Annotated in this window: 45 protein-coding genes, 3 tRNA genes and 3 pseudogenes; 36 read left to right on the top strand and 15 right to left on the bottom strand. The window is 61.8% G+C overall.

The genetic code is table 11. From position 1 onward, the window contains the following. From D3872_RS11270 to D3872_RS11300, 7 genes are all read left to right on the top strand, one after another. Window positions 1–278, top strand: a 278-nt coding sequence (locus D3872_RS11270; RefSeq protein WP_147373861.1) for a GGDEF domain-containing protein, incomplete at its 5' end; no start/stop codon positions are given. Window positions 279–431: 153 nt separating this feature from the next. After that, window positions 432–507 (top strand) — tRNA-Val (locus D3872_RS11275). A gap of 47 nt (window positions 508–554) precedes the next feature. Continuing rightward, window positions 555–631, top strand: a tRNA-Asp gene (locus D3872_RS11280). 546 nt (window positions 632–1,177) lie between these two features. Beyond that, on the top strand, window positions 1,178–1,429 hold the full coding sequence (locus tag D3872_RS26445; RefSeq protein WP_119810859.1) for a hypothetical protein: 252 nt from the start codon (window positions 1,178–1,180) through the stop codon (window positions 1,427–1,429). A gap of 2 nt (window positions 1,430–1,431) precedes the next feature. Next, entirely contained in the window at window positions 1,432–2,982 is a 1,551-nt protein-coding gene (locus D3872_RS11290) for a S8 family peptidase (protein WP_229459275.1), read from the top strand. A 156-nt stretch (window positions 2,983–3,138) separates the two neighbouring features. Next, window positions 3,139–4,218, top strand: coding sequence for a DNA polymerase IV (gene dinB, locus D3872_RS11295; RefSeq protein ID WP_119810861.1), 1,080 nt, complete (start codon window positions 3,139–3,141; stop codon window positions 4,216–4,218). Between the two features lie 92 nt (window positions 4,219–4,310). After that, the gene (locus D3872_RS11300; protein ID WP_119810862.1) at window positions 4,311–5,207 is read left to right on the top strand and encodes a recombination-associated protein RdgC; all 897 of its coding nucleotides are present in this window, start codon (window positions 4,311–4,313) and stop codon (window positions 5,205–5,207) included. 54 nt (window positions 5,208–5,261) lie between these two features. Here the strand turns inward: D3872_RS11300 and D3872_RS11305 are convergent, their stop codons facing one another. Continuing rightward, the gene (locus D3872_RS11305; RefSeq protein ID WP_119810863.1) at window positions 5,262–5,747 is read right to left on the bottom strand and encodes an asparaginase domain-containing protein; all 486 of its coding nucleotides are present in this window, start codon (window positions 5,745–5,747) and stop codon (window positions 5,262–5,264) included. A 153-nt stretch (window positions 5,748–5,900) separates the two neighbouring features. Here D3872_RS11305 and D3872_RS11310 point away from each other — a divergent pair, with 153 nt between their 5' ends. Then, complete coding sequence (locus D3872_RS11310; protein ID WP_119810864.1) at window positions 5,901–6,659, top strand: L-asparaginase; 759 nt, start codon at window positions 5,901–5,903, stop codon at window positions 6,657–6,659. Here the strand turns inward: D3872_RS11310 and D3872_RS11315 are convergent. Beyond that, entirely contained in the window at window positions 6,656–7,645 is a 990-nt protein-coding gene (locus D3872_RS11315) for a D-2-hydroxyacid dehydrogenase family protein (protein ID WP_119810865.1), read from the bottom strand. The genes D3872_RS11310 and D3872_RS11315 overlap by 4 nt on opposite strands. A 357-nt stretch (window positions 7,646–8,002) precedes the next feature. On the opposite strand from D3872_RS11315, the gene D3872_RS11320 reads away from it, so the two are divergent. After that, window positions 8,003–9,868, top strand: coding sequence for a phosphoenolpyruvate carboxykinase (GTP) (locus tag D3872_RS11320; protein WP_119810866.1), 1,866 nt, complete (start codon window positions 8,003–8,005; stop codon window positions 9,866–9,868). 160 nt (window positions 9,869–10,028) lie between these two features. On the opposite strand, the gene uvrA is transcribed toward D3872_RS11320, so the two are convergent. Further along, entirely contained in the window at window positions 10,029–12,893 is a 2,865-nt protein-coding gene (gene uvrA / locus D3872_RS11325; RefSeq protein WP_119810867.1) for an excinuclease ABC subunit UvrA, read from the bottom strand. 282 nt (window positions 12,894–13,175) lie between these two features. Here uvrA and ssb point away from each other — a divergent pair, with 282 nt between their 5' ends. Next, window positions 13,176–13,676 carry a single-stranded DNA-binding protein gene (gene ssb, locus D3872_RS11330; RefSeq protein WP_119810868.1) on the top strand — a complete coding sequence of 167 codons (501 nt, stop codon included), beginning with the start codon at window positions 13,176–13,178 and terminating at the stop codon, window positions 13,674–13,676. Window positions 13,677–13,750: 74 nt separating this feature from the next. Here ssb and D3872_RS11335 read toward each other — a convergent pair whose 3' ends face one another. The 3 genes from D3872_RS11335 to D3872_RS11345 all read right to left on the bottom strand — a co-directional run bounded on the left by D3872_RS11335 (window position 13,751) and on the right by D3872_RS11345 (window position 16,237). Continuing rightward, window positions 13,751–14,608, bottom strand: a complete 858-nt coding sequence (locus D3872_RS11335; RefSeq protein WP_119810869.1) for a nucleotidyl transferase AbiEii/AbiGii toxin family protein — start codon at window positions 14,606–14,608, stop codon at window positions 13,751–13,753. Continuing rightward, entirely contained in the window at window positions 14,595–15,653 is a 1,059-nt protein-coding gene (locus D3872_RS11340; RefSeq protein WP_119810870.1) for a type IV toxin-antitoxin system AbiEi family antitoxin, read from the bottom strand. Before D3872_RS11340 ends, D3872_RS11335 begins: the two co-directional genes overlap by 14 nt. Window positions 15,654–15,871: 218 nt before the next feature. Then, window positions 15,872–16,237, bottom strand: coding sequence for a COG4315 family predicted lipoprotein (locus D3872_RS11345; protein ID WP_119810871.1), 366 nt, complete (start codon window positions 16,235–16,237; stop codon window positions 15,872–15,874). Window positions 16,238–16,572: 335 nt separating this feature from the next. Between D3872_RS11345 and D3872_RS27470 the strand changes: the two are divergent. The 3 genes and pseudogenes from D3872_RS27470 to nudC all read left to right on the top strand — a co-directional run. After that, window positions 16,573–16,869: pseudogene (locus D3872_RS27470) on the top strand (family 10 glycosylhydrolase); the annotation flags it as partial. Window positions 16,870–16,900: 31 nt separating this feature from the next. Then, window positions 16,901–17,455, top strand: coding sequence for a PKD domain-containing protein (locus tag D3872_RS26450; RefSeq protein WP_229459277.1), 555 nt, complete (start codon window positions 16,901–16,903; stop codon window positions 17,453–17,455). Between the two features lie 189 nt (window positions 17,456–17,644). Continuing rightward, entirely contained in the window at window positions 17,645–18,463 is an 819-nt protein-coding gene (gene nudC, locus D3872_RS11355; RefSeq protein WP_119810873.1) for an NAD(+) diphosphatase, read from the top strand. Here the strand turns inward: nudC and D3872_RS11360 are convergent. Then, complete coding sequence (locus tag D3872_RS11360) at window positions 18,425–19,294, bottom strand: hypothetical protein (protein WP_119810874.1); 870 nt, start codon at window positions 19,292–19,294, stop codon at window positions 18,425–18,427. The two genes, nudC and D3872_RS11360, sit on opposite strands and share 39 nt — an antisense overlap. A 199-nt stretch (window positions 19,295–19,493) precedes the next feature. On the opposite strand from D3872_RS11360, the gene folE reads away from it, so the two are divergent. From folE to D3872_RS11375, 3 genes are all read left to right on the top strand, one after another. Beyond that, complete coding sequence (gene folE, locus D3872_RS11365; RefSeq protein WP_119810875.1) at window positions 19,494–20,060, top strand: GTP cyclohydrolase I FolE; 567 nt, start codon at window positions 19,494–19,496, stop codon at window positions 20,058–20,060. Further along, window positions 20,060–21,433 (top strand): thioredoxin fold domain-containing protein, encoded by a 1,374-nt coding sequence (locus D3872_RS11370; protein WP_119810876.1) that lies wholly within the window; start codon window positions 20,060–20,062, stop codon window positions 21,431–21,433. The genes folE and D3872_RS11370 overlap by 1 nt, the downstream gene beginning before the upstream one ends. A gap of 84 nt (window positions 21,434–21,517) precedes the next feature. Further along, entirely contained in the window at window positions 21,518–21,847 is a 330-nt protein-coding gene (locus D3872_RS11375) for a transposase (protein ID WP_119810877.1), read from the top strand. Window positions 21,848–21,861: 14 nt separating this feature from the next. Here D3872_RS11375 and D3872_RS11380 read toward each other — a convergent pair whose 3' ends face one another. Together D3872_RS11380 and D3872_RS11385 are read right to left on the bottom strand one after the other, a co-directional pair. Beyond that, a complete protein-coding gene (locus D3872_RS11380) occupies window positions 21,862–22,260 on the bottom strand; it encodes a hypothetical protein (protein ID WP_119810878.1) in 399 nt (132 codons plus the stop codon). Window positions 22,261–22,322: 62 nt separating this feature from the next. After that, entirely contained in the window at window positions 22,323–23,402 is a 1,080-nt protein-coding gene (locus D3872_RS11385) for a lipid A deacylase LpxR family protein (RefSeq protein ID WP_119810879.1), read from the bottom strand. Between the two features lie 185 nt (window positions 23,403–23,587). On the opposite strand from D3872_RS11385, the gene D3872_RS11390 reads away from it, so the two are divergent. From D3872_RS11390 to D3872_RS11425, 8 genes are read left to right on the top strand one after another with little or no spacing between them, the layout of a single operon-like run. Continuing rightward, complete coding sequence (locus D3872_RS11390) at window positions 23,588–24,088, top strand: (2Fe-2S)-binding protein (RefSeq protein ID WP_119810880.1); 501 nt, start codon at window positions 23,588–23,590, stop codon at window positions 24,086–24,088. Continuing rightward, complete coding sequence (locus tag D3872_RS11395) at window positions 24,085–26,277, top strand: xanthine dehydrogenase family protein molybdopterin-binding subunit (RefSeq protein ID WP_119810881.1); 2,193 nt, start codon at window positions 24,085–24,087, stop codon at window positions 26,275–26,277. Before D3872_RS11390 ends, D3872_RS11395 begins: the two co-directional genes overlap by 4 nt. A gap of 13 nt (window positions 26,278–26,290) precedes the next feature. Further along, window positions 26,291–26,725: a sulfur oxidation c-type cytochrome SoxX gene (gene soxX, locus D3872_RS11400; RefSeq protein WP_182915781.1), complete on the top strand. Its 435-nt coding sequence runs from the start codon at window positions 26,291–26,293 to the stop codon at window positions 26,723–26,725. Further along, complete coding sequence (locus D3872_RS11405) at window positions 26,722–27,186, top strand: SoxY-related AACIE arm protein (RefSeq protein WP_119810883.1); 465 nt, start codon at window positions 26,722–26,724, stop codon at window positions 27,184–27,186. The genes soxX and D3872_RS11405 overlap by 4 nt, the downstream gene beginning before the upstream one ends. After that, window positions 27,187–27,510, top strand: a complete 324-nt coding sequence (soxZ, locus tag D3872_RS11410) for a thiosulfate oxidation carrier complex protein SoxZ (protein WP_119810884.1) — start codon at window positions 27,187–27,189, stop codon at window positions 27,508–27,510. A gap of 3 nt (window positions 27,511–27,513) precedes the next feature. Next, a complete protein-coding gene (gene soxA / locus D3872_RS11415; RefSeq protein ID WP_119810885.1) occupies window positions 27,514–28,278 on the top strand; it encodes a sulfur oxidation c-type cytochrome SoxA in 765 nt (254 codons plus the stop codon). Window positions 28,279–28,292: 14 nt separating this feature from the next. Continuing rightward, window positions 28,293–28,580, top strand: coding sequence for a c-type cytochrome (locus D3872_RS11420; protein ID WP_119810886.1), 288 nt, complete (start codon window positions 28,293–28,295; stop codon window positions 28,578–28,580). Between the two features lie 11 nt (window positions 28,581–28,591). Next, complete coding sequence (locus D3872_RS11425) at window positions 28,592–29,863, top strand: NAD(P)/FAD-dependent oxidoreductase (protein WP_119810887.1); 1,272 nt, start codon at window positions 28,592–28,594, stop codon at window positions 29,861–29,863. On the opposite strand, the gene D3872_RS11430 is transcribed toward D3872_RS11425, so the two are convergent. After that, window positions 29,860–31,170 (bottom strand): cation:proton antiporter, encoded by a 1,311-nt coding sequence (locus tag D3872_RS11430; RefSeq protein ID WP_119810888.1) that lies wholly within the window; start codon window positions 31,168–31,170, stop codon window positions 29,860–29,862. The two genes, D3872_RS11425 and D3872_RS11430, sit on opposite strands and share 4 nt — an antisense overlap. 219 nt (window positions 31,171–31,389) lie before the next feature. Here D3872_RS11430 and D3872_RS11435 point away from each other — a divergent pair, with 219 nt between their 5' ends. Then, window positions 31,390–32,571 carry an RtcB family protein gene (locus D3872_RS11435; protein ID WP_370660963.1) on the top strand — a complete coding sequence of 394 codons (1,182 nt, stop codon included), beginning with the start codon at window positions 31,390–31,392 and terminating at the stop codon, window positions 32,569–32,571. A gap of 11 nt (window positions 32,572–32,582) precedes the next feature. On the opposite strand, the gene D3872_RS11440 is transcribed toward D3872_RS11435, so the two are convergent. Both D3872_RS11440 and D3872_RS11445 read right to left on the bottom strand, forming a co-directional pair. Continuing rightward, the gene (locus D3872_RS11440) at window positions 32,583–33,749 is read right to left on the bottom strand and encodes a DUF1565 domain-containing protein (RefSeq protein ID WP_119810890.1); all 1,167 of its coding nucleotides are present in this window, start codon (window positions 33,747–33,749) and stop codon (window positions 32,583–32,585) included. A gap of 86 nt (window positions 33,750–33,835) precedes the next feature. Further along, window positions 33,836–33,909: transfer RNA gene (locus D3872_RS11445), tRNA-Cys, on the bottom strand. Window positions 33,910–34,125: 216 nt separating this feature from the next. Between D3872_RS11445 and D3872_RS11450 the strand changes: the two genes are divergently transcribed. The 6 genes from D3872_RS11450 (at window position 34,126) to D3872_RS11475 (ending at window position 42,009) form a co-directional block, all read left to right on the top strand. Next, the gene (locus D3872_RS11450; RefSeq protein ID WP_119810891.1) at window positions 34,126–34,683 is read left to right on the top strand and encodes a DUF4142 domain-containing protein; all 558 of its coding nucleotides are present in this window, start codon (window positions 34,126–34,128) and stop codon (window positions 34,681–34,683) included. Then, window positions 34,683–35,708 (top strand): RNA 3'-terminal phosphate cyclase, encoded by a 1,026-nt coding sequence (gene rtcA / locus D3872_RS11455; RefSeq protein ID WP_119810900.1) that lies wholly within the window; start codon window positions 34,683–34,685, stop codon window positions 35,706–35,708. The genes D3872_RS11450 and rtcA overlap by 1 nt, the downstream gene beginning before the upstream one ends. A 156-nt stretch (window positions 35,709–35,864) precedes the next feature. Beyond that, window positions 35,865–38,612, top strand: coding sequence for a type VI secretion system Vgr family protein (locus D3872_RS11460; protein ID WP_119810892.1), 2,748 nt, complete (start codon window positions 35,865–35,867; stop codon window positions 38,610–38,612). Between the two features lie 34 nt (window positions 38,613–38,646). Continuing rightward, entirely contained in the window at window positions 38,647–40,377 is a 1,731-nt protein-coding gene (locus D3872_RS11465; protein ID WP_119810893.1) for an esterase/lipase family protein, read from the top strand. After that, the gene (locus D3872_RS11470; RefSeq protein WP_147373862.1) at window positions 40,374–41,756 is read left to right on the top strand and encodes a T6SS immunity protein Tli4 family protein; all 1,383 of its coding nucleotides are present in this window, start codon (window positions 40,374–40,376) and stop codon (window positions 41,754–41,756) included. Before D3872_RS11465 ends, D3872_RS11470 begins: the two co-directional genes overlap by 4 nt. After that, window positions 41,749–42,009, top strand: coding sequence for a PAAR domain-containing protein (locus D3872_RS11475; RefSeq protein ID WP_119810895.1), 261 nt, complete (start codon window positions 41,749–41,751; stop codon window positions 42,007–42,009). The genes D3872_RS11470 and D3872_RS11475 overlap by 8 nt, the downstream gene beginning before the upstream one ends. 95 nt (window positions 42,010–42,104) lie before the next feature. Here the strand turns inward: D3872_RS11475 and D3872_RS11480 are convergent, their stop codons facing one another. Then, the gene (locus tag D3872_RS11480) at window positions 42,105–43,094 is read right to left on the bottom strand and encodes a fatty acid desaturase (RefSeq protein ID WP_119810896.1); all 990 of its coding nucleotides are present in this window, start codon (window positions 43,092–43,094) and stop codon (window positions 42,105–42,107) included. 147 nt (window positions 43,095–43,241) lie between these two features. Further along, window positions 43,242–45,083, bottom strand: coding sequence for a DEAD/DEAH box helicase (locus D3872_RS11485; RefSeq protein WP_220476933.1), 1,842 nt, complete (start codon window positions 45,081–45,083; stop codon window positions 43,242–43,244). Window positions 45,084–45,268: 185 nt separating this feature from the next. Between D3872_RS11485 and D3872_RS11490 the strand changes: the two genes are divergently transcribed. The 3 genes and pseudogenes from D3872_RS11490 to D3872_RS11500 all read left to right on the top strand — a co-directional run. Then, window positions 45,269–45,607: a TFIIB-type zinc ribbon-containing protein gene (locus tag D3872_RS11490; protein WP_119810897.1), complete on the top strand. Its 339-nt coding sequence runs from the start codon at window positions 45,269–45,271 to the stop codon at window positions 45,605–45,607. A gap of 59 nt (window positions 45,608–45,666) precedes the next feature. Continuing rightward, complete coding sequence (locus D3872_RS11495) at window positions 45,667–45,927, top strand: type II toxin-antitoxin system CcdA family antitoxin (protein WP_119810898.1); 261 nt, start codon at window positions 45,667–45,669, stop codon at window positions 45,925–45,927. A 97-nt stretch (window positions 45,928–46,024) separates the two neighbouring features. Beyond that, window positions 46,025–46,243 (top strand): annotated as a pseudogene (locus tag D3872_RS11500) (CcdB family protein); the annotation flags it as partial. A 73-nt stretch (window positions 46,244–46,316) separates the two neighbouring features. Here the strand turns inward: D3872_RS11500 and D3872_RS27475 are convergent. Then, window positions 46,317–46,499, bottom strand: a pseudogene (locus D3872_RS27475) (hypothetical protein); the annotation flags it as partial. Window positions 46,500–46,676: 177 nt separating this feature from the next. Here D3872_RS27475 and D3872_RS26455 point away from each other — a divergent pair. Together D3872_RS26455 and D3872_RS11510 are read left to right on the top strand one after the other, a co-directional pair. Beyond that, entirely contained in the window at window positions 46,677–47,270 is a 594-nt protein-coding gene (locus D3872_RS26455) for a TonB-dependent receptor plug domain-containing protein (protein WP_229459278.1), read from the top strand. Next, window positions 47,234–49,333, top strand: coding sequence for a TonB-dependent receptor (locus D3872_RS11510; protein ID WP_229459279.1), 2,100 nt, complete (start codon window positions 47,234–47,236; stop codon window positions 49,331–49,333). The genes D3872_RS26455 and D3872_RS11510 overlap by 37 nt, the downstream gene beginning before the upstream one ends. The last annotated feature ends 31 nt before the right edge of the window (window positions 49,334–49,364 follow it).

Here is a 49,364-nt window from a genome sequence, read left to right on the forward strand (position 1 = left end):
TCATGGGCCGGCTGGGCGGCGAGGAATTTGCGCTGGCGCTGCCCGGCACCGACCTGGGCGGCGCGCTGCAGGTGGCCGAGCGGCTGCGCGGCGCGGTGGAAGCCGCGGTGCTGCCGCGCACCGGCCATGCACTGACCGTGAGCATCGGCGTGGCTCTGATCGATCCACGCGAGCACATCAACGCGGCCCTGGCGCGCGCCGACCACGCGCTGTACCAAGCCAAGAGCGGCGGCCGCAACCGGGTGGAATGCGGCGAGCCGATGCTGCGTTTTGCCTGAGCCGGGATGGAGGATTACGCCCTCGTTTAGATGCTGTTTTTCATGTTTTTCAGAAAAACCCTTGCGCATATTTGAAGGAATGCGCTATGATTCGGCCTCTTCAGACGCGATGACAAGCGTCGGATGCAAGAAGTCTCTGAGTTAAGCGGATATGGGTGCTTAGCTCAGTTGGTAGAGCGGCGCCCTTACAAGGCGTAGGTCGGGAGTTCGACCCTCTCAGCACCCACCAAGACTCAGGGACCTGCATCATGATCAGCAATACCGATCAGAGTAAACGGAGTGGTAGTTCAGTTGGTTAGAATACCGGCCTGTCACGCCGGGGGTCGCGGGTTCGAGCCCCGTCCGCTCCGCCAGCATCAGTGAAAAAGGGCCCGACTTGTCGGGCCCTTTTTCTATTCTGCATCCATTTCCGCATTCTGTTGCACATCCTTCCAAGCCGGGCTTTAGTTCTCTGCCGTTGAGACACGACGTCGTCAACTCGGCACAATTCCGCGTGTGTTCGTTTCCAATTGTCAAATCCGGGCTCATGCATATAGCATCAATCCGGTGTCCAATTCTGGCCACATTCTCGCCAATCCTCACGTTGTCGGCAGTCATTTCTGTCCAAATCTTAACAAATCAAATCCCAAATTTCAAAATAAAAACAATCAAAAAATCGGCAATAACTTAGGAATTCCGAATATCGTTTGATATTTCTCAAGCCATCGACTTGTGTGTTGTGAATACGCCGCAAACGATTGAATTTTTGAATCTTGCAATCTGTTTAAGCGTAATCTGCAAAACCTGCCGAGAAAAGGTGGGACTGCGTGACAATTGCGCAGAAGAAAAGGGGAGTAGCGACCCGGGGTTTCCGGGCGGTACTTCCATCATAAAATTCTTACGGAAAATAGAGGATTGACATGAAGCTGAAGCATTCGACGTACCCAGCCCTGCTGGGAGTTTTTGCAGCTGCCGTAGCCATCGGTGGCCCAGTAAGCGCTGTCGCAGCCGTTCCTGAGTTCCAGGCCGCGCCAAGCGTGCTGGACCAGACCGACCGCTTGATCGTGAAGTACAAGGATTCCCAGGCTGCCGGCAAAGGCGCAGCGAAAATCGCCAACTTTGGCCAGGCCGCAAGGCGATCGTTGACCGCGCCGGCCAGCAGTTCGGCCTGACCGTGGCACTGTCCCACTCGAGTGCCACCGGCGCCCAGGTCATGAAGCTGAGCAAGCGCATGAAGCTGGCCGAGGTGCAGGAAGTGGCGCGCGAACTGATGGCGCGCGACCCTGACGTCGAGTACGCCGAGCCAGACCGCATGATGCAGAAGATGTTCACCCCGAACGATCCGATGTACACCCAGCAGTGGCACTACTTCGAAACGACTGGCGGCCTGCGCCTGACCACCGCGTGGGACAAGGCAACCGGCACCGGCGTCAACGTCGCCGTGATCGACACCGGCTACCGTCCGCACACTGACATGTCCGGCAAGTACGTCGGCGGCTACGACTTCATCTCCGATACCTTCGTGTCGAACGACGGCAACGGCCGCGATTCCGACGCCAGCGATCCGGGCGACCGCGTCGTTGCCGGCGAGTGCGGCGGCGGCCAGCCGACCCAGACCCAGAACTCCAGCTGGCACGGCACCCACGTGGCGGGCACCATCGCCGCGGCGACCAACAATAGCGTCGGCGTCGCCGGCGTGGCTTACAACGCCAAGGTCGTTCCGGTGCGCGTACTGGGCAAGTGCGGCGGCTACACTTCCGACATCGCCGACGCAATCATCTGGGCATCGGGCGGTACCGTTTCCGGCGTGCCGGCCAACACCAACGTCGCCAAGGTCATCAACATGTCCCTGGGCGGCGGCGGCGCTTGCGACACCACCACGCAAAACGCGATCAACAGCGCCCGTTCGCGCGGCACGGTTGTGATCGTTGCGGCAGGTAACGAAAACCAAAACGCAAGCAACTCCAACCCGGCAAACTGCGCAGGCGTTGTGACCGTTGCAGCGACCAACCGTGCCGGCGGCCGCGCATTCTATTCGAACTACGGCAGTGTGGTCGATGTCGCGGCGCCAGGCGGCGAAACCACCGTCAGCACCAACGGCATCCTGTCGACCCTGAACGCCGGCACCGGCGCACCGGGCGCTGACAACTACGTGTTCTACCAGGGCACCTCGATGGCAACCCCGCACGTCGCAGGCGTTGCAGCACTGATGCTGTCGAAGAACGCAGCCCTGACTCCGGACGAGATCGAAAGCCGCCTGAAGTCCTCGTCGCGCGCCTTCCCTGCGACCTGCTCGCAGTGCGGCAGCGGTCTCGTCGATGCCAACGCGGCAGTTGATGCGGCAACCGCTATCCCAGGCCCGACCATCAGCGAAACCGAGTCGAACAATACCCTCGCTACCGCTAACACCGTCACCACCACCGGCACCACGGTCAACGCCAACATGGGGTCCACCTCCGACACTGACTACTTCGTAGTCCAGCTGCCAGCAGGCAAAACCCTGACCTCGACCCTGACCCCAGGCGCCGGCAAGGACTACGACCTGTACGTGTACAACAGCGCAGGCACCCTGCTGGGCTCGAGCGAGAACGGCACCGGCGTGGTTGACACCGTCACGCTGACCAATACCGGCGGCACCACGGCTGCTCGTTACATCCGCGTTGTTTACTACAGCGGCGGTACGGGCGCGACCAACGGCACCTACACTCTGAAAGAAACCTGGTAATCTACAGGCAATAACAGGCTGTACGTAATGCAAGGGAGGGGCGGGAGGCTTTGGCTTCCCGCCCCCCTTTCCTTCGTTTACTTGCAACGAAACCCGTTTCGGTGAATACTGTACATAATTACAGTAGTTGCCCGATTCGATGGGGCATATCGCCGAGTGAACGCCCCTGTCCGAAAAATCATCCATTGCGATTGCGATTGTTTCTACGCATCGGTCGAGATGCGCGACGATCCGGCCCTGCGCGACGTTCCGCTGGCGGTCGGCGGCAGGCCCGACCAGCGCGGCGTGGTCGCCACCTGCAATTACGAAGCCCGCCGCTACGGCATCCATTCCGCGATGGCGACGGCGCAGGCGCTGAAGTTGTGCCCAAGCCTGGTGGTGATCCCGCCGGCGATGGACAAGTACCGCACCGCGTCGCGCCAGATCCTGGCCATCTACAACGATTACACTGACCTGGTTGAGCCGCTGTCGCTCGACGAAGCCTACCTGGATGTCTCCGAGTCGCCGCACTGCAAGGGCAGCGCCACCCTGATCGCGCAGGAAATCCGAAAGCGCATTTTCGAGACCGTGGGCATCACCGTCTCGGCCGGCGTGGCGCCAAACAAGTTCGTGGCCAAGATCGCCAGCGACTGGAACAAGCCGGACGGCCTGTTCCTGGTGCGTCCGCACGAGGTCGACGCCTTCGTGGCGGCGCTGCCCGTGAAAAAGCTGTACGGCGTCGGCAAGGTGACGGCGGCCAAGCTGAACAAACTGGGCGCCGAAACCTGCGGCGACCTGCGCAGCTGGCCGCTCGAAAAGCTCGAGATGCACTTCGGCCGCTTCGGTTCGCGGCTGTATGAGCTGTGCCGCGGCGACGACAAGCGCGAAGTATCGAACTCGCGCGAGCGCAAATCGGTCAGCGTCGAGGAAACCTACACCCCCGACGTGCCAGGCCTGGCGGCCTGCATCGCGCTGCTGCCGGAGTTGTACGAACGGCTGCAGGTGCGCATCAAGCGCAGCGGTTCCGGGGCGCTGGCGCTGAAGCCCTTTGCCAAGATCAAGTTCGCCGACTTCCAGCAAACCACGGTGGAACTGGCCGGCGCGGCGCCTACGCTGGCCAGCTTCGAAAAGCTGATCGATACCGCCTGGCAGCGCCGCAGGCAGCCGGTTCGCCTGCTGGGACTGGGCGTGCGCCTGGGCGAAGCGGAGCAGCTCGAACAACTCAGTTTGTTCGACGAAGACGACGCAATTATTTAGAAGAGACTCTGCACAACATCCCGACTTGCTGGCCGGGACGAGCGTGTAGAATACCGTTCCCCTGCACTACTGACAGAAACAAGGCAAAGCACATGTGGTTCAAGAATCTACAGATTTACCGCCTGCCCGCACCATGGGCCTACACTCCTGAGCAACTCGAAGAGGCGCTGGCGCCGCTGCGTTTCGCCCCTGCGTCGAGCAACGAACTGCTGCGCCAGGGCTGGGATTCCCCGCGCGGCAATGGCAATCTTGTCCATACGGTCAACAAGCAGATGCTGATCCTGCTGGGCACCGAGAAAAAACTGCTGCCAGGTTCCGTCATCAACCAGGTAGCCAAGGCCAAGGCGGCCGAGCTGGAAGAAGCGCAAGGTTTCGCTCCCGGCAAGAAAGCGATGAAAGAACTGAAGGAACGCGTGGCCGACGAACTGCTGCCGCGCGCGTTTTCGATCCGCAGCAATGTGTGGACCTGGATCGACCCGGTCAATGGTTGGCTGGTGGTCGATGCGGCCAGCCCGTCGAAGGCTGACGACGTGATCAAGCTGCTGCTGAAGGCGGTCGACCGCATGCCGCTGGAAAGCCTGCGCGTGCAGCGTTCGCCGGTGGCGGTGATGACCGCATGGCTGGAAATGGATGAAGCGCCGGCCGGCTTCACCGTCGACCAGGATACCGAACTGCGCGCAACCGGCGAGAGCAAGGCTGCGGTGCGTTATGTTAAGCACACGCTGGAAGCGGACGACATCCGCCGCCACATCGCGGCGGGCAAGCAGTGCACGCGTTTGGCGATGACGTGGAACGACAAGATCAGTTTTGTCCTGACCGAGTCGCTGGCGGTGAAGGGCATCAAGCCGCTGGACGTCATCAAGGAAAACGAGACCAGCACGCGCAATGACGAAGAGCGCTTCGACAACGACATGATGCTGATGACGGGCGAGCTGTCGAAGATGATGGACGATATCGTCGAGGCCTTGGGCGGGGAAGCGACGGCATAACGCCGGCGCTAGTTCGGCGGATGCGGGCGACGCCCGCATCCGCCGATTTGATTTTTACAACGGCTGGAAAACCCCAGCCGCGCGGTTCTTGGTCACGTTATTCCACGCGAAGACCTGCCCGTTCATCGCCACATACACCCCCGCCGGCAATACCTGCGCCACCCCGGTCGCAAACCCCAAATTGAACAGCGCATCCGAGTTCGCAATCTCGTAAGGGATCATCGCGCCGGTCAGCACGATCGCCTGCGGCAGCCCCGCCGTCCCCAGCACCTCCGCCGTCTCCTTCATCGTATCCGTGCCATGCACGATCACGACCGCCTTCTCGGCCGCCGCGCGGCACGAGGCCAGCACGCGCTGGCGGTCTTCATCCTTCATGTCGAGCGAATCGAGCAGCGGCAGCACTTCCAGCTCCACCGGAATCGTCATGCGGGTGCGCGCGATGACCTGCGGCAGGTGGCTGTCCGAGAAGCCGAGGATGCCGGTCAGTTCGTTGTAGTGTTTATCGAAGGTTCCGCCGGTGGCGATGATGCGCAGGCTCATGGTGTGTGATGGTATGGTTGCAGAAAAAGTGGCTTATGATAGCCTGTACCACACCTGCTGTCGAAATGCGCAAGAAGGATGTATCCGGTTGTGACCGGTCTGGAATCCGTGGCGCCGCCTCAGTAGACTCACCTTTTTTGCCCGGCTTACCAGATGAAAGCGCTTGCACCAGGTACTGTTATTTTCCACCGCCACCGGGGCTACGGCGTCATCACGCACGTCAACCTGCTCACCGGCTGGATCTCGGCGCGCTTCGGTTCCGAATCGCGCACACTTGACCTGAATCTCTCCACCGATGAAGTGCAGTTCGCCGACGGCGAGGCCATCCTGTTCCGCCGCGCGCCGCCGGAGCGCATGCCGCACGCGCGCCTGATGGCGATGGTGCGCTCGCTGCACGCGGCCGGCTACGAAAAGCTGTACCTCTATTCCTGGCCCAAGCCGTCCGGCCTGCACTGGCGCTGGCACCTGTTCACCGGCCAGCGCAACTGGATGCAGCGGCCGTGGCGCGAGGGCTGGTACGGTTCGGGCGCCGACTACAACGTCAATCCCGTGATGGGCTGGGGCGATTCGCCGGGAGCCACCACCGAGGAGCTGGTGCACGCGCTGGCCAAATTCGATCCGCAAGGACTGGCGCGCGCGCTGGGCCGCGACGAGGACCACACCGCGTGGTTCGCCGACGTGTGCGACGCCCTCCTGCCCGGCTACATGTACAGCCTCGACATGGAAAAACCCGCGGCAAGCGGATTGCGCGACATGCCGCCGGTGCCGGTCATTCCGGTGCGCGCCGGCCTGCCGGCCTACGACGGCCCCGATATCGGCTGGCCGCCCGGCTGGGCAGGGTTATGGACGCGCGCGCACGTGATGCCGGCGCCGAAAATCCGCCTCGCACCGCAAGAGGAAGAAGAGCGCTAGCGCGCCAGCGCTTCCGGGTTCAGGATGTTCTGCGGCTCGCCCCTGGCGAAGCTGGCGATGTTCTCGAACGCCGCGCCGAAGTACATTTCGTAGCTGTCCTTTTCGACGTAGCCGATGTGCGGCGTCGCCAGCACGGTGGGAATGCGCAGCAGAGGCGCGCCGGCCTCCAGCGGTTCGCTGGTGAACACGTCGAGGGCCGCGTAGCCGGGATGGCCCTTCGCCAGCGCGGCTTCCAGCGCGCCGTCTTCCACCAGTTCCGCGCGGCTCGTATTCACGAATAATGCGGTGCTCGTCATGCGCGCGAAATCGTCGGCGGTGACGATACCGCGTGTCGCGTCATTCAGCCGCAGGTGCACGCTCAGCACGTCGGCCTGGGCGAAAAATTCCTCGCGCGATGGCGCCATCTCGAAGCCGTCGGCCACCGCCGCCGCGCGGCTCGCCTCGCGTCCCCACACCAGCACGCGCATGCCGAAGGCCTTGCCGTAGCCGGCCACCATGCGGCCGATTTTTCCATATCCCCAGATGCCCAGCGTGCGGCCTTTCAGCACCGTGCCCAGCCCGTTCAGCACCGGGTTCACCGACGCGGTCTGCCACAGGCCGTCCTTCAGGTTGGCCGCATAGGGCACGATCTTGCGCGTGGCCGCCATGATCAGTGCCCAGGTCAGTTCGGCCGGCGCCACCGGCGAACCAGCGCCTTCGGCGATCGCGATGCCGTGCCCGGTCGCGGCCTCGACGTCGATGTGCCCGCTGACCTTCCCGGTTTGCGAAATCAGCTTCAGGTTCGGCAGGCGCGACAGCAAGGCGCGCGAAAAAGCCGTGCGCTCGCGCACCAGCACCAGGGCGTCGAAGGGCGCCAGCCGGATCGCCAGCTGGCCCACGCCGCGACTCGAATTGGTGAAGATCCGGACGTCGTGTCCATCCAACAATTTGAAGCAGTCGAGGTGACGGACACTGTCCTGATAATCGTCGAGAATCGCTATTTTCATGGGAGTTGGCAGATGTTTAACAAAGCTTCGTAAGTAAATAACAGGATTCAGAATAATCGAAATAGCCTACTACAACAGTCAACAATTATTCCTACATTTTTGACGGTTTGGCATGTTAATGGAGTAAGGGCGGGTGTACAATCGTCCCCCTAATTTCGGGTTTTGGCAGCGGCCTCGGGCCCCCAAATTCCTCGCAGCACCAGTCCACCAACCTTCGCTTCATAGCGAAATAGTTGTCGACAAGACCGCCGTTTTCGCCGGACCCCCTCCAAGAGTCTCGTGCGCAAGCTCTTCAGCTGACGACGATCCTGCCGTGACAGGACACGAGAAGAATTCTTTATTGGCATTGGAGGTACTATGAATCAGCCCGTCATGGGTGGCGTTGCAGCACTGAACGTCCCAGCTTACATCAAGCACCAGAAACTCATCAATTGGGTGGCCGAGATCGCCGCGCTGGCGAAACCTGACAGCATCTACTGGTGCGACGGCTCGGAGGAAGAGTACGACCGCCTGTGCCAGCTGATGGTCGACGCCGGCACGATGAAAAAGCTGAACCCGGCGAAGCGTCCGAATTCCTACCTGGCATGCTCCGACCCGTCGGACGTGGCGCGCGTCGAAGACCGCACCTACATCTGCTCGGCAACGAAGGAACAGGCAGGCCCGACCAACAACTGGATGGACCCGGCCGAAATGCGCCGCACCCTGCACGGCCTGTTCGACGGCTGCATGGCCGGCCGCACGCTGTACGTGGTGCCTTTCTCGATGGGCCCGCTGGGTTCGCCGATCGCCCACATCGGCGTCGAGCTGTCCGATTCGCCTTACGTGGCGGTCAACATGCGCATCATGACCCGCATGGGCAAGGCCGTATATGACGTGCTGGGCACCGACGGCGAGTTCGTGCCGTGCGTGCACACGGTCGGCGCGCCGCTGCGTCCGGGCCAGAAGGACGTGGCATGGCCGTGCAACGCAACCAAGTACATCGTGCACTACCCTGAGACCCGCGAAATCTGGTCCTACGGCTCCGGCTACGGCGGCAACGCGCTGCTGGGCAAGAAGTGCTTCGCGCTGCGCATCGCCTCCAACATGGGCAACCAGGAAGCGAAGCAGGACGGCACCGGCTGGCTGGCCGAACACATGCTGATCCTCGGCGTTGAATCGCCAGAAGGCAAGAAGCACTACGTCGCGGCGGCCTTCCCTTCGGCCTGCGGCAAGACCAACTTCGCGATGTTGATCCCGCCGGCGAGCTTCAACGGCTGGAAAGTCACCACCATCGGCGACGACATCGCCTGGATCAAGCCGGGCGCCGACGGCCGCCTGTACGCGATCAACCCGGAAGCGGGCTACTTCGGCGTGGCGCCGGGCACCAACACCAGGACCAACTCCAACTGCATGGCCTCCCTGGGCGAGAACACCATCTTCACCAACGTCGCGCTGACCGACGACGGCGACGTATGGTGGGAAGGCATGACCAAGGAAGTGCCTGCGCACCTGGTCGACTGGCAGGGCAAGGACTGGACGCCGGCGTCCGGCACCAAGGCCGCGCACCCGAACGCGCGCTTCACCGTGGCTGCGACGCAGAACCCGGTGATCGATGCGGCGTGGGACGATCCTGCGGGCGTGCCGATTTCGGCGTTCATCTTCGGCGGACGCCGTTCGACCACCGTGCCTTTGGTGACGGAAGCGCGCAACTGGGTTGAAGGCGTGTACATGGCTGCGACCATGGGTTCCGAGACCACCGCTGCCGCTGCGGGCCAGATGGGCATTGTGCGCCGCGACCCGTTCGCGATGCTGCCTTTCATCGGCTACAACATGGGCGACTACTTCAAGCACTGGCTGCGGCTGGGCGAAAAGGTCGCTGCGAAGAACGCGGCTGCGCTGCCGAAGATCTTCTGCGTCAACTGGTTCCGCACCGACGACGAGGGCAAGTTCGTATGGCCTGGCTTCGGCGACAACATGCGCGTGCTGAAGTGGATGCTGGAGCGTACCGAAGGCAATGCACAGGGCACCGAAAACATGTTCGGCACCACGCCGCGCTTCGAGGATTTGAACTGGGACGGCATCAGCTTCACCCAAGGACAGTTCGACACGATCACCTCGATCGACAAGGACGCGTGGAAGGAAGAGCTGAAGCTGCACGAGGAGCTGTTCCAGAAGCTGGAAGGCCATGTACCGCAGGAGCTGGTGCAGGTGAAGGCCGATCTGGAAAAGCGCCTGTCCGTATAAGTTTCTGAGGCGGGGAGTAAAAAGGGACGGCGTGTGCCGTCCCTTTTTACTATTTGGAGCCAATTCGGCGGATGCGCCTTCGGCTTATCCGCCCTACATGTTAAATGATGACGCGTAGGGCGGATAAGCCCATCGGGCGCATCCGCCATGCCGGCAAATCCTACAACTTCAACAACGGCACCAGATATCTGCCCGTCACGCTATTCGGATTCACCCCCACCTCCTCCGGCGTCCCGGTCGCGATAATCTGCCCGCCACCCGCGCCGCCTTCCGGCCCCAAATCCACAACCCAGTCCGCCGTCTTGATCACATCGAGATTGTGTTCGATGATCACCAGGGTATTGCCCTGGTCGCGCAGGCGGTGGATCACCTTCAGCAGCAAATCGATATCCTGGAAATGCAAGCCAGTGGTCGGCTCGTCCAGGATATACAGCGTGCGGCCCGTATCCCGTTTGGACAGCTCCAGCGACAGTTTCACGCGCTGCGCCTCGCCGCCCGACAGCGTGGTCGCGCTCTGTCCCAGCTTGATGTAGCCAAGGCCCACGTCCAGCAGCGTCTGCAGCTTGCGCGCAATGACCGGCACCGGCTTGAAGAACTCGTGCGCGTCTTCCACTGTCATGTCCAGCACCTGGTTGATGCTCTTGCCCTTGTAGTGCACTTCCAGCGTCTCGCGGTTGTAGCGCTTGCCGTGGCAGACGTCGCACGGCACGTACACGTCCGGCAGGAAGTGCATCTCCACCTTGATCACGCCGTCGCCCTGGCAGGCTTCGCAGCGGCCGCCCTTGACGTTGAACGAGAAGCGCCCGGCGCTGTAGCCGCGCTCCTTCGCCATCGGCACCGTCGAGAACAGGTCGCGGATCGGCGTGAACAGGCCGGTGTACGTTGCCGGATTCGAACGCGGCGTGCGCCCGATCGGCGCCTGGTCGACCGCGATCACCTTGTCGAAGTGCTCAAGCCCGCTGATCGAATCGTGCGGCGCAGGTTCGGTCTGCGAACCGTACAGGTGACGCGACAGCGCAGGGTACAGCGTGTCGTTCACCAGCGTCGACTTGCCCGAACCGGACACGCCGGTCACGCAGGTGAGCAGGCCGACCGGCAGCTTCAGCGATACCTTCTTCAGGTTGTTGCCGGTGGCGCCGGAGATCACCAGCTGGCGGTCCGGATTGGAGGCGTGCCGCTTCTTCGGCACCGCGATCTTCAGCGTGCCGTTCAGGTACTTCGCGGTCAGCGAGTTCTTGTTCTTCAAGATCTCCTTGACCGTGCCTTCGGCGGTCACCTGGCCGCCGTGTACGCCCGCGCCCGGGCCCATGTCGATCACGTAGTCGGCGGTGCGGATCGCGTCTTCGTCGTGCTCCACCACCAGCACGCTGTTGCCGATGTCGCGCAGGTGCTTGAGGGTCTCGATCAGGCGGTCGTTGTCGCGCTGGTGCAGGCCGATCGACGGCTCGTCCAGCACGTACATCACACCGGTCAGGCCGGAGCCGATCTGCGACGCCAGCCGGATGCGCTGGGCTTCGCCGCCCGAGAGGGTGTCGGCGCTGCGGTCGAGCGACAGGTAATCGAGGCCGACGTTATTCAGGAAGGTCAGGCGCGACACGATCTCCTTGATCACGCGGTCGGCGATCTCCTTCTTGGCGCCCTTGAGCACCAGCTTCTCGAAGAAGTCGAGGCAGTCGCGCAGCGGCTTGTTGGCCACTTCGTAGATCGCGCGCTGCTGCTTGCCGGTGCCGATCATGACGTGACGCGCTTCGGTGCGCAGGCGCGCGCCGGCACACGACGGGCACTGCTTCTCGTTGATGAACTTCGCCAGTTCTTCCTTGACCGCCATCGAATCGGTTTCGCGGTAGCGGCGCTGCAGGTTGGTGACCACGCCTTCGAAGGTGTGCTCGCGGATCACGGTGCGGCCACGCTCGTTCACGTAGGTGAACGGGATCGACGTTTTGCCGGAGCCGTACAGCACGGCCTTTTGCGACGCTTCCGGCAACTGCTCGAACGGCGCGTCGATGTCGAACTCGTAGTACGCGGCCAGGTTCGACAGCATCTGGAAGTAGAACTGGTTGCGGCGGTCCCATCCCTTGACTGCGCCCGATGCGAGCGACAGGTTGGGGAAGGCGACGATGCGCTTGGGATCGAAGAACTCGATATGGCCCAGGCCATCGCATTCCTGGCAGGCGCCCATCGGATTATTGAAGGAGAACAGGCGCGGCTCGAGTTCCTGCAGCGAGTAGCCGCATTCGGTACACGCGAACTTGTTCGAATAAACGTGTTCGGCGCCGCCGCCGTCCGCGGCCCGGTCCATTTCAGCCACCACGGCGCGGCCGTCGGCCAGGCGCAGCGCGGTTTCGAAGCTTTCGGCCACCCGCTGCTTGATCTCCGGGTTGACCTTGACGCGGTCGATCACCACGTCGATGGTGTGCTTCTCGGTTTTCTTCAGCTTGGGCAGTTCGTCGATATCGTAGATCTTCGCCGCGTGGGTGCCGCTCTGGACGCGGAAGCGCACGAAACCCTGCGCCTGCATCGCCTCGAACAGGTCGGAGTGCTCGCCCTTGCGGTTGGCGACGACCGGCGCCAGGATCATCAGCTTGGTGTCAAGAGGCATGGCCAGCACCGCGTCGACCATCTGCGACACGGTCGCCGCGGCCAGCGCGTTGTCCGGGTGGTTGATGCAGTAGGGCGTGCCGACGCGCGCGTACAGCAGGCGCAGGTAGTCGTGGATTTCGGTGACGGTGCCGACGGTCGAACGCGGGTTGTGCGATGTGGCCTTCTGCTCGATCGAGATGGCCGGCGACAGCCCTTCGATCAGGTCGACGTCGGGCTTTTCCATCAGCTGCAGGAACTGGCGCGCATACGCGGACAGCGATTCGACGTAGCGGCGCTGGCCTTCGGCATACAAGGTGTCGAACGCGAGCGAGGACTTGCCTGAGCCTGACAAGCCGGTGATGACGATCAGTTTGTTGCGGGGAAGGTCAAGATTGATGTTCTTGAGGTTGTGCGTACGTGCGCCGCGGATGCGGATTTGTTCCATTTATTTTTTGCCTTTGAGGGTCAACCACACACTATAGCCTTGATTCGATTCAAACGCGCCTGGCTACTACGGCTGGCTGTGTCCGTATGCGGCAAAAGAGCGTGTTGATAACGCTCAGGGAATCGTAGGCGGGATACTGTATATAATACCAGTATTCATGCCCGGAGCAAACGCATGACGGGTCAACAAGAATGATCGCCATGGCGGGGTGTCTGGCTTTATAATCCTCGTCTGAAAATAAATATCGCGTCGCGCGCCGCCGCTTTCAAACAGGAGTAATACATGGCATCAGTTAACAAAGTCATCATCGTCGGCAACCTGGGGCGCGATCCGGAAATTCGCTACATGCCAAGCGGCGACGCCATCGCGAACATTGCAGTAGCAACCTCGTACAAGTCGAAGGACCGCAACACCGGCGAGCAGAAAGAGCTGACCGAATGGCACCGCATCTCGTTCTTCGGCCGTTTGGCCGAGATCGTTGGCCAGTACCTGAAAAAGGGTTCGTCGGTGTACGTCGAAGGCCGCCTGCAGACCCGCAAGTACACGGACAAGGACGGCGTCGAGAAGTACGCAACCGACATCATCGCTGAAAACATGCAGATGTTGGGCGGCCGCCAGGGCATGGGCGGCGACGCCGGCGGCGGCATGGACGAAGGCTACGACGCGCCTCCGAGCCGTCCTGCGCCACGTCCGCAGCAGCAGGCGCCGGCCGCACCGGCGCCACGCCCCGCTCCGCGTCCGGCGCCGAATTTCTCGGATATGGATGACGACATTCCGTTCTAACGCCTGTCGGCATTATTTCGAAAAAAATCCCGGTGACTCGCGAAAGTCATCGGGATTTTTTTTCGTTTGTGGGATTACGGAGTTGGAAAATTTAGCCCTTGCTCGAATTGTGACAAGAGATCGGATGCGGTTTCCGGCCCAAACTCCGCGAACCGTTGTGCCATGTGTACGACCAGCCGTTCGCGCTTGCGCATATCCTCAAGTACAGCGAGAAGGGCATTGCGTGAGCGCTCCTCCAATATCAGTCGAGTGTCGAGGCCGAGCAATCTGGCGCCTGCCAGGCTCGGATCGAATCCGCATGCCTCCAGGATTGCGAATTCTTCGTCGTACAGCCGTTGCTCATTCCCAGCCTCATGGTAGTGGCCCAATATGAAGAAGAGGTCTTGAGCGTCGCGATTATCAGAAAGGCCTCTGTCGTTCCACGAAAGCAGCTTAAGCGCGACCAGTCCGGGTATCGAAACAACCCGGACGACAAGTTGATCGCCGACGTCGACTTCGAGTGAGAATCTTAACGCTTCGGCGTATGCCGTGACATTCATGACCACATTCATGTCGGGTGGCCAAGCGATTTCGTGCGGTTTGTGTTCGACTCCCCCGAACGGGATCAGGTCCAATGGGAATGCCGTTCCGAATTCTGCCAGCTTGTAGTGCAAACGATGTGCATGGCGATCGGCAGCTTCAAAATCGCCTGTGTTGATGAGTGCATTCTTCAGAACATCAAAGGAATGCCAATCCTCTAATGCAACCGCGAAATCTACATCATGCGTTGCACGTCTCGTCTGAATCCCGAACACATGGGTCATCATGACATCCCTCGCGGTTGCTCCCACCAGGAAATAGCTGTAGCCGAGCTGCGCCGTCGCGAGATGCAAGGCCCGGAGGATAGCAAGGATTACTGGATTGAGCGGGCGGTCTGCGCTAACTGCGTACATTTTGCAGAACCTCCGCCGCAATGAGCTTCGCCACAGCGAGATTTCTCGAATCGTTTGTTCCAAGCAGATCCGCGTAGATCAGGGGGAGCGGAACCGTCGGGAAGCTCTCGGTGAAAAAGTCCATGTTCCAGAAGGCGTGGACAATCTCGATAGGGCCGCTCGGATCCGCCTTCAATTTGAAATCCTTGACCATCGCATGCAATGCGCCCGGGGCATCCATGTCGATATAGACGGTACATGTTTCAGGTTTCAAGTGCCCCGTTTGAATCGCTGCCGCAGCCTCGCCACCCCACCCCCATGCTGACTCACGATATCCTGGATTCCAGCGTGCGCTGAACTCGGCCGGGCTTGGACCCCGAAAGCGATATGTCTTGAGTTTCGGTTTCAACCGCCCCAGGTAACCGGTGGCCCATTCACTCAGCAGCAGGTCTGGAGCCGCGATAATGCGCTTTCCATTGGGAGCCTTTGCAATGAAACCCCTTGCTTCCAAGGTTTCGAAAACTTTGCCGATTGCCCCAGTGGAAACCCGAACTGCGACTGAAATGTCGCGGTAAGCCGCGTTTAGCATGGATGGATCGGCCAGAAAAGCGAACATCATCCTCAAGGCGGCGGGAGTAATGGTCGAGCCTTCCAGCGCGAAACGGCTGCTATCATCGGCCCGGCGTCCGCTGATGAAGATGTACAAACCGTTCCCGTCGTTGATGAATGCGTTGCCGGCGGTATCGATAAACTGGATTCCGAGTTCGCGGCAGGTAGCGGCAAGTTCATTGCTTAGCGTCGAGGTAACGAGCAAACTAGCTTTTGTGACATCGCCCCTAGCCTTCATATCGCGAAGGACGGCATGTCTGTCGATCTTTGTCTTCACCTTGCAGTCGTACTTTAATCTCCGCCCTTCAATTTCCAGGTGAACCAAGGCATCCCACTTCCTTTCCTTGTGGGGATGTACTTCACTGTGGAGGGCCACAAAGCCGCGTAACGCATGCACGGCGCAGTTGATGAGTTCGATATCGCCCGTGGCCAACAGGCTGAAAGCATCTTCGTTCATATTTGATCTCGCTTCACGTAACGTGAACTGGATAAAATTATGAACGAAATCTCATGATTGTTCAATGATTTTAAAATTTCACGTCACGTGAACGTGCCGTATTATTGAACAGAGCAAAATATGCCAAGTGTTGAAAAACGCGAAGCCACTCCCCGGGCTTCGCTACTTCTTCAGGGACGTCTTGCCGTTAGCATTGCGCGATACGCACCCAGCAGCCGTCAGTCCGTCACTACATGCCACACGTCCTTCATTTTGTCGCCGGTCTTGTCCCCGGCTTTCTTGTCCTTCACGAAGGTGTACAGCGGCTTGCCCTTGTAGGCGACCTGCTTGCTGCCGTCGTCGCGCGTGATGGCAGTGTAGGGCGCGTCCAGCTTGGCGTCGCCGGCCATGACGGGCGGCCAGTTCGCGGCGCACTGGCCGGAACAGGCGCTTTTGCCGGCGCTGTCCTTGTCATAGGTGTAGACGGTCATTCCCTTGCCATCGACCAGCATGCCGCCGGCTTTCTTGACTGGTGGCTCTGAAGCGTGGGCTGAAAGGGTAAAGAGGGTGAAAAGGACTGCAGTACCAAGGCTGACTGATTTCATGGAAGTCTCCTGTGAAAAATCGAGTGCGAGGACCGGTTGTTGTTGAACTGCCCGGCCATTCTAGCGCAAGAAATTGGCCATAGACGGCGAACTTTGAGTCACTTTGGACCCGATTCCATTCCGGCCAGTTATAGCCACATCGGCAAATTTCATTAGCCGACCGATAACACCGGGCGTAACCTTCATTGGCAAAATTGCAAAGGGCGCATATGTCGAGACCATATGCTTTTCCACCTAAAGCGAAAACAAAAACCATGAAGACGCTAATCCTGGCGGTCGCCGCCTTGTGCGTGGCGACTGCCGGCTATGCTCAATCCATACCGCCGAAACGCGAAATGCGCGGCGTGTGGGTCAGTACCCACCTGAGCCTTGACTGGCCGAACCGCCTGCAGACGCCGGCCCAGCAGCGTGCCGCGCTCCTGACTATCCTCGACCACAACAAGGCAACCGGCATGAATGCCGCTTTCCTGCAGGTGCGCAGCCAGTCGGATGCGATGTATCCAAGTGCGCTCGAGCCCTGGTCGTATTACCTGACGAATCAACAGGGCGCGGCGCCTAATCCGGCCTGGGACCCGCTGCAATTCGCCCTCGATGAATCGCGCAAGCGCGGCCTCGAACTCCACGCCTGGATCAATCCGTACCGCGCGGTGGCAACCCTGGCCAATGCCGGCAACACCGCGCAATACGGCCCGACCCACGTGTCACGCACTCGGCGACAACCCGGTCGTCCTGACTGCGACCGACAAGGCCGGCAACACGGCATCCGCTCCAGCGGTGGTCCGGGTCGAGGGCGCCGTGCCGGCTCCGGCAATCGCCGTCAGCCGCACCGATGCGACGCCTACCGGCCAGCCTGCCAACACCATCGTGCTTGGCTACGGCGCCCAGAACGTGACGCTGACCGCATCGGATACCGCGGCGGGCTCCTCCAGCGGATTCATCTGGACGCCGGGCGATGGCCTGAGCAGCGCCAACGGCGCCAGCACCGTGTTCACGCCATCGGCGGCAGGCAGTTACGCGTTCCGCGTGCAGGTTGCCAACCAGAATGGCTGCCGTGCCGAAAGCTCAGTGACGATCGCGGTGATCGACGCCAGCTGCAAAGGAAACAAGGTGCTGGTCTGCAAAACGACCGGCAGCGGCAAGTCCCACGAGATCTGCGTGTCGGACAACGCCGTGCCGGCTCACCTGAAGAATGGCGCCGTGCTGGGTGCGTGCAGCTGATCATCAGGACGTAAAGCGTTTTCCCGCCTGCCTGGACAGTCATCTTGGCAGGTTTTCCCCCGGCGGCCTCAGGCCGACCGGGTTTTTTTTCGCCTGCCGGTGCGGTAAGACATGGCTTCGCCGCAGGCCAGACAATCGGCCCGGCTTGACGGTATGATGTGCGCACCGCCCTCAGAAGAGTTACGAAAAATGCTGAAAACACCGCACTCGTTTACGCCCTTGATGGATCCGAAGCCTTCTTCCAATCCCCTGAGCTTTATTTTTCATGAGGGCAAGCTGCTGGTGCGCGCCGAAGACCTGGCGCTTCCCGATGCTGCGCTGACTGACGCGCTGAAGGACGGCACCGGCGGGATGCAGCCGCTGGGCATGTTTGACGGCCGCTATTGCCAAACCACCTGGGCCACTAGCGAATCGGTCGCGCCTGCGGGTTACGAGTGGCGCGGCCTGCGTTCGCTGTTCGGCGGCTGGGACGAAGACTTGCTGGGACTGGCCGGGCGCGCGTCGCAGGTGGCCGAGTGGGCGCGTACCCATCGCTTCTGCGGGGCCTGCGGCTCGGCGATGGAAAAAGTGATGGGTGAGCGTTGTTTCAAGTGCGCCAGTTGCGGCATGACGGCTTATCCCCGCATTTCGCCGGCGATGATGGTGTTGATCCGCAAGGGCGACGCCTACCTGATGGCGATGCACAAGTTCTCGCCCAGCAAGCGATTCACGCCGCTGGCGGGTTTCCTGGAGGCCGGGGAGTCGATCGAGGAGGCGGTGCACCGCGAGGTGTTCGAGGAAGTCGGCCTGCGCGTGCGCAACCTGAAGTATTTCGCCAGCCAGTCGTGGCCGTTCCCGCATTCGCTGATGATCGCGTTTACCGCCGACTACCTTGACGGCGAGATCCGCATCGACGCCAACGAGCTGTCGGAAGCGCGCTGGTTCGGGCCGGACGACGAATGGCCCGAACGCGTGCCTCACATCTCCGTATCAAGCATCCTGGTCGACGCTCACCGTCCCGGTAACTGAACGGATCTTGTTGCGCTGTTCCGGCTTGACGCCGGTGCCGCGCACCTGCACTGCCTTTTGCAGCAGGTCGAACCAGAACGGCGCGCCGAACAGGGCGGTGGACGCGGTCAGCAGCCAGCCGGCCACCTGCATCGCGAAGTCGGCGTCGAATTTCGTCGGGAAGCTTTGCCAGCCGATCGGCAGCGTCCGCAGGGCATCGATGGCGCCCTGGTTGAGCGTGTCGGCCGACAGCTGGGCCGCGAGGGCGGGCTGCTGCCACAGCGTGCGGAACAGGTGGATGCTGTCGATGTTGAACAGTACCGCCATCAGCAGCGACAGTGCCAGGCTTACCATCAGCGACTGGCGCTTGTACGCGCCCGACACCCGTTCCATGGCGTTGTCGAACCAGCCTTCCAGCGATGATTGCAGCTTGGCCAGGTCGCCGTTGGCCTGCCGGTAGACGCTTTGCAGCGCGCGCCGCACCTGTTCGTCCGGGACGGCGTCGATGTCGCGGCCAAGCTGGGCCCAGTCGCCGGGAATGGTCTGGATGGTGTCCAGCAGCGCGGTGGCGAACTGTTTTGGCTCTATATAGGATGGCTTGTGTTTCAGCGCGCCTTCGTCGCCGGCGGTGCCGTCGTCGTGCGGGTTGACCAGCGCATGCGCGTACAGCGCCCGCGCCAGCGCGTTGAAGCCGGGGTCGTTGAGCATCGTCTTGACGCCCTCGAGCAGGGTGCGCGCGCGCAGGCGCAGGACGGAGGCGATCGCTTCCTGCAGCGTGCTGACGATCAGCGCCACCGCGGCATAGCAGAAGGTGAGGCCGACTGCCACTTCCAGTACAGTGCTTCCAAACATGGCGTTCTCCCGGGGTGGACGGACATGCCCACTACGCTAGCGCGGAGCTGCGGCCGATGAGTCCGGCTAGCGCAAGGAACCCGTTGCATTGTCGACAAGTATCGGATTCCAGGCATAGCCGCCATGCCCTTGCCCCGCGGGTCAGGGATCGCCGTTTTCTATATACTGTCGGCAATCGAAAAATTTAGGGTTGAAAATTATGTCCAAGGAAGCCTTCTCCGAACAAGACTGGCGCCGTTTTCTCGCCAGCCTGGGTGAAGACCCCGACCGTCCTGGCCTCGTCGAGACGCCGCACCGCGTATCCAAGGCATGGAAACAGTGGACGGCGGGCTACGACCAGAATCCGGTGGAGCTGCTGAAGGCCTTCGAAGACGGCGCCGAGCAGTACAACGAGCTGATCGTCGTGCGCAACATTCCCGTGTACAGCCATTGCGAACATCACCTGGCGCCGTTCTTCGGCAAGGCCACGGTCGGCTACCTCCCGAACGGCAAGATCGTCGGCCTGTCCAAGCTGACCCGCCTGGTCGACTGCTTCTCCAAGCGCCTGCAGGTGCAGGAACGCATGACGATCCAGATCGCCAACGCGCTGATGGAAGTGCTGGAACCAAAGGCGGTCGGCGTGGTCGTCAAGTGCCGCCACCTGTGCATGGAAAGCCGCGGCATCCGCACGCCGGGCGAAGAAACCATCACCTCGGCCATGCTGGGCGAGCTGCAGCCTAACCTGGGGCTGCGCACCGAATTCCTCGCACTGGCTCGGGACGCCTGATGGACCGGGGCGGCGTCGACTGGTTCAGCGGCCCGCCCGCTGAAGCGTTTGCCAGGGCCCGCGCATCGGGCCGCCCGGTTTTCCTCTACTGGGGCGCCAGCTGGTGCCCGCCGTGCAACCGGATCCGCGCCGGCGCCTTCGCGCGCCCGGACTTTGCCGAACTGGCGCAATCCTTCGTCGCCCTGCACATCGACGGCGATGGGCCCGGCGCCCAGCAATTCGCGGAACAATTCCGGCTGCGCAGCTATCCAACGCTGGTGGTGTTCCGTCCAGACGGCACCGAAGTAACGCGCCTGCCGTGCGAACTGGCGCCGAAGCGTTTCGTCGAAACGCTGGCGCTGGCACTCGATGCGCGCTATCCCGTGGCGCAGTCGCTCAGCGCGGCCTTGTCGCGCGAACGGATTTTGTCCGACGACGAATGGCGCCTGCTTAGTTTCTATTCGTGGGACACCGACGAGCAGCAGGTGCTCAAGAATCTCGATTTCGCCGCAGCGCTGGCGAGCATGACGCGCGCCTGCACCTTGCCGGCAGCCGCGGTGCGCCTCGACTGGCACGCGCTGCACGCCGCCGCAATGGGCGGCAAGTCGGGCATCGACCAGCGCGCCGCGATTTCGCGCCTGTGCGAGGCGCTGGCCGATCCCGTAACCGTATGCGTGCAGATGGATCTCGTGATTTCCCACGCGGTCGACATGGTGTGCTTCCTGACCGAGTCCGACACCAGCGCCAGGACGGAATTCGCGCAGGCGTGGGCAGCTGCGCTCGATATGCTGGAAGCGGACCAGACGCTGTGCGTGACCGACCGGCTGTCGGTGCTGCGTGCCAGGGTGCGGATGGCGCGCCTTGGCGCACCCGGCTCCGGCCTGGAGCAGCACGTCAGGTCGCGCGTGGCGGCCGCGCTCGCCGGCGAGATGGACGCGGCGCTGCGCCACGCGTTGCTCAATTCGGCGGCCGGCGTGCTGGCCGATGCCGGCATGCTCGATGAAGCGGAAGCCTTGCTGGAAGCTGAGCTGGAACGTTCGCACTCGCCGTTCTACTTCATGCACAACCTGGCCGCGATCTCCAAGAAGCGCGGCGACGCGGTGCGCGCGGTCAATTGGTACGAACAGGCCTGGAACCGTGCGACCGGCCCAGCCACGCGCCTGCAATGGGGCGCTACTTATTTGCAGGGGCTGGGCGACTTCATGCCGCACGACGCCGGCCGCATCGACCGCTTGTCGGGTCAGATCGTGGATGCGCTTGCCGACATGCCGGACGCATCCTGCCAGCGCAACCGCACCCAGGTGCAGCGCATCGCCGCCAAGCTGGCGGTGTGGCGCGGCGACAGCAAACATGCGGAAACCTTGCGTCAGGCAGCGAGCCGTATAGCGAGCTGATTCACGGTTATCGCCAGTTTTGGCGGTGGCGCGGGAACCTGTTCCGTGTTTTCGCCTCCAAGGATCATTGGAGGTGCGAATGCGATGGCCATACCGGAATTCGCGACTGAGGTCTCGCGCGAAGAATTCGAAGCCGCCCGCGGCATGCTGGAAGCGGCGCGCCGCAAGACGCGGCCACGCAAGCATGACCTGTACGACGTGTTCAACGCGGTGCTGTACTTCCTGAACAGCGGCAAGTCGTGGCGCAGCCTGCCGCCGGAGTTCCCGCCGTGGCGCACCGTGCACGAATACTTCAAGCAATGGACCCTGACCAAGGGCGACGAATCGTCGCTGCTGGAGCTGGCGCTGGACAAGGCCGGGCGGCCGCAGTCGGTGCAGCAGTTGAAGGATTTGTTGGCCCAGAGGCGGGAGTAGGGAAGGCTGCCGCCTTACTTCGCCGCCTTCTCAAACACCATCTTCCCATCCACCATGGTGTACAGCCCCACCGGCTCCCCCAGCGCTGCCGGCGCGGGCGCCGGCAGCATCGTGCAGTTCTGCGTCTCAAATTGCCACAGGCGTGACCCCGCGCGCAGGCTGTACACATTCTCGCCCGGTGAAAACACCTCGATATCCATCTCCGCCAGCGGCAGCGCGCCCAGCTTGAACTGGCGCTGGCAATCCGGCCAGCGCGCCGCCACCACGCTCACGTCGACCTCTTTCTTCCAGAAATAGTCCTGGATCACGCGCACGGTGAGCGTGTGATCGTTGCCGCTGATGTAGTGGGTGGCCGAGCCCTTGACGCAGCCAGCCAGCAGCAGCGGCGCCAGTAGTATCCATGTCCTGCGCATGTGAGCATCCTTGCAATGTCGTTGGCGCAGTATAGATTGCCAGTTCACGCTGGGCAACAAACTCAGAATTCGGTGCCGAGCGTGATCGCCGCCATCCGGTGGCGCGGCACCGGAATCGTCGCACTGAATTCGCGCGAACGCCGCGTGACCTTTAACTGGACGAACCACGGACCGTGGCTGGCGGTCCTTGTATCCGGGAAGTCGAGCCGCATGCCCACCATCAGGTCGGTGACGAAATTGCGGCGCTTGACCTTGCGGTCGTTGTGGAACAGGCGCCCATCCAGGAAAATGCTGCGCGCCATCACCCGGCTTTCGACCACGCCGAACGTGGTGCATTGCAGCCAGCGCACCATGCAGGTGGTCAGGCCGAAGCGTTGCGGCGCAAGCTTGTTGCCGATGCCGGGAGGCGGCGGCGACACGTCGGGCAGGTCCTTGCCGACCACGACCGCCAGCCCGCCCGCCGCATAGCTCATGATGTTGCCTGCCGCCAGGCGCCAGTAGCCTGCGGTGTTGACTTGAATGTCGTCGCCGAACGTGGCCGACAGGCCGTCGATGGCGGTGCGCCGCTCCGCGCTGGCCATCACGGCAAGCGATCCGCCGACCTGGTTGTGCCAGCCCTGCGGCAGCGGGCGGTCGAGCATGCGGTGGAACAGCTTCTGCGCGTCCTCCGCCAGCGAGGCCGGCCCCGTCACGCCAGCCTGTGCGGTCAGCGTGGTCAGCGTGCGGCGGTCAGGCGACAGCAGCGCGTAGGACTGCTCGACGTACAGCAGGCCCGCCCAAGGCCGGTCCAGCGGCTGCGGCGCGGCCACGGTGATGTCGTTCGGCGTGTACATCAATTGGCCGAAGTTGGTCTGGGTGGTAAGCAGCGTGCTGCCTTCGCAGCCGAGCGGGCCGCAGGCGCGTTCCGTCAGACCGCGCACGAATCGGCCGCGCCGGTCGCGCGAGCCTTTGACCGAGAACTGCACGCCGTTGGTGTAGTAGCGGTCCGTGTCGAACATCATGTCGTTCTCGAACGTGCCGAAGTGGACGATTTCCTGGCGCGCCGGTGCGGGTGACTGCGCGCTGGCGGCCCCGCAGCAAAGCAGGCATACCGCGATGGCGGCGCGGCGGGAGAAGGCAGGGATGACGGAAAACAGCGACATGGCAGCACCGCCTTTCCATTGTGTGACGACCGATCAGCTCGATTGTAGGCATGGGTTTCCGGCCAGCCTTGCCATTGCTCATATCGCGCCCCGACTACCGTGGTCATGAATGCTTCAGCATCCACCGAAAAGCAGGTGTAATATGTTCTACGTTTTCATTCGAACAACTACGACAGGAGCGCGGGATGGCGAAGCTGAACGTGAATGGCAGTGTGCGTGAATTCGAGGCGGAGGATGACACGCCGCTGCTATGGGTGCTGCGCGAGCAGCTCGGCCTGACCGGCACCAAGTACGGCTGCGGCGTCGCTGCCTGCGGCGCCTGCACCGTCCACATCGACGGCGAACCTACCCGCAGCTGCGTGCGGCCGGTATCGTCGGTGACCGCGTCCCAGAAGATCGTCACCATCGAAGGCCTGTCGAAGGACGGCTCGCACCCGGTACAGAAGGCCTGGGCGGCGCTGGACGTGCCGCAGTGCGGCTTTTGCCAGTCGGGCATGATCATGGCCGCCACCGCGCTGCTGAAAGCCAAGCCGAAACCGACCGACGCCGATATCGACGCGGCGATGACCAACATCTGCCGCTGCGGCACCTACAACCGCGTGCGCGCCGCCATCAAGGTGGTGGCAAAGGGCGGCGACGTGAAGAGCGCCGGCCTGGCGATCCAGCACGTGGGAGAAAAAGCATGAGCGCCGCTACCGCACCGGCATCGGCTTCCCGCCGCGGCTTCCTGAAAAAATCGGCCGGCACCGCCGCCAGCCTGGTGGTCGCTTTCCACATTCCGTTTGCCTCCGACGTGTCGGCACAGGATGCCGCCGCCACGCCTGAGGTCAACGCCTGGGTGGTGGTAAAGCCGGACGACACCATCGTCATCCGCATCGCCCGTTCCGAGATGGGGCAGGGAACGCTGACCGGCCTCGCCCAGTTGGTGGGCGAAGAGCTGGAATGCGACTGGAGCCGGGTGACCACCGAGTACCCGACGCCGGGCGAAAACCTGGCGCGCAAGCGGGTCTGGGGCAGCTTCTCGACCGGCGGCAGCCGCGGCATCCGCGAATCGCACGAATACGTGCGCAAGGGCGGCGCCGCGGCGCGCATGATGCTGGTGCAGGCCGCAGCCGAGGGCTGGAAGGTGCCGGTGGCCGAGTGCCGCGCCGCCAACAGCATCGTCACGCACGTGCCGACCGGCCGCACCATCAGCTACGGCAAGCTGGCCGGCGCCGCGTCCAAACTGCCCGTGCCGACCGAAGTGGCGCTCAAGGACCCGAAGGACTGGAAGGTCGCCGGCAAGCGCCTGGCGCGGCTGGACACGGTGGAAAAGACCACCGGCGCACAGGTCTACGGCATGGACATCAACATGCCCGGCATGCTCAATGCCGCCATCAAGGATTGCCCTGTCTTCGGCGGCAAGGTTAAGAGTTTCGACGCCTCCGCCATCGAAAAGCGTCCGGGCGTGAAGCAGGTGATCCAGGTGGGCGACTCCGCCGTGGCGGTGGTTGCCGATACCTGGTGGCGCGCCAAGACCGCGCTGGACGCACTGCCGATCGAATGGGACAAGGGCCCCAACGCCAAGCTGTCGAGCGCGGACATCGCCGCCATGCTCAAGGCCGGCTTGGACGCGAATGACGCGGTGGTGGGCAACCAGAACGGCGACGCGCGCGCGGCCATCGCCGGCGCGGCGCGCAAGGTGGAGGCGGTGTATTCGTACCCGTACCAGAACCACGCCACCATGGAGACCATGAACGCCACGGCGAAGTGGACGCCGTCGCGCTGCGAAGTGTGGACACCAACCCAGAACGGTGAAGCCGCGCTGGCCGCGACATCGGAGGCATCGGGCCTGCCGCCGGCGCAGTGCGAGGTGTACAAGGTGCACCTGGGCGGCGGCTTCGGCCGGCGCGGCGCCACCCACGACTGGGTGCGCCAGGCGGTGCTGATCGCAAAGGAACTGCCCGGCACGCCGGTAAAGCTGATCTGGTCGCGCGAAGAAGACATGATGCACGGCCGCTACCACCCGGTCACGCAGTGCAAGCTGACTGCCGCGCTTGACGCCAAGGGCGAGATCACCGGGCTGCACATGCGCATTTCGGGCCAGTCCATCCTCGCCTCCGTGCTGCCGCAGAATATCAGGGACGGCAAGGACCCGGTCGTGTTCCAGGGCCTGAATGCGGGCGGCGGCGAAGCCATGATCGGCTACACCTTCCCTAACCTGCTGGTCGACCATGCGATGCGCAATCCGCCGGTGCCGCCGGGCTTCTGGCGCGGCGTGAACCTGAACCAGAACGCGATCTACCTCGAGTGCTTCATCGACGAGATCGCACACGCCACCAAACAGGATCCGCTGGCGCTGCGCCGCAAGCTGATGGCCAACCATCCGAAACACCTGGCCACGCTGAACGCGGTGGCCGAGCGGGTCGGCTGGAACAAGAAGCCGGCCAAGGGCGTGTTCCGCGGGCTGGCGCAGACACACGGCTTCGGCAGCTACGTGGCCGCCTGCGCCGAGGTCTCGGTCAGCAAGGACGGCAAGCTGAAGATCCACCGCATCGTCGCGGCCACCGACCCCGGCCACGTCGTCAATCCGCAGCAGATCGAAGCGCAGGTGGAGGGTTCCTTCGTGTACGGCCTGTCGGCCGCGCTGTACGGCGCCTGCACGGTGAAGGATGGGCAAATCGAGCAGGACAATTTCAGCAGCTACGAGGTCATGAAGATGGATGCGATGCCGAAGGTGGAAACCGTGATCGTGCCGTCGGGCGGCTTCTGGGGTGGGGTGGGCGAGCCGACGATCGCGGTGGCCGCGCCGGCGGTGCTGAATGCGATCTTCGCCGCCACCGGTAAGCGCATCCGCGACCTGCCGCTGAAGAACCACAGCCTGAAGCGGACCTGACGCGGGTGATGCGATGCGACTTGCCGCCACATTGTTCCTCGCCGCCGCGGCCAGCGCCGCGTGCGGAGTGGCGCATGCCGCGTATGTAGTGAAAGGCGATGCGATTCCCGCATCGCTGACCGGCACGCCGGGCGACGCCGCACGCGGGCGCGCCATCGTCGCCAACCGCCAGCTTGGCCTTTGCCTGCTGTGCCACACCGGGCCGATTCCCGAGGAACGCTTCCAGGGCACGCTTGCACCGGACCTGGCGGGCAGTGGCGCGCGCTGGTCGGCGGGCCAGCTTCGGCTGCGCATCGTCGATGCGGCCCGGCTCAACCTGGCCACCATCATGCCTGCGTATTACGAAACCAAAGGCCTGGCGCGCGTTCCGCCCGCCCTGAAAGGCAAGACTATCTTCACGGCGCAGCAGGTGGAAGACGTTGTCGCATGGCTGGAGACGCTGCGATGAGCGACGCGCTCGACAACACCCGCCGGCGCCTGCTGTCCGCAGGCGTTGGCATGCTGGCGATTGCGGTCGTGGGGCCGGTGATGGCGACGCCGGAAGAGATGGCGTCGGCGATTGCCGCCTTCACCGGCGGCGCCGCGCCAACGGCGGGCAAAGTAACGCTCGATATCGCCCAGCTGGTCGACAATGGCAACGCTGTTCCAATGACTGTCAGCGTCGACAGCCCGATGACCGCAGCCGACCATGTGACTGCGATCGCAGTGTTCAACGAACGTAATCCCCAGACCGACGTGGTCAAATTCACGCTTGGCCCACGCAGCGGCAAGGCCGTGGTGTCGACCCGCATTCGGCTGGCGACTTCGCAGAAGCTGGTGGCGGTGGCGCGTCTCTCGGATGGCTCGTTCTGGTCCGGCAGCGCCGATGTGATCGTCACGCTGGCGGCATGCATCGAAGGGGAGGCCTGAATGGCGAGCGCACTGATCACCATGCCCGCGCAGGCAAGGCGCGGCGAAGTCATCGAGATAAAGGCGCTGATAGCGCATCCGATGGAGACGGGCTTCCGTCCCGGCGCGGACGGCAAGGTGCTGGCGCGCGACATCATCCGCCGCTTTACTTGCCTGTACAACGGGCAGCAGGTGTTCGGCGCCGAACTGCATCCGGCGATTTCGGCCAATCCTTACATCGCGTTCTTCACGGTGGCGACTGAAAACGGTACGCTGGAATTCCGCTGGGAGGGCGACAACGGCTTCTCCCAGGCCGAAACGCGGCCCATCACGGTGATGGGTTAAGCCATGCGGCGCCGCGCCTTCGTCCTCGTCACGGCCTGCATCGCGGCGGCAGCGATGGCAGTGGAGCCAGGCCAGCGCCGCTCCGGCTTTGATTTCATGAGCGAATCGACAAGGACCATGCAGCGCGACGACACCCAGAACCCGGCGATGCTGTGGGTAAGCGAGGGCGAAGCGATGTGGCAGGCCAAGGCGGGCAAGGACGGCAAGTCCTGCGCCAGCTGCCACGGCGATGCGAAGTCCACTATGCGCGGCGTGGCGGCGCGCTTCCCAACCTTCGATGAATCGGCGAACGGCGTTATCAACCTGGGGCAGCGCATCAACCAGTGCCGCAAGGGCATGCACGCCGAGCCGTTCAAGCCGGAGAGCCGTGAGCTTCTCAGCCTCGAGAGCTACGTCGCCATCCACTCGCGCGGCATGCCGGTCAATCCACCCGCCGACAAGCGCCTGCGCGAGCCCACCGAACGGGGCAAGCAGTTATTCTTCCAGCGGATAGGCCAGTTGAACCTGTCGTGCGCGCAGTGCCACGACGCCAACTGGGGCAAGAAGCTTGGCGGCAGCACGATCCCGCAGGGGCACGCCAACGCCTACCCGATCTACCGGCTGGAATGGCAAGGCGTGGGATCGCTTCAGCGCCGCCTGCGCAACTGCATGAGCGGCGTACGCGCCGAAGTACCGCCCTACAACGCGCAGGAGCTAGTGGAGCTGGAGCTGTACCTCGCCGCGCGCGCGAAGGGCATGCCGATCGAATCGCCGGGCGTCCGGCCATAACCAGGAGGGAGTTCATGAACAAGCTGCTTTGCCTGCTGTTGTTTGCACCTGTCCTTGCCGCCGCTTCGCCCGTTGGCGAGCGGCTGTATGCGACCTGCGTGGCCTGCCACGGGACCAACGGGAAACCGGCGGGGAACGCGCTGCCGAAGCTGGCGGGGCAACCGAAGGAAGCGCTGGTGGCGTCGATGCGCGCCTTCCGGGACGGCACGCGGCCCGCGACCATCATGCACCAGATCTCGAAGGGCTATACCGACCAGCAGGTCGAGCAGATAGCCGCCTTCCTGGCTTCACAAAAACCATAAGGGGGATAGCCATGAAACGTCGCGAATTCATATCCGCCGCCGCGCTGGTTTCACTCACCGGCTGCGCCAGCATGACAGGGAAGGCCAGGCCGCATGTGCTGGTTGTAGGGGGCGGCTATGGCGGCGCAAGCGCCGCGCGTTACATCCGCATGTGGAGCGAGGGAAGCATCGACGTGACCATCGTCGAGCCGGAAGCGCAGTTCGTCTCCTGTCCGCTGTCCAACCTTGTACTTGGCGGCTCGCGCCAGATTGCCGACCTGACGATGCCGCGCGATGGACTCGCGAGCCGCTACGGCATTCGCATCGTCCGCGACAGCGTCGAAGCGATCGACGCGCAGAACCGCACGGCGCGGCTGGCGGGTGGCCAGATATTGACGTTCGACCGGGCGATCCTGTCGCCCGGCGTCGAGCTGCTGTGGGACGGCATGCCCGGCATGGCGAAGGCAGGCGCGCATGAGGCGGTGCTGCATGCGTGGAAGGCCGGGCCGCAAACCGTGGCGCTGCGCGCGCAGCTGGAGGCAATGCCGGACGGCGGTGTCTTCGCGCTGGCGATTCCCCTGGCGCCGTACCGTTGCCCGCCCGGCCCGTACGAGCGCGCATGCCAGGTCGCGCACTATTTTCAGAAGGCGAAGCCGCGCTCGAAGGTGCTGATCCTCGATGCGAACGACGACGTGGTGTCGAAAGGCGCATTGTTCAAGCGCGTCTGGACGGAACGCTATCCCGGCATGATCGAATACCGCAACAACTTCAAGACGGTGGACGTGGATGCCGGCGCACGCACGGCGATATCCGAACTGGACGACAAGGTGCGCGCGGATGTGCTGAACCTGATTCCGCCCCAGCGCGCGGGAAAGATCGCGGTGCAGGCGGGCCTCGCCAACGCCAACAAGCGCTGGTGCGAAGTGGACTTCCTCAGCTTCGAATCGACCCAGGCCAAGAACATCCACGTGCTGGGCGACGCCATCCAGGTGGCGCCGATGATGCCCAAGTCGGCCCACATGGCCAACCAGCACGCCAAGGTGTGCGCCGCAGCCATCGTGGATATGTTCGCCGGTGGCGCGCCGAATGCCGCGCCGATGCTGACCAACACCTGCTACAGCTTCGTCTCGGACAAGGACGTGATCCACGTGGCGTCGGTGCATGCGTACGACGCCGCGAAGAAGACGCTGCTGGCCGTGCCGGGTTCAGGCGGCGTCTCCACTGCGGCCGCCGAACTCGAAGGCGTCTACGCGATGAACTGGGCGCGCAACATCTGGTCGGACACGCTGGCGCTGGACGCCTAGCGCCTGCGCCATTTTTTCGCCCACAAGGTGTTCATCAGCGGCGTGACCGTCATGCCGTGCATGACGATGGAAAGGATGATCGTGACCACGGTTATCTGGATCAGGTCCTGCGCCAGATGGCCGGGAAGGCCGTGGTTAATGGCGAACATCAGGTAATACAGCGAGCCGATGCCGCGCACGCCGAACCAGCCGGTGATCGAGCGGACGCGCATCGGCTCGCTGGAGCCCACCAGCCCAAGCAGGATGCTGACCGGCCGCGCGATCATGAACAGGAAGAACGCGGTGCTGACCGCGCGCCAGTTGAAGTCGGTGGCGGCGACCATCCCGCCCAGCAGCAGCACCAGCGTCAGCTCGGACAGGCGCTCGATATGCTCCTTGAACACCAGCGCTTCGGCGCTGACGGTGAGCGGCATGTTGTGCCCGTGGCTGTAGTCGCCGTCGGCAGCGTCGTGGGTATCTGCCACCAGCAGTCCCTGGCGATCCTTGTGGGCGCCGGACAGGATCAACTCGGTCTGGCGCAGCGCCACACCGGCGAAGAATACGGCCAGGAAGCCCCAGGCGTGCAGCAGCACGCTCAGGCCGTAGACCACGCCGATCAGGCCGAGGCCGACCAGGTCGTCCAGGACTTCGTGTTTCGGTTCGCGGCCGCGCAGGTTCCAGCCAAGGCGGCCGAGCGCCGCACCCGACGCGAGGCCGACCGCGATGGCCGCAGCCGTCGCCCATACCACGTCGATGGCCACCCAGCGCCATCCGAACTCGCCCAATTCGTGCGCGCCCAGCAGGCCCAGGCCCAGCATCACGAACGGGAAGGCGGCGCCGTCGTTCATGCCCGCTTCGCAGGTGAGGGCGAAGCGCAGGCGGTCGCGGTCGTCGGCGTGGCGCACCTGCACGTCGGTGGCCAGTACCGGATCGGTGGGCGCGAGTATGGCGCCAATCAGCACGCCCGCGCCCAGCGGCAGGCCAAGCACCAGGTGGGCGAAGCCGGCCACCATGCCCACGCTGATGGCCATCGACAGGAAGGCCATGCGGATCGCGGGCGACCAGCGCTTGCGCGTGATCGGCACCGGCATCTTGACCCCGGCGGAGAACAGCGAGACCAGCACCGCTATTTCGGTCAGCGTTTCGAGCAGGTGCGATTGCTCGGTGGGGGAGAAGCTGAACATGCCGAGCATCATCGGTCCAAGGATCAGGCCGACGGCGAGGTAGACCATGCTGGACGTGACCGGCAGGCGCGAGATGAACGTTGCGGCCAGGCCGCGCGCCAGCATCAGGCAGCCGATAAGGATGAACCAGTGAATTGTTGTCATGTCCGTCGTTCGTGATGCGTCTTGCTAAGATCGTACCGGGAATGTCTTTACTCCTCCGTACGATCACACACCTAAAATTTCCGCGAGGCTTGCCGGCGTGCCGGGCACCGCGCCTAGCCGATTTTTGCGATGATCGGGTCTCGCAGCATGAAGCGGAGGAATCATGAAGAAAGACACCTCCTACGAGGTCATCCACAACGAGGGGGCCGCCCGATCAAGATGTGGACCAAGGGAGTCCCGGTGGACGAGGCCGCCAAACAGCAGCTGGCCAACACGGCAAAGCTGCCCTTCATCTACAAGCACCTCGCCGTGATGCCGGATGTGCATCTGGGCAAGGGATCGACCATCGGCAGCGTGATCCCGACTACGGGCGCGGTGATCCCGGCCGCGGTGGGCGTCGACATCGGCTGCGGCATGATGGCCGCCAAGACCACCCTGACCGCGAAAGACTTGCCGGACAACCTGTCCAAACTGCGCAGCGCCATCGAGCAGGCGATACCGCACGGCATGTCGCCGAAGACGCGCAGCTTCAAGGGCCCGGACAAGGGATCGTGGAACAAGGCGCCGTCGGCGGTGGACGCGGGCTGGATGAAGCTCAAGGACGAGTTCGACGAGATCGTCCGCAAGCGTCCCAACCTGCGCAACACGAACAATTACAAGCACCTCGGGACGCTGGGCAGCGGCAACCACTTCGTCGAAGTGTGCCTGGACGAGGAGGGCTTCGTCTGGCTGATGCTGCACTCGGGTTCGCGCGGCGTGGGCAACGCCATCGGCACCCAGTTCATCGAGCTGGCCAAGCAGGACATGCGCAAGCACCAGGTCAACTTGCCCGACCAGGACCTGGCCTACCTGTCCGAAGGTACGCAGCACTTCGACGACTACATCCAGGCGGTGGGCTGGGCGCAGAAGTTTGCCCGCATCAACCGCGAGGTGATGATGCAGAACCTGATCGCCGCGCTGCGCACCGTGATTACCAAGCCGTTCGAAACGCATGTGGAAGCGGTGAACTGCCACCACAACTACGTGCAGAAGGAGCAGCATTTCGGCCGCGATGTGCTGGTGACGCGCAAGGGCGCCGTGTCGGCGCGCGCAGGCGAGCTGGGCATCATCCCGGGCTCGATGGGCGCCAAGAGTTTCATCGTGCGGGGCAAGGGAAATCCGGAAAGCTTCAACAGCTGCAGCCACGGCGCGGGGCGCCTCATGAGCCGCACCGAGGCCAAGCGCCGTTTCACCATCGACGACCACGTGGGAGCCACCAGGGGCGTCGAATGCCGCAAGGATGCCGGCGTGATCGACGAGATTCCGATGGCTTACAAGGACATCGATGCGGTGATGAACGCCCAGCAGGAGCTGGTGGAGGTGGTGCACACGCTCAAGCAGGTCGTGTGCGTGAAGGGCTGACCCGCCCTGCGTCAGCGCTGGAAGGCGCCCACGTCGTAGCGCGCGATCTTGCGCGCCTTGCCGTTGATGTCGACTGGCGGCGTTTGCGCCGAGATGCCCTTGCCGATACCGGGCGAGCTTGGCAGCAGGCGCAGGTCCGGCACCGCGTTGGGCTTGCCATAGCTGACGAACTGCGGCGCCTGGCTGATCGTGCCGGTGTGCTTCAGCCCATTGCGCAGGGCCCAGTCGGCCAAAGGATTCTGGAATACCAGGTTGTTGCGGTAAGTGTTGTTCTTGCCGGTCCAGCCGTGTTCGGTGATGCCGAACTTGTTGTCGAACACGATGTTGTTGTGGACCCTGGTGTAATCGTTGGGACCCTTGGTGTGATAGTAGTCGCCGCCGCCGACCAGGATGCCGCTGGTGGAGGCGACCACGGTGTTGTTGGAAATGGTGGCGCGATTGGCGTCGTGCCACAGCTGGATGCCGGCGCCGCCGATGGCGTACACCACGTTGTTCTGGATGCGGCCGGTGGTGTTCAGGTAGATGCCCTTGGTGTACTTGCAGCCTGGCGTGCCGACGTCGTGCACGCTGTTGCCGATGACGTCGGAATTGACGCCCTTGTAGTAGCTGTCGACGCCGATGCCGGAAGCGCCCGCCCCGCCGCAGCCCGACCGGGTGGCGATGTGCTGCACCTGGTTGTTCCTGATCGAGACATACGAGCCGCCGTTGTAGATGCCGTGCAGCCATGGCATGCCGGTGATCGACCCGCGGCCGTCGACGTCGAAGCCGACGATGTCGACATGGCTGCCGCGGTTGTCCCAGGCGGTATGCGTTGCCGACTTCACCGGTGGCACGATCTTCGCGCCCCACCTTACCGTCGACACGTACGTGATGCGGGCATTTGCCTCGCCGCTGATGGTGGTGCGGAATCCGCCGGCGTAGGTTCCCTTGCCGACGTGGACGGTGGTGCCGGGAACGGCAACGCTTGCCGCGTGCTGGATGGTCTGGAAGGGGGAGGATTCGGTGCCGGGGTTGCTGTTGGAGCCATCCGGCGAGACGTAGTAGTTGTACTTGGCGGCCGGTGCCGGCATGCTGCCGGAAGGCGCCGCGCTGGCGGCATTTGCCAGCAGGACCACAAGGCCGATGCAGATGAGGGCGCCGGTACAGAGAGTTCTCGCAAAACGGAAGAATGCATTCATTAGTTTGTCCTCGCAGCCTGGGCGGGCCGCACCAGCACGGCCGCGCGAACGACAAGCGGAGGCCTTGGACGACCTCCGCGGAAAACTGGAGGCGGGTGTTGGAATCGAACCAACTTAGCCAGCTTTGCAGGCTGGCGCATTGCCATTTTGCTACCCCGCCATCGATACCAAGTTTCTACCTTTTTGATGGGGCCGCAGTGTACGTGGATCAAACATTGGCTTGACTGCGCGCAGGCGCAACAGTCGGGTTGTAAATGACACGCAGGAAAAAGTTTCCCCACAGGCAATCGAGCGCGCGCAAAGATAGTACACAGCTAGACTGTCGCGTAGACCGGGATATAAATCCGACATTGTTGCCTATTCTGCGGAGACCGAAATGCTGAAGTCCATACTTGTGAAGAGTTTGCTGAGCGCGGCTATTCTTGGCGCGCTGGCAGCGCCGATGGCCGTGCAAGCGCAAAAGGCGGGCATGAACACGCCGGCCGCAAGCTCGCTGAACAAGACCGACTCGGCCATCGCGATGGACATGGCGCGCACCAACATGGCGGAAGTCGAGACGGGCAAGCTGGCCGTCAGTAAAACGAAGAACGCCGGCGTCAAGGCCTTTGCCCAGCGCATGATCGACGAGCACAGCCAGGCGCTGAACGATGTCACCCAGCTTGCGCAGGACAAGGGCATCAACCTCCCGACCGAGCCGGACGCGAAGCACAAGGCGATGGCAGCCAGGCTCAGCAAGCTGAGCGGTGACGCCTTCGACCGCGAATACATGAAGAGGGCCGGCGTGGAGTATCACACCAAGGTGCTGGCCGCGCTCAAGAAGCAGGAAGCGAAGGCCAGGGACCCGGACGTGAAGGCACTGGCCGCGAAGATGCTGCCGATGGTTGAACAGCATCTCGATTCCGCAAAGGGCATGTCGAACACCACAAAGAAATGATGATCGACCTAGACGGCTCTCAAGGCGAAGGCGGCGGCCAGATCCTGCGCACATCGTTGACGCTATCCATGATCACCGGAACCCCGTTTCGTGTGAAGAACATCCGCGCCAACCGCGCCAAGCCTGGCCTGATGCGCCAGCACCTGGTCGCGGTGCAGGCTGCGGCAGAAGTATGCGGCGCCGACGTATCGCACGCCGACGTCGGCTCCCAATCCCTCGAATTTCGCCCCGGCCCCATCAGGGGCGGCGACTACAGGTTCGACATCGGCACCGCAGGCAGTTCGACGCTGGTGCTGCAAACCCTGCTCCCGGCCCTGCTTTATGGCGACAAGCCATCGGCGGTAACCGTCATCGGCGGCACGCATAACCCCATGGCGCCGCCGGTGCAGTTCCTCAAGCGCGCATATGGCCGCGTGCTGGCGCAGATGGGCGCCACGGTCGAAATCCACCTCAAGCGGTTCGGGTTCTATCCTGCCGGAGGAGGCGAGGTCTTGGCCGAGGTTACGCCTTGCCCGCAATTGCGCGTGATCGAAATCATGGAACGCGGGCCTCAGCGCGAACGCTATGCCGAAGCAGTGCTGTCAAACCTGCCGCCTTCGATCGGCCAGCGTGAACTGGACATCGTCGGCGCGAGGCTTGGATGGCCCGACGACCACCTGCGGCTGATCCACCTCACCGAACAGCATGGGCCCGGAAACGCGCTGATGATCACCGTGGAATACGAACACGTCACCGAGGTATTCAGCGCAATCGGCGACAAGCGCGTGCGCGCCGAGGCGGTGGCCGATGCAGTGGTCAATGAGCTGAAGGACTATCTCGATTCAACGGGCGCATTGGGCGAGCATCTTGCCGACCAGGTGATGCTGCCGATGGCGCTGGCCGGAGGTGGGCGCTTCACGCTTCATCGGGTGTCGCAGCATGCGCTGACGAATGCAGACGTGATCGGCCGCTTTGTCCCGGTCAAGATCGGCTTTGAACAGTCGGACGGGCGATGCGTTTGCATCGTTGAGAAGTCATCGCTATAAAAAAAGGTTCATCACGGATATCCGGGAGTAGGCCCGAGAAGAGATATTGATTGGCCGCAACACGCCACGTTCCCAGTAGTTCACCTTAGTTGCTTTGAACGGCCCTGCTCGCAGAGCCGTCCTCCTTCCGCGATTCACGAACGGAGCAACGCGACTATGAACCTGAACACGCTGGGCATTGATCTGGCTGGCCTTACGGAGGCAAACCGCCCTATTCGATTACGCCTATGGAATGACAAGGGCGTCATCGATGACGTGCTACTGGTGCAGCATGTCAGCGGAGTGGAGACGATGTGCGGCGGGATCGAATACACCCTGCTATGCGTTTCCACTCATTCGGGCATGGCACTCAAGCATTTCATCGCCAATCCGGCCGAACTTCAGTTCGTAACCGATTCCGGCGGCTTGCGCGCGGTTTGCGGAATTATCGGGAGTGCAATCGAGGGCCAAAGCGATGGAGGCCTTGCGATCTACCAGCTAATTTTGCGTGATGCCTTTTCACTGCTGGAGAAGACCTGCAATACCCGAGTTTTTCGCAACGCTAATGAAGTCGATATTACGAACACCATGCTGCGCGAATGGCGGGACAAGAACCCGGTCGCGGCGCGCACATTTGACTTCAACCTGATGCATGTGAAGCGCTATCCGCAGCGTGAATTCACCATGCAATACAACGAGTCCAATGCGACATTTCTGCGCCGCCTGTGGAAACGGCGCGGCATTGCCTGGTTCATTCAACCAGGCGCCGCGTCCGAACGACCAGCTGGGGATTCGCCGATGCACACCCTGGTGCTTTTCGACGACCCCATGGCGCTTAAGGAGAACGCCGCCGGTGAGGTGCGCTACCATCGCGACGACGGCACCGAACAACGCGACAGCATCACGGCATGGCAGGCAGTGCGAACCCTAACATCCGGCAGCACCGCGCGCCAGACCTGGGACTATGCTCAAGCGCGGTCGATAGGACACGAGCTGCAGAGCATCCAGGACCAAGGCATTCTTGGTAGCCAATTCGCAGCCAGCCTTGACGACTACTTGATCGACACCCCACACGCGGGTGACGATTCCGACGACTATCGCCATCTCGGTTTGCTGCGCATGCAGCGCCACGAATACGAGGCCAAATTCTTCCAGGGCGAAGGCAGTGACCGGCAAATGTGTTGCGGCCAATGGAACGTTCTGTCCGGCCATCCAGAGATCGACTCCCACCCTGTCGCCGAACGCGCGTTTGTCGTCACTGAACTCCGAGTCGAGGCCGAGAACAATCTGCCGAAAACGCTCGATGACCGGGTGCGTCGATTGTGCGCGCTGAACCACTGGGGCAGCGCGAGTCGCGCGCTCGAACAGGCGAGCGAAGAACGCGGCATGCGTTATACCAATCGCTTTACCTGTGTGCGGCGTGGAATTCCCATCGTGCCCGCCTACGATCCCCGAATTGATTTACCTCGAACGGAGCCACAAACCGTGACAGTTGTGGGCCCAGTCGATGAAGAAATCTACTGCGATGAATTCGGCCGCGTGAAGGTGCGCTTCCCGGCATGCCGCCCGAAGGACCACGAACATGCAAGCGGCGCGGGCGCCTCGGACAGTGACCGCGACTCGGCCTGGCTGCGCGTCTCCAGCGGGTGGGCCGGTGCCCGCTATGGCGCGATCTCCTTGCCACGCGCGGGCGATGAGGTAGTTGTCGTGTTTATGGGTGGGGACCCGGATAAGCCCCTGATAATCGGCCGCGTGCATGGAGCGCATACGCCGCCGCCGTCGTTCAGTCATACAAGCACCCTGCCCGTCGACAAGTACCTTTCCGGAATCAAGAGCAAGGAAGTCAACGCCTATCGTTCCAATCAGCTTCGCATGGACGATACGCCCGGGCAGATCAGCGCGCAACTGGGAAGCGAACACGGACACAGTCAGCTGAATCTCGGCTACCTCACGCAACCGCGCAGCAAGGGCAAGGCCGACGCGCGTGGCGAGGGCGCGGAGTTGCGCAGTGATCAGGCAGTGGCGATCCGGGGCGGCAAGGGTGTCCTAATCAGCGCCGATGCGCGCTTGCGCGCAGTCGGCCGCCAACTTGAGCGCGACGGTCTCAACGGCCTCGCCGAGGCACTGGCGGGTGTGCAGAAGCAGCTGGCCGAACTGGCCGATACCCATCACGTTGGCTCCGCGGACAGTAAGCCTTTGTCGCAATTGGTCAGCGACGTGAAGCAGTGGGACAACGGCAGCAACACGGGCGGCGGCACGCCCGGCGCGGACGGAGGACGTCCGGTCGTGGCGATCGAGGCGCCGGCAGGCATGCTGTTTGGGAGCCAGGCCAATGTCTCCATCGGCGCGCAAACACATGTCGATGTGGTCAGCATCGGCAATACCCAATTATCGAGTGGACGAAAGCTGCTTCTGCATGCGATGCAGAGCGTAAGCCTGTTCGCGCACAAGCTGGGGATGAAGCTAACAGCCGCCAGCGGCAAGGTCGAGATTCAGGCGCATGAAGACAACATCGAACTTACCTCGGCAAAGCGCATCGTCTTGGTGGCATCCGACGAAATCGTAATCCAAGCTCCGAAATTGACCATCGTTACGCAAGGCGCGCAAGCAGCATTCGGTGGCGGAAGAATCCAGTCCCAATGTACTGGAGAGTACGCAGTCAGGTCAGCGAATGTGGCCTTCACCGGAGCAGGTGACGGTAGTCCCACGTCCTTAAATCTGGCCAAGAGCGTCGCAGCGCACGACCAACGTGTGCGCATTGTTGACCTCAACACTGGCGAGCCCTTAGCGAAGCAGCGTTACCGCGCCAAGATGGAAGATGGCCAGGTGTTTGAAGGAACGACTGATGCCGATGGACTAACGGAGATTCTGAAATCCGAGATTCCTTTCGCTGGGTTTGAATTCGAAGCGCTGTTCAAGGAATAAATTGCCCACGAATCACACTTGCTGGAACACCCAAATGACTATTCGCGCGATACCAGGCTACAGACTTCCAACTGATCCGGCTCGGGCAGGAGGCAAAGCTACACAAGGCTTTGTGACGCCAAAGCAGGATCGAACTCCGCAGGTGCACAGCATCCCGCCAAGACGCGTTCTTCCCATCATATTCCTGCCAGGAATCATGGGTTCAAACCTTCGAATGAGCGCGGAACGACAGGACGAACTAAAAAAGAAAAATAACATTGCATGGCGGCCCGATAACCTTAGGGAGTGTCTTGGCATGATCAATGCCACGCCGGCCGAACGCCAACTGCGCCTAGATCCGGCAGCGTCGGTCGTTGACGAATACGACCCGATAAACAATCCCACTGGCGACCCGAATGAAACATCCGATGAGCGAAACGAAAGCGTGGAAGTCGACTTCTGGTACAGGCTGGATGTGACGGTAGACAGTCCACTCCTCAAGGACGATCCGTACGGAAGCAAGGCCCGGAAGATGAAGGAACAGAAAGCACGCGAACGAGGCTGGGGTGAAGTGTTTTTTGGCAGCTACCGAGAATTGCTAGAGATGTGCGAGAAACATCTCAACACTGCCTTCTTTGGCGGAAAGATGGACTCATGGTGGAAGCAGGTCGTCGACGTTGACCCCGCGACGTGGCAAGCTCACATGCAGCCGGCACTCAAGCCGCTTGATGAGCAAAGCTTACGCGACGCACTGAGGGGGTGCTGGTTCCCTGTGCACGCGATGGGGTACAACTGGTTGCAGTCGAACCGTGACTCCGGGAAGCTTGTTGCCAACCGAATTCGTCACCTGATGGAACGCTACAAGGTACAAGGCTTCCAGTGCGAGAAAGTCATCATCGTCACACACTCGATGGGCGGCCTCGTCGCACGCGCCGCGATTCACCCCAAAATGGGCAAATTGCAAAGCGAGGTTCTCGGCATCGTACATGGCGTCATGCCCGCGATCGGCGCGGGCGCCGCCTACAAGAGAATGCGATGCGGTTTCGAGGACAGTACATTCGACGCAGCCCCAAAAGTATTGGGAAATTTCGGGGACGAGGTGACCGCTGTACTTGCCAATGCTCAAGGAGGACTTGAGTTACTGCCCAGTCAAGCATATGGCAACGACTGGCTACGAGTTACGCACAAAAAGGAAACACTCAAGAGCCTCCCGAAGACAGGCGATCCTTACGAAGAGATATATAAGCTTCGTGGCGCGTGGTATGCATTACTGCGGGAGGAATGGATTAACCCCGCCCAGCGCGAAAAGGACTCAAGCTTTAAGGCGACATGCGCATTACTAGACAAAGCGAAGGCTTTCCACAACGCCATCGCTGACACCTACCATGACCAAAGCTACGCTCATTACGGCGCAGATTTCCGGAACGCTGCATGGCATCGAGTCAGTTGGTCGATCATGGATGCGGCGCATGTTGCCGATGTCGAGACAATCAGAATCGTCGCCGATACTCGCCAAGGAGAATTGCATGTTGTTGATCGAAGTCATCCATCTCCGGCGGGCAAAGTTGGGCCGCAGTTCGTCACATGCATGACGCCGCCTGGCGACCCGGGCGACCAGACCGTTCCATTGCACTCTGCCGAGCATCAATTGCGAAGTGGAAAATTCAAAGGAGTATTCCGACAAAGTGGCTATGAACATCAAGCAAGCTATAAAGATGAGTCAGCTCTACATTCCACGCTTTACAGCTTGGTGCGCATTGCCCAAACAATGAGGTGGTCAAAATGATGAATCTTCGCCGCCGCCTTTCATACGCAAACGCTTTGATCTTCGTCGCCGCTTTGACCCTCTGCCTGAATGCTTGCTCGCGATCCTTCCAAAGGCCACATATGACACCGCTCTCGCCACGTATGCAATCGCTGCTTGAAAAAACGAAAACTGTTTGCTTTGGTCGTTTTGTGATGGAGGTTCCAGCTACCGCGACGATTGTCTTCGGGACGGCTGACGTGGAATTTACGACTGAATCTTATTCAGGTCAAGCGACCTTCATCGCTGAACGCGTGGCAGAGCAAGTATTGCAAGTGGAAAAAGAGCGAGATTTTCTTGACGATGACAACGAGATAAAATTGCCTCTCTTCGGTAAAGTGATTGATGGTGCAGTGGCGGGCCAGAAACTCGTATTCGGCTCGAAGAGTCACGTCTGGTACAGCATAGACTCATTTGTTCCGGTGGGCGACTACCTGTTTGTACAGCGAGCGAACATGGTAGACCCGTCGGGTGACGAACTAAAGGCGACGATCAATGACTTCAACCGAGTAGCCGGCTATTTCCTCGCGCGTGCCGAGAATGAAATCCCCGTTGAAGAGGGAATGTGTATTGAAGGCGGATTTATTCCTTTCCCGCTGGCGTACGAGAAAGCCAGGATAGGCGTCCGCCTGAAGGAGTTTCCAGACGTCCATTTCTCCGTTGAGGTGCACAAAAATCGAGATCGTCTACCCGAGTCCTCAGACCTGGAAACCCTGCTTGCCCGGGCAGAGCACGTCGCAAAAATGCAAGGACTGGGGGCCGCATATGCCAGCATCACCACATTCCGGCGCGGCCCTCGTCAATTAAGGGATTGGAAAGGATACGAGATCCTCGCCCGCAAGCCCGCCTTTAAGTCCGATACAGACGCACATGAATTCCGCTTTCGAAGCTTGGGCGCCGTGAACGATCCATTGCAACCGCAGCTGGACGTGCAATTTGACACGGGCGTCGGGAAAAATCGAAAGGCTGCAATCAGGCCAACCATCACAGACGAAGAAGCCGTGGCGTTGTGGGACAGACTGGTCGACACGATCCGCGTGCGAAAGGCGCATGACGCGACGGTGATTCCTGCGCCGAAGGCGCCTCTGGGAGCGCTGGCGCCATCGGGCGAGGCATGCGTGCAGACCGGATGGTGGCAATGCATGGACCCAAACAACATTGATGGCGACAAGCGCCATCTGATCGTCGCGGGCGACTTACTCCCACCAGCGGCGGTTTTCACAAAACCAACCCTATGGCAAAGATTTACAGGGCAACGTCCCGTGCGCCAACGATCCGCGACATGGCAACTGGTTGGTTACAATGACCTCGCCAGAACCGATTCAACGTCTACTGGACGCGAGGTGAAAGAGGATGCCTGACATAATCCGGCTCAATGATAAAACAAGCCACGGCGGGACAGTTACAAGCGTCGCGGCCAAACGCTTCACCGTCGGCGGAATTCCTGTCGCAGGTATTGGCGACAGTTGCGCTTGCCCACTGCGCGGCACCACGACAATAGTTGAAGGCGATCCCTACCACAAGATCAATGGCGTTGCCGTTGCCTATAATGGTCACAAGACCAGCTGCGGCGCAACGTTGATTGCTAGCTTGACCAATTTTAAGTGCGAATAGGAAGCGGACGTAGTTCGGTTTTTCCCGCTAATCCGTGAAGAACCAAAAAAAAAGCGGCCTTCGCAAAGGCCGCTTAAGCGGAGAAGTTCAAACTCTTACTTCGCACCCATCAGGTACTTGAGGTAGGCGCCCTGTCCGTGGAAGATCGCCGTCTCGTCGACCAGTCCCTCGCGCTTGTAGATCTCATGTACTTTCGGCAGGTTCGTGAACGACACGCCCGGATGCATGTGATGGTAAGCGTGCAGGCCGAAGTTCAGGTCCGGCATCAGCGCGCGCTGCCACCAAGTCAGCTGGATCAGCGGCGTCGTTTCGTGAATGGTGCCGTTCTCGATGTTGTACTGGTGTTCGCACACAGCGATCCAGCGCACCATCAGCTGGGTCACCGTCATCGCCGGAATCACCCAGTAGACCAGGAAGATGGTCCAGCCGCCAATCGCGGTCAGCACCGCCGCTGCTACAGCGAAGAACGCATAGCGCAGCCACTTCGGCGATGGATTGCGGCGTTCGAATTCATCGGTGCGCGGCGCGGTCTTGCCGCGGATAAGGCGGACCAGGTTCATCGCCGTCAGGTCCTTCAGCGCGATCATGAACAGCTGGCCCGGCGATTTTGGGAAGGTCCACTCGTCGCCCGCCTTGCGCAGGAAGTCAGGGTCGTTCTTGGTGAAGCAGTATTTGTGATGCGCCAGGTGCACCTTCGCATAATCCTCGACCGTGGTGACGAACAGCGGATACACCGCGAAGACGTTGATGAACCAGTCCGCGTACTTGCTGCGCATGCCCAGGCGGTGAACCTGTTCGTGCAGGAGCAGCGCGAGGGCCATCTGGCGGGTGCCGATCAGGAAGATGCTGAAGAGGGTCACCAGCAGGCTGTCGAAGTACACGCCGGCCGCGATGAAGGCGGCGATGCTCGCCCAGGTAAATGCCAGTTCGGCGGCGAAGCGCACCGGGCGGGCGCCGGACAGCGCCATGATTTCTTGCCGGGCTTCCTTGGACAGCGCCGAGGCTTCCGCCAGCACCGCAGGGCGCAGCGGCTGGGTGGTCAGCGGCACGGAAGGGGCGTACAGGGCGGTATTTTGGGTCGACATGTTGGATTCTGGTGTCCGGACGTGGCCGTAGTCATAGGTTGTTTGACCGTATGATGCGGCAGTCCGGACCGGGCTGATCCAACGAGAACGAACGACAAAAGCCCTTACTTAACTGTTTAGACAACTGTTGAGTCCGCTAAGCCCTGATCAAAGGTTGTTCAAGACGTTCATCGCTTTGCCCATCTTCTCGACCAACAAGGACGGCATGGCGTGAGTCATGACAAGCTCCTGAGTGGATCGCGTCATCGCAACGTAGATAAGTCGCGCCTCGTCGCGCAAGTCGTCGCCTTCCTTGGGCGCTTCGCCGAGTCCCGGGATACACACCAGCGGGAACTCCAATCCCTTGCTGCTGTGCATAGTGATCACCTTGACGCTGCTTTCTCCGGGTGTATAGCCCCTGCGCCTGTTTTGCTGCCACTGGAACGGAATCCCGCGCCTTGTCAGGACGGCCGCGACTTTTTCGCCAATGTCATAGCGCCGGTACACGACTGCCATATCGCTCCAGGGCATGCCTGTGCGATTGGCATCCAGCAGCTTCGCGGCGATGTATTCGGCCTCGCCCTCGATGTTCGGGAACTGGATCAACAAGGGTTTCGGCCCGTGACGTCCTGTGCTCATCGGCTGCACGGTGGGCGCCTGGTCCTCTTCGGTGTCATGCTGGGACAGGAGATCGTCCGCAAATGCGCGGGCGACCGAAAGCACCTCGGCGGTATTCCGGTAATTCAGTTTCAGGATCGTCGTTCGTCCCTTTGCCTGGACTCCCACGCTGGAGAACGAGAACCTCAGTTTTTTCGGGCCGTTGTAGATCGACTGCGCATCGTCGTAAAGAACCAGCAGCGAATTCGAGTCCGGGTGGATCATCTGCACGACCAGCTTGAACCACTCCGGTTTGAAATCGTGGCCTTCATCGATAAGCACCGCATCGTATTGCGCGGAAGGGATCAGGTTTTGATCGACGGACCGGATGACCCGCTCGACGCAGGCGTCAAAGAACTCGTTCAGGTCGCTCGACTTGGGTGGCTTGCCCGCGTTGTATGCGTCCAGCTGCCGGACACACCAGGCATGGAAATTCAGTACGTGGACCTTGCCCTGGAGGCCTTTTTCTTCGATGGTGCTTGCAAGCTTCGCCGCAAGCGCCTTGTTATAGCAAAGTACCAGTATAGGGCGCGCGCACATTTTCGCGAGGTGCTCCGCGCGATACCCCAGGATCATCGTCTTGCCGGAACCGGCGACACCGTGAATGACGCGGTGACCGTCACCGAGGCTGCGAGCCAGCTGTTCCTGTTGCAGGTCCATCACGCGCAGCAGATCGGGAATTTCCGTCGATAGCTGGCCGGGCTCGGCAAACAGGTCAGGCTGGTATGGAATGCGCACTTCGGGGAACATGTGCCATCGAATTCGATCGATTTGAGGCAGTGACAGCTTCATCGTGAACTTGATCGGGAACATATTCCACAAGCGCTGTTGAAATGCCTCGGCATCGACCGATTCCGTCATTTCATCCTGGCAGATAACCAGGTGGGCAGGGAGCACATTTTCAAGTTCGGCAGCGTCGAACTGCTTGCGACTGATATTCGCAAATACGACCCCATGCCCGTATGGGAAGCGAGGCTTTCCTTTCAGCGATCCAGATGGCCAGATCAATTGCGGATCGCGCTCGAGCTTGTTCGTCGCTGCGAACATATACTGGCGCGCTTGTTCAAGCGGGTTGAGCACATTCGCCGCACCGCGATCCGTCAGGATGACGGCCTGCTGCTTATCCATGCTCTGGATCGTGTCGAGCTTCCAGTCCTTCACTTCAAGCACCAGCAGGCCCCGGCTCGGGTGGAACACGATGAAGTCTGGATGCTGGTTACGGTCGCCGATGGATACGTCGTACCAGCAAAGATAATCGTCCTCCAGCTTCTCCTCCAGCCGATGAGCAAGGCGTTTTTCGCCGGACGTCATCCTGGAGACGCACGAACCAAGCGCGGGTAGAAGTGTAGCCACAGTATTTCCTTAAGATATGAGTGGCGATCTTACAGATATTTGATGGCTAAGGCATTGATTAATCGACGTTTTTACCCGATTCGGGTAGCCGTCGAAACAATCGGTCGGATCGTGCGCGGCGAGGCAGCCGCTAACAAGGTATTGTATTGTGTCGCTAACAGCTTTTTGAAACGAAGGAGTGATGTATGGATTGTCCTGTCTGTAAAAACGTAAAACTCGTGATGTCCGACCGCCAGGGCATCGAGATCGACTACTGCCCTAATTGCAGGGGCGTCTGGCTGGATCGCGGCGAGCTGGACAAAATCATCGACCGCTCGATCGGCGGTGCGCCGCAACCCGTGCAGCAACCGATGCAGCAACCCGTGCAGCAACAGGTCCGTCACGACACCTACCCGGCAAGCTCGCATCAGCCGCAGGGCTTCGGACATTCCCAGCCATCGCATGGTCATGGCTATCCCCAACAGGGATACCACAAGAAAAAGAAACGCGAAGGCTTCCTTGGCGAACTGTTCGATTTCGACTGACGAAGCACGCGTATAATGCACATCAATTATCCACATTTACGATGCGCATTTGACCAAGCATGAAACCGGCACGGGTTACCACACATTCAGCAAGAGTGCCATCCAAGAAGGCCACCAACATCAGTCTGGCCATGGATGTGTACCTTGATGCAAAAAATTTAGGCATCAACATTTCTCAAGTTTGTGAGCAAAGATTGCGCGAAGAGATACAAACTCGCAAAGAGCAACAATGGAATGAAGATCATGCCGGCTTCATTGCCGCCTACAATAGCCTGGTGGAAGCGGAAGGCGTGGCGCTGCAGGAATGGCGCGCCTTCTAATGGGGCGTTTCGATATCTACAGCAATCTTGGAAAGAATAGGGGACGCATCCCCTATCTTGTTGATGTGCAAAGCAATGTGACAGCGGACTATCGACCAGGATCGTGATTCCTCTACGCACCTTGGCTGGATTTTCAACACTGGCGCTGCCCGGCGATCTGTTCCCTGTTATCACGGTCGACGGGGTAGACCATTTTCTGGATACGCCGCAAATGGGCGCCATCCCCTTGAGTGAACTCAAAGTCAAAGCGGGCTCCGCCCAAGGATATCAATTGGACATTCAAACCGCGCTGGACAGGGTATTCGGCGCATATTGATGGGACCGAACGGACCCTGTATTTGCAGAGTCTGTTATCGCGGCAGATAATCGCGCAAGGTCCGCCACACTGTCACCTTGCACTCATACAGCGGCATGGCCTCCAAGGCCAAGTGCCGCCGCACCGTGTTCACTGCGCAGCCCACCTCGGCGGCAATCTGCCGCAGGCTTAACCCATGCTTCTTCAGTGGTTGAGTTCCTACGTACACCACTTCGGGTTTCAAGGCCGCTCCGCAAATGTGGATTCGCTGCCACATCATCACGCATAGCAAGATTTGACAAACATCGACACAAATCTAACCACACAATGCGGTCAATACGAAAAAGGCGGCATTGGCGCCGCCCGCTTCGAGCCGGGAAGTAAAAAACGATAATCGAGATGGTCCTGCGACGCCTTCCCGGCCGCACGGACCACCACATTGTTTGGAGACGAAATGATTGATCTGATGGCACGGCAGCACAAGCGCACCGCGATCGCGGCGGCAGTGGCGGTACTGGCAATGGGCACGGCGCTGCAGGCGCACGCACAGCAGCCGGCTGCACCGCAAGACCCGATCGGCGAACCGCAGACCGTGGTGGTAAGCGGCGTGCGCGCCGCGCTTGAGCAGTCGATGCGCCAGAAACGCAACGCCGACGCAGTGGTCGAGGTGGTCACCGCCGAAGACATCGGCAAGATGCCCGACAAGAACGTGGCCGACGCCATCCAGCGCCTGCCCGGCGTGAACACCCAGTCGTCCGCCGGCGGCGAAGGCGGCTTCGGCGAGAACGACCGCGTCAGCCTGCGCGGCACCAGCCCCAGCCTGCAGCAGACCCTGTTCAACGGCCACGCCATCAGCACCGGCGACTGGTTCCTGCTGAACCAGATTGGCGGCAACGTCGGCCGTTCCAGCAGCTTCTCGCTGCTGCCGTCCGAACTGGTCGGCTCCATCGTCGTGCAAAAAGCCCGACCGCCGACCTGGTTGAAGGCGGCGTCTCCGGAGCCATCAACGTCATCACCCGCCGCCCGCTCGACTTCCGCCAGCAGCTGACGGTGGAAGGCTCGGTCCAGGCCAACTACAACGACCTGTCCGACAAGGCCAAGCCGCACCTGTCCGGCCTGGTCAGCTGGAAGAACGACACCAACACCGCCGGCGTGCTGCTGCAGGCGTTCTCGGAAAAAGCCGCGGTGCGCCGCGACGGCCAGGAGATCCTGGGCTACACGCCGATCAACGCCACTAGCGCCGCGGCGCGCGCCAACCCCGCGCTGGCCGGCGTGATGGTGCCCACCTTCATCGGCGCCACCCTGTTCGAACAGGAGAAAAAGCGCACTGGCGGCGCATTCGACTTTGAAGTGCGCCCGACCAAGGGCCTTTCGCTCGACCTGAACGGCTTCTACTCTGAGCTGAAAGCGCCGCACCAGAACACCAACTGGCTGGCCGCGCCCGCCAACTCGATCAACGGCAGCAACCTGGTGCCGCTGACCGCCACCGTGCGCAACAACACGCTCGTCGCGGCCTCCTTCGCCAGCAACTCGGGCGAAGTGGACAACATCTATCGTCCGGAAGCGGGCGGCGAGTCGTGGTACGTGGACTTCAACGGCAAGTTCCGCGCGTCCGACGACCTGACCCTGTCCGGCAAGCTGGGCAAAACCCACGGCGTGGGCTACGACCGCAAGGACGTGTACTACCAGAACAACGTGGACGGCGGCATGGTGTACGCCCTCAACGGCCTGTCGCCCGCATCGGTCAGCTACCCCGGCGGCAACACCACCAAGCCAGGTTCGACCGCATGGGCGGGCGGCGGCGAAGCGCAGTCGGTCGACCAGGAAAAATACGCCCAGCTCGACGCCGACTGGCGCACCGGCGCCGGCATGGTGGAATCGATCCGCTTCGGCACCCGCTTCACCGACCACCACCGCACCGCCGAACACCCGCTGGAAACGCGTCCAGGTCCGCTCGGTTTCAGCAACCCGGGCCCGGTGTGGACCGGCCAGATGTACCCATCCGACTTCGCCTCCAACCTGGGCGGCAACCTGTCGTCGGCCTACTTCAAGTACGACGGCGCGGCGCTCGGCGCATGGGGTGCGGTACCGGGCAACCGCCTGCTCGACTACACGCTGCGCCACAACTGGATGGACGAATTCCAGGTCAGTGAAAAGACCGCCGCGCTGTATGCGATGGCGGACCTGAGCGGCGACAAGTGGAGCGGCAACATCGGCGTGCGCGCCATCGAAACGCGCCAGACCACGGTGGTGAACCTGGCCGGCGGCCCCAACCCGATCACCGGTTCCGCGTTCGGCGCCTACACGCCGACTACCTTCAAGCGTACCTACCGCGACTACCTGCCAAGCGCGAACATCAAGTTCGACGCACGTGAAGACTTCGTGGTCCGCGCGGCGCTGGCCAAGACCATCGCGCGGCCGGACTACAGCGCGCTGGGCGGCTCGGTATCGCTGAACGACGACGCATTGAGCGGCAGCGGCGGCAACGTCAACCTTGACCCGGTACGCTCGACCAACTTCGACCTCTCGGCGGAGTGGTACTTCGCGCCGAAGGCGGCGTTGTCGGCGGGCTTCTTCTACATGGACCTGCGTTCGATCGTCGCGCAGGGCACGGCCACCGGCACCTACTACAACAACAAGCGCGGTACGCAGACGGTGTACCAGATCACGTCGCCGTACAACGCCAGCGGGACAAACAAGGGCGTGGAGCTGAGCTACCAGCAGCCGCTGTGGAACAACTACGGTTTCCTGGTGAACTACACGTATGCGGATGGTGAGCTGGATGGCGGCGGCGAGTTGCTTAACTCATCGAAGAACACCTACAACGTGACGGGCTACTTCGAGAACGACCGCTTCAGCGCACGCATTGCGTACAACTTCCGCTCGGCGTACAAGGCCGGCGTGGATCGCGGCGCAAGCCAGCACGTGGACGGCATGCCGTCGGTGGCGGCATCGCTCAACTACAAGCTGAGCGAACGCCTGACGCTGACGTTTGATGCGTTGAACATCACCAACGAGACCATCAAGATGTACGCCGAGAATAAGGACCGCCCACGCGCGTTCTACTCGAACGGCCGCACCTTCTACCTCGGCTTGCGCGCCAAGCTGTAAGGGAAGGAATCACCCGTCTGCTGCACTCCGA

This window comes from Massilia cavernae (genome assembly GCF_003590855.1).
GTDB lineage: Bacteria > Pseudomonadota > Gammaproteobacteria > Burkholderiales > Burkholderiaceae_D > Telluria_A > Telluria_A cavernae.

Coding starts and splice junctions, on each gene's coding strand:
- D3872_RS26445 (WP_119810859.1), top strand. CDS start 1,178: ATGAAGCTGAAGCATTCGACGTACCCAGCCCTGCTGGGAGTTTTTGCA.
- D3872_RS11300 (WP_119810862.1), top strand. CDS start 4,311: ATGTGGTTCAAGAATCTACAGATTTACCGCCTGCCCGCACCATGGGCC.
- D3872_RS11305 (WP_119810863.1), bottom strand. CDS start 5,747: ATGAGCCTGCGCATCATCGCCACCGGCGGAACCTTCGATAAACACTAC.
- D3872_RS11310 (WP_119810864.1), top strand. CDS start 5,901: ATGAAAGCGCTTGCACCAGGTACTGTTATTTTCCACCGCCACCGGGGC.
- D3872_RS11315 (WP_119810865.1), bottom strand. CDS start 7,645: ATGAAAATAGCGATTCTCGACGATTATCAGGACAGTGTCCGTCACCTC.
- D3872_RS11320 (WP_119810866.1), top strand. CDS start 8,003: ATGAATCAGCCCGTCATGGGTGGCGTTGCAGCACTGAACGTCCCAGCT.
- uvrA (WP_119810867.1), bottom strand. CDS start 12,893: ATGGAACAAATCCGCATCCGCGGCGCACGTACGCACAACCTCAAGAAC.
- ssb (WP_119810868.1), top strand. CDS start 13,176: ATGGCATCAGTTAACAAAGTCATCATCGTCGGCAACCTGGGGCGCGAT.
- D3872_RS11335 (WP_119810869.1), bottom strand. CDS start 14,608: ATGTACGCAGTTAGCGCAGACCGCCCGCTCAATCCAGTAATCCTTGCT.
- D3872_RS11340 (WP_119810870.1), bottom strand. CDS start 15,653: ATGAACGAAGATGCTTTCAGCCTGTTGGCCACGGGCGATATCGAACTC.
- D3872_RS11345 (WP_119810871.1), bottom strand. CDS start 16,237: ATGAAATCAGTCAGCCTTGGTACTGCAGTCCTTTTCACCCTCTTTACC.
- D3872_RS26450 (WP_229459277.1), top strand. CDS start 16,901: ATGCCGGCAACACCGCGCAATACGGCCCGACCCACGTGTCACGCACTC.
- nudC (WP_119810873.1), top strand. CDS start 17,645: ATGCTGAAAACACCGCACTCGTTTACGCCCTTGATGGATCCGAAGCCT.
- D3872_RS11360 (WP_119810874.1), bottom strand. CDS start 19,294: ATGTTTGGAAGCACTGTACTGGAAGTGGCAGTCGGCCTCACCTTCTGC.
- folE (WP_119810875.1), top strand. CDS start 19,494: ATGTCCAAGGAAGCCTTCTCCGAACAAGACTGGCGCCGTTTTCTCGCC.
- D3872_RS11370 (WP_119810876.1), top strand. CDS start 20,060: ATGGACCGGGGCGGCGTCGACTGGTTCAGCGGCCCGCCCGCTGAAGCG.
- D3872_RS11375 (WP_119810877.1), top strand. CDS start 21,518: ATGGCCATACCGGAATTCGCGACTGAGGTCTCGCGCGAAGAATTCGAA.
- D3872_RS11380 (WP_119810878.1), bottom strand. CDS start 22,260: ATGCGCAGGACATGGATACTACTGGCGCCGCTGCTGCTGGCTGGCTGC.
- D3872_RS11385 (WP_119810879.1), bottom strand. CDS start 23,402: ATGTCGCTGTTTTCCGTCATCCCTGCCTTCTCCCGCCGCGCCGCCATC.
- D3872_RS11390 (WP_119810880.1), top strand. CDS start 23,588: ATGGCGAAGCTGAACGTGAATGGCAGTGTGCGTGAATTCGAGGCGGAG.
- D3872_RS11395 (WP_119810881.1), top strand. CDS start 24,085: ATGAGCGCCGCTACCGCACCGGCATCGGCTTCCCGCCGCGGCTTCCTG.
- soxX (WP_182915781.1), top strand. CDS start 26,291: ATGCGACTTGCCGCCACATTGTTCCTCGCCGCCGCGGCCAGCGCCGCG.
- D3872_RS11405 (WP_119810883.1), top strand. CDS start 26,722: ATGAGCGACGCGCTCGACAACACCCGCCGGCGCCTGCTGTCCGCAGGC.
- soxZ (WP_119810884.1), top strand. CDS start 27,187: ATGGCGAGCGCACTGATCACCATGCCCGCGCAGGCAAGGCGCGGCGAA.
- soxA (WP_119810885.1), top strand. CDS start 27,514: ATGCGGCGCCGCGCCTTCGTCCTCGTCACGGCCTGCATCGCGGCGGCA.
- D3872_RS11420 (WP_119810886.1), top strand. CDS start 28,293: ATGAACAAGCTGCTTTGCCTGCTGTTGTTTGCACCTGTCCTTGCCGCC.
- D3872_RS11425 (WP_119810887.1), top strand. CDS start 28,592: ATGAAACGTCGCGAATTCATATCCGCCGCCGCGCTGGTTTCACTCACC.
- D3872_RS11430 (WP_119810888.1), bottom strand. CDS start 31,170: ATGACAACAATTCACTGGTTCATCCTTATCGGCTGCCTGATGCTGGCG.
- D3872_RS11435 (WP_370660963.1), top strand. CDS start 31,390: ATGTGGACCAAGGGAGTCCCGGTGGACGAGGCCGCCAAACAGCAGCTG.
- D3872_RS11440 (WP_119810890.1), bottom strand. CDS start 33,749: ATGAATGCATTCTTCCGTTTTGCGAGAACTCTCTGTACCGGCGCCCTC.
- D3872_RS11450 (WP_119810891.1), top strand. CDS start 34,126: ATGCTGAAGTCCATACTTGTGAAGAGTTTGCTGAGCGCGGCTATTCTT.
- rtcA (WP_119810900.1), top strand. CDS start 34,683: ATGATCGACCTAGACGGCTCTCAAGGCGAAGGCGGCGGCCAGATCCTG.
- D3872_RS11460 (WP_119810892.1), top strand. CDS start 35,865: ATGAACCTGAACACGCTGGGCATTGATCTGGCTGGCCTTACGGAGGCA.
- D3872_RS11465 (WP_119810893.1), top strand. CDS start 38,647: ATGACTATTCGCGCGATACCAGGCTACAGACTTCCAACTGATCCGGCT.
- D3872_RS11470 (WP_147373862.1), top strand. CDS start 40,374: ATGATGAATCTTCGCCGCCGCCTTTCATACGCAAACGCTTTGATCTTC.
- D3872_RS11475 (WP_119810895.1), top strand. CDS start 41,749: ATGCCTGACATAATCCGGCTCAATGATAAAACAAGCCACGGCGGGACA.
- D3872_RS11480 (WP_119810896.1), bottom strand. CDS start 43,094: ATGTCGACCCAAAATACCGCCCTGTACGCCCCTTCCGTGCCGCTGACC.
- D3872_RS11490 (WP_119810897.1), top strand. CDS start 45,269: ATGGATTGTCCTGTCTGTAAAAACGTAAAACTCGTGATGTCCGACCGC.
- D3872_RS11495 (WP_119810898.1), top strand. CDS start 45,667: ATGAAACCGGCACGGGTTACCACACATTCAGCAAGAGTGCCATCCAAG.
- D3872_RS26455 (WP_229459278.1), top strand. CDS start 46,677: ATGATTGATCTGATGGCACGGCAGCACAAGCGCACCGCGATCGCGGCG.